The organism is Pedobacter jejuensis (genome assembly GCF_003725795.1).
GTDB lineage: Bacteria > Bacteroidota > Bacteroidia > Sphingobacteriales > Sphingobacteriaceae > Pedobacter > Pedobacter jejuensis.
Map to the genome: position 1 here is coordinate 1 of NZ_RBEE01000009.1, position 57,671 is coordinate 57,671.

General features: G+C 35.2%; 59 protein-coding genes (1 of these 59 running past the window's edge). 17 read left to right on the top strand and 42 right to left on the bottom strand.

What is annotated here, in order from left to right; all coding sequences use genetic code 11:
• Nucleotides 1–289 precede the first annotated feature (289 nt).
• The 3 genes from D7004_RS05720 to D7004_RS05730 are packed head-to-tail and all read right to left on the bottom strand — an operon-like array spanning nucleotide 290 to nucleotide 2,692.
• Nucleotides 290–649, bottom strand: coding sequence for a CoA-binding protein (locus D7004_RS05720; RefSeq protein ID WP_123204917.1), 360 nt, complete (start codon nucleotides 647–649; stop codon nucleotides 290–292).
• The gene (locus D7004_RS05725) at nucleotides 646–1,119 is read right to left on the bottom strand and encodes a DinB family protein (RefSeq protein WP_123204918.1); all 474 of its coding nucleotides are present in this window, start codon (nucleotides 1,117–1,119) and stop codon (nucleotides 646–648) included. Before D7004_RS05725 ends, D7004_RS05720 begins: the two co-directional genes overlap by 4 nt.
• Before the next feature lie 31 nt (nucleotides 1,120–1,150).
• Nucleotides 1,151–2,692: an NAD(P)/FAD-dependent oxidoreductase gene (locus tag D7004_RS05730; RefSeq protein WP_123204919.1), complete on the bottom strand. Its 1,542-nt coding sequence runs from the start codon at nucleotides 2,690–2,692 to the stop codon at nucleotides 1,151–1,153.
• 107 nt (nucleotides 2,693–2,799) lie between these two features.
• On the opposite strand from D7004_RS05730, the gene D7004_RS05735 reads away from it, so the two are divergent.
• The 5 genes from D7004_RS05735 (at nucleotide 2,800) to D7004_RS05755 (ending at nucleotide 5,870) form a co-directional block, all read left to right on the top strand.
• Entirely contained in the window at nucleotides 2,800–3,381 is a 582-nt protein-coding gene (locus D7004_RS05735; protein ID WP_123204979.1) for a LemA family protein, read from the top strand.
• A gap of 86 nt (nucleotides 3,382–3,467) precedes the next feature.
• Nucleotides 3,468–3,908, top strand: a complete 441-nt coding sequence (locus D7004_RS05740) for a TPM domain-containing protein (protein WP_123204920.1) — start codon at nucleotides 3,468–3,470, stop codon at nucleotides 3,906–3,908.
• 7 nt (nucleotides 3,909–3,915) lie between these two features.
• Entirely contained in the window at nucleotides 3,916–4,704 is a 789-nt protein-coding gene (locus D7004_RS05745; protein WP_123204921.1) for a TPM domain-containing protein, read from the top strand.
• A 196-nt stretch (nucleotides 4,705–4,900) separates the two neighbouring features.
• Nucleotides 4,901–5,287: a hypothetical protein gene (locus D7004_RS05750; protein WP_123204922.1), complete on the top strand. Its 387-nt coding sequence runs from the start codon at nucleotides 4,901–4,903 to the stop codon at nucleotides 5,285–5,287.
• 34 nt (nucleotides 5,288–5,321) lie between these two features.
• A complete protein-coding gene (locus D7004_RS05755) occupies nucleotides 5,322–5,870 on the top strand; it encodes an NUDIX hydrolase (protein WP_208646796.1) in 549 nt (182 codons plus the stop codon).
• A 129-nt stretch (nucleotides 5,871–5,999) separates the two neighbouring features.
• Here the strand turns inward: D7004_RS05755 and dnaA are convergent, their stop codons facing one another.
• The 3 genes from dnaA to D7004_RS05770 all read right to left on the bottom strand — a co-directional run bounded on the left by dnaA (nucleotide 6,000) and on the right by D7004_RS05770 (nucleotide 10,073).
• Complete coding sequence (gene dnaA, locus D7004_RS05760; protein WP_123204923.1) at nucleotides 6,000–7,430, bottom strand: chromosomal replication initiator protein DnaA; 1,431 nt, start codon at nucleotides 7,428–7,430, stop codon at nucleotides 6,000–6,002.
• 451 nt (nucleotides 7,431–7,881) lie between these two features.
• Entirely contained in the window at nucleotides 7,882–9,429 is a 1,548-nt protein-coding gene (locus D7004_RS05765) for an acyl-CoA mutase large subunit family protein (protein WP_123204924.1), read from the bottom strand.
• A 113-nt stretch (nucleotides 9,430–9,542) separates the two neighbouring features.
• A complete protein-coding gene (locus D7004_RS05770) occupies nucleotides 9,543–10,073 on the bottom strand; it encodes a DUF7935 family protein (protein ID WP_123204925.1) in 531 nt (176 codons plus the stop codon).
• Nucleotides 10,074–10,163: 90 nt separating this feature from the next.
• On the opposite strand from D7004_RS05770, the gene D7004_RS05775 reads away from it, so the two are divergent.
• On the top strand, nucleotides 10,164–10,517 hold the full coding sequence (locus D7004_RS05775; protein ID WP_109925050.1) for a HesB/IscA family protein: 354 nt from the start codon (nucleotides 10,164–10,166) through the stop codon (nucleotides 10,515–10,517).
• 112 nt (nucleotides 10,518–10,629) lie between these two features.
• Nucleotides 10,630–11,862: an ABC transporter permease gene (locus D7004_RS05780; RefSeq protein WP_123204926.1), complete on the top strand. Its 1,233-nt coding sequence runs from the start codon at nucleotides 10,630–10,632 to the stop codon at nucleotides 11,860–11,862.
• Nucleotides 11,863–11,923: 61 nt separating this feature from the next.
• Here D7004_RS05780 and D7004_RS05785 read toward each other — a convergent pair whose 3' ends face one another.
• Genes D7004_RS05785 through D7004_RS05805 form a run of 5 tightly spaced genes read right to left on the bottom strand, consistent with a single transcriptional unit; the run spans nucleotide 11,924 to nucleotide 16,563 of the window.
• Complete coding sequence (locus D7004_RS05785; RefSeq protein WP_123204927.1) at nucleotides 11,924–12,661, bottom strand: tyrosine-protein phosphatase; 738 nt, start codon at nucleotides 12,659–12,661, stop codon at nucleotides 11,924–11,926.
• Between the two features lie 18 nt (nucleotides 12,662–12,679).
• A complete protein-coding gene (locus tag D7004_RS05790; RefSeq protein ID WP_123204928.1) occupies nucleotides 12,680–13,234 on the bottom strand; it encodes a hypothetical protein in 555 nt (184 codons plus the stop codon).
• The gene (galE, locus tag D7004_RS05795; RefSeq protein WP_123204929.1) at nucleotides 13,235–14,257 is read right to left on the bottom strand and encodes a UDP-glucose 4-epimerase GalE; all 1,023 of its coding nucleotides are present in this window, start codon (nucleotides 14,255–14,257) and stop codon (nucleotides 13,235–13,237) included.
• Between the two features lie 3 nt (nucleotides 14,258–14,260).
• A complete protein-coding gene (locus tag D7004_RS05800; RefSeq protein WP_123204930.1) occupies nucleotides 14,261–15,250 on the bottom strand; it encodes a UDP-glucuronic acid decarboxylase family protein in 990 nt (329 codons plus the stop codon).
• A gap of 2 nt (nucleotides 15,251–15,252) precedes the next feature.
• Nucleotides 15,253–16,563, bottom strand: a complete 1,311-nt coding sequence (locus tag D7004_RS05805) for a UDP-glucose dehydrogenase family protein (protein WP_123204981.1) — start codon at nucleotides 16,561–16,563, stop codon at nucleotides 15,253–15,255.
• A gap of 65 nt (nucleotides 16,564–16,628) precedes the next feature.
• On the opposite strand from D7004_RS05805, the gene D7004_RS05810 reads away from it, so the two are divergent.
• Nucleotides 16,629–17,867: a 3-deoxy-D-manno-octulosonic acid transferase gene (locus D7004_RS05810; protein ID WP_123204931.1), complete on the top strand. Its 1,239-nt coding sequence runs from the start codon at nucleotides 16,629–16,631 to the stop codon at nucleotides 17,865–17,867.
• Here D7004_RS05810 and D7004_RS05815 read toward each other — a convergent pair.
• The 9 genes from D7004_RS05815 to D7004_RS05855 all read right to left on the bottom strand — a co-directional run bounded on the left by D7004_RS05815 (nucleotide 17,857) and on the right by D7004_RS05855 (nucleotide 24,473).
• Complete coding sequence (locus D7004_RS05815; RefSeq protein ID WP_123204932.1) at nucleotides 17,857–18,306, bottom strand: RES family NAD+ phosphorylase; 450 nt, start codon at nucleotides 18,304–18,306, stop codon at nucleotides 17,857–17,859. The two genes, D7004_RS05810 and D7004_RS05815, sit on opposite strands and share 11 nt — an antisense overlap.
• Nucleotides 18,306–18,776 (bottom strand): type II RES/Xre toxin-antitoxin system antitoxin, encoded by a 471-nt coding sequence (gene parS / locus D7004_RS05820; protein ID WP_123204933.1) that lies wholly within the window; start codon nucleotides 18,774–18,776, stop codon nucleotides 18,306–18,308. The genes D7004_RS05815 and parS overlap by 1 nt, the downstream gene beginning before the upstream one ends.
• Before the next feature lie 63 nt (nucleotides 18,777–18,839).
• Complete coding sequence (gene hemH, locus D7004_RS05825; RefSeq protein WP_123204934.1) at nucleotides 18,840–19,850, bottom strand: ferrochelatase; 1,011 nt, start codon at nucleotides 19,848–19,850, stop codon at nucleotides 18,840–18,842.
• 85 nt (nucleotides 19,851–19,935) lie between these two features.
• The gene (locus D7004_RS05830) at nucleotides 19,936–20,631 is read right to left on the bottom strand and encodes a fatty acid desaturase (protein ID WP_123204935.1); all 696 of its coding nucleotides are present in this window, start codon (nucleotides 20,629–20,631) and stop codon (nucleotides 19,936–19,938) included.
• A gap of 31 nt (nucleotides 20,632–20,662) precedes the next feature.
• The gene (locus D7004_RS05835; RefSeq protein WP_123204936.1) at nucleotides 20,663–21,511 is read right to left on the bottom strand and encodes a 4-hydroxy-3-methylbut-2-enyl diphosphate reductase; all 849 of its coding nucleotides are present in this window, start codon (nucleotides 21,509–21,511) and stop codon (nucleotides 20,663–20,665) included.
• 27 nt (nucleotides 21,512–21,538) lie between these two features.
• Nucleotides 21,539–22,198, bottom strand: a complete 660-nt coding sequence (locus D7004_RS05840; RefSeq protein ID WP_123204937.1) for a carotenoid biosynthesis protein — start codon at nucleotides 22,196–22,198, stop codon at nucleotides 21,539–21,541.
• The gene (locus D7004_RS05845; protein ID WP_123204938.1) at nucleotides 22,168–23,265 is read right to left on the bottom strand and encodes a glycosyltransferase; all 1,098 of its coding nucleotides are present in this window, start codon (nucleotides 23,263–23,265) and stop codon (nucleotides 22,168–22,170) included. Before D7004_RS05845 ends, D7004_RS05840 begins: the two co-directional genes overlap by 31 nt.
• Nucleotides 23,262–23,885: a 1-acyl-sn-glycerol-3-phosphate acyltransferase gene (locus D7004_RS05850; protein WP_123204939.1), complete on the bottom strand. Its 624-nt coding sequence runs from the start codon at nucleotides 23,883–23,885 to the stop codon at nucleotides 23,262–23,264. Before D7004_RS05850 ends, D7004_RS05845 begins: the two co-directional genes overlap by 4 nt.
• A gap of 78 nt (nucleotides 23,886–23,963) precedes the next feature.
• A complete protein-coding gene (locus D7004_RS05855; RefSeq protein ID WP_123204940.1) occupies nucleotides 23,964–24,473 on the bottom strand; it encodes a phosphoribosyltransferase family protein in 510 nt (169 codons plus the stop codon).
• 186 nt (nucleotides 24,474–24,659) lie between these two features.
• On the opposite strand from D7004_RS05855, the gene D7004_RS05860 reads away from it, so the two are divergent.
• Nucleotides 24,660–25,370, top strand: coding sequence for a head GIN domain-containing protein (locus tag D7004_RS05860; RefSeq protein ID WP_123204941.1), 711 nt, complete (start codon nucleotides 24,660–24,662; stop codon nucleotides 25,368–25,370).
• A gap of 107 nt (nucleotides 25,371–25,477) precedes the next feature.
• On the opposite strand, the gene D7004_RS05865 is transcribed toward D7004_RS05860, so the two are convergent.
• Nucleotides 25,478–25,888, bottom strand: coding sequence for a hypothetical protein (locus D7004_RS05865; protein WP_123204942.1), 411 nt, complete (start codon nucleotides 25,886–25,888; stop codon nucleotides 25,478–25,480).
• Between the two features lie 88 nt (nucleotides 25,889–25,976).
• Nucleotides 25,977–27,386, bottom strand: coding sequence for a 23S rRNA (uracil(1939)-C(5))-methyltransferase RlmD (rlmD, locus tag D7004_RS05870; RefSeq protein WP_123204943.1), 1,410 nt, complete (start codon nucleotides 27,384–27,386; stop codon nucleotides 25,977–25,979).
• A gap of 528 nt (nucleotides 27,387–27,914) precedes the next feature.
• Here rlmD and D7004_RS05880 point away from each other — a divergent pair.
• Both D7004_RS05880 and crtD read left to right on the top strand, forming a co-directional pair.
• The gene (locus D7004_RS05880; RefSeq protein WP_123204982.1) at nucleotides 27,915–29,618 is read left to right on the top strand and encodes a M28 family peptidase; all 1,704 of its coding nucleotides are present in this window, start codon (nucleotides 27,915–27,917) and stop codon (nucleotides 29,616–29,618) included.
• 5 nt (nucleotides 29,619–29,623) lie between these two features.
• Nucleotides 29,624–31,084 (top strand): 1-hydroxycarotenoid 3,4-desaturase CrtD, encoded by a 1,461-nt coding sequence (crtD, locus tag D7004_RS05885; RefSeq protein WP_123204945.1) that lies wholly within the window; start codon nucleotides 29,624–29,626, stop codon nucleotides 31,082–31,084.
• On the opposite strand, the gene D7004_RS05890 is transcribed toward crtD, so the two are convergent.
• From D7004_RS05890 to D7004_RS05905, 4 genes are read right to left on the bottom strand one after another with little or no spacing between them, the layout of a single operon-like run.
• The gene (locus D7004_RS05890; protein WP_123204946.1) at nucleotides 31,081–31,578 is read right to left on the bottom strand and encodes a shikimate kinase; all 498 of its coding nucleotides are present in this window, start codon (nucleotides 31,576–31,578) and stop codon (nucleotides 31,081–31,083) included. The two genes, crtD and D7004_RS05890, sit on opposite strands and share 4 nt — an antisense overlap.
• A 33-nt stretch (nucleotides 31,579–31,611) precedes the next feature.
• Nucleotides 31,612–32,667, bottom strand: a complete 1,056-nt coding sequence (locus tag D7004_RS05895) for an ABC transporter permease (RefSeq protein WP_123204947.1) — start codon at nucleotides 32,665–32,667, stop codon at nucleotides 31,612–31,614.
• Nucleotides 32,668–33,819: a BT_3928 family protein gene (locus D7004_RS05900; protein ID WP_123204948.1), complete on the bottom strand. Its 1,152-nt coding sequence runs from the start codon at nucleotides 33,817–33,819 to the stop codon at nucleotides 32,668–32,670.
• On the bottom strand, nucleotides 33,820–34,365 hold the full coding sequence (locus tag D7004_RS05905) for a DUF1599 domain-containing protein (protein ID WP_123204983.1): 546 nt from the start codon (nucleotides 34,363–34,365) through the stop codon (nucleotides 33,820–33,822).
• A gap of 98 nt (nucleotides 34,366–34,463) precedes the next feature.
• On the opposite strand from D7004_RS05905, the gene folP reads away from it, so the two are divergent.
• Together folP and cdaA are read left to right on the top strand one after the other, a co-directional pair.
• On the top strand, nucleotides 34,464–35,321 hold the full coding sequence (folP, locus tag D7004_RS05910; RefSeq protein ID WP_123204949.1) for a dihydropteroate synthase: 858 nt from the start codon (nucleotides 34,464–34,466) through the stop codon (nucleotides 35,319–35,321).
• A 130-nt stretch (nucleotides 35,322–35,451) separates the two neighbouring features.
• A complete protein-coding gene (gene cdaA / locus D7004_RS05915) occupies nucleotides 35,452–36,243 on the top strand; it encodes a diadenylate cyclase CdaA (protein WP_123204950.1) in 792 nt (263 codons plus the stop codon).
• Nucleotides 36,244–36,376: 133 nt separating this feature from the next.
• Here the strand turns inward: cdaA and D7004_RS05920 are convergent, their stop codons facing one another.
• The 9 genes from D7004_RS05920 to recJ form a co-directional block, all read right to left on the bottom strand.
• Nucleotides 36,377–36,787: a BrxA/BrxB family bacilliredoxin gene (locus D7004_RS05920; RefSeq protein WP_123204951.1), complete on the bottom strand. Its 411-nt coding sequence runs from the start codon at nucleotides 36,785–36,787 to the stop codon at nucleotides 36,377–36,379.
• Between the two features lie 103 nt (nucleotides 36,788–36,890).
• Complete coding sequence (locus D7004_RS05925) at nucleotides 36,891–37,370, bottom strand: CCC motif membrane protein (RefSeq protein WP_208646797.1); 480 nt, start codon at nucleotides 37,368–37,370, stop codon at nucleotides 36,891–36,893.
• Nucleotides 37,371–37,380: 10 nt separating this feature from the next.
• Nucleotides 37,381–37,707 (bottom strand): DUF2752 domain-containing protein, encoded by a 327-nt coding sequence (locus tag D7004_RS05930; protein ID WP_123204952.1) that lies wholly within the window; start codon nucleotides 37,705–37,707, stop codon nucleotides 37,381–37,383.
• On the bottom strand, nucleotides 37,685–38,116 hold the full coding sequence (locus D7004_RS05935) for a YkvA family protein (protein WP_123204953.1): 432 nt from the start codon (nucleotides 38,114–38,116) through the stop codon (nucleotides 37,685–37,687). Before D7004_RS05935 ends, D7004_RS05930 begins: the two co-directional genes overlap by 23 nt.
• Before the next feature lie 4 nt (nucleotides 38,117–38,120).
• On the bottom strand, nucleotides 38,121–38,531 hold the full coding sequence (locus D7004_RS05940; RefSeq protein WP_123204954.1) for a putative toxin-antitoxin system toxin component, PIN family: 411 nt from the start codon (nucleotides 38,529–38,531) through the stop codon (nucleotides 38,121–38,123).
• Between the two features lie 6 nt (nucleotides 38,532–38,537).
• Complete coding sequence (locus D7004_RS05945; RefSeq protein ID WP_123204955.1) at nucleotides 38,538–38,753, bottom strand: hypothetical protein; 216 nt, start codon at nucleotides 38,751–38,753, stop codon at nucleotides 38,538–38,540.
• A gap of 31 nt (nucleotides 38,754–38,784) precedes the next feature.
• The gene (locus D7004_RS05950) at nucleotides 38,785–40,302 is read right to left on the bottom strand and encodes a GH3 auxin-responsive promoter family protein (protein ID WP_123204956.1); all 1,518 of its coding nucleotides are present in this window, start codon (nucleotides 40,300–40,302) and stop codon (nucleotides 38,785–38,787) included.
• 123 nt (nucleotides 40,303–40,425) lie between these two features.
• Entirely contained in the window at nucleotides 40,426–41,166 is a 741-nt protein-coding gene (gene lptB / locus D7004_RS05955; protein ID WP_123204957.1) for an LPS export ABC transporter ATP-binding protein, read from the bottom strand.
• Between the two features lie 136 nt (nucleotides 41,167–41,302).
• Nucleotides 41,303–43,003 carry a single-stranded-DNA-specific exonuclease RecJ gene (gene recJ / locus D7004_RS05960; RefSeq protein ID WP_123204958.1) on the bottom strand — a complete coding sequence of 567 codons (1,701 nt, stop codon included), beginning with the start codon at nucleotides 43,001–43,003 and terminating at the stop codon, nucleotides 41,303–41,305.
• Between the two features lie 164 nt (nucleotides 43,004–43,167).
• Between recJ and D7004_RS05965 the strand changes: the two genes are divergently transcribed.
• Nucleotides 43,168–43,932, top strand: coding sequence for an MBL fold metallo-hydrolase (locus D7004_RS05965; RefSeq protein WP_123204959.1), 765 nt, complete (start codon nucleotides 43,168–43,170; stop codon nucleotides 43,930–43,932).
• Nucleotides 43,933–44,025: 93 nt separating this feature from the next.
• On the opposite strand, the gene odhB is transcribed toward D7004_RS05965, so the two are convergent.
• From odhB to D7004_RS05980, 3 genes are all read right to left on the bottom strand, one after another.
• On the bottom strand, nucleotides 44,026–45,252 hold the full coding sequence (odhB, locus tag D7004_RS05970; protein WP_123204960.1) for a 2-oxoglutarate dehydrogenase complex dihydrolipoyllysine-residue succinyltransferase: 1,227 nt from the start codon (nucleotides 45,250–45,252) through the stop codon (nucleotides 44,026–44,028).
• A gap of 302 nt (nucleotides 45,253–45,554) precedes the next feature.
• Complete coding sequence (locus D7004_RS05975) at nucleotides 45,555–48,353, bottom strand: 2-oxoglutarate dehydrogenase E1 component (RefSeq protein WP_123204961.1); 2,799 nt, start codon at nucleotides 48,351–48,353, stop codon at nucleotides 45,555–45,557.
• A gap of 184 nt (nucleotides 48,354–48,537) precedes the next feature.
• Nucleotides 48,538–49,812 carry a DASH family cryptochrome gene (locus D7004_RS05980; RefSeq protein ID WP_123204962.1) on the bottom strand — a complete coding sequence of 425 codons (1,275 nt, stop codon included), beginning with the start codon at nucleotides 49,810–49,812 and terminating at the stop codon, nucleotides 48,538–48,540.
• Nucleotides 49,813–49,980: 168 nt separating this feature from the next.
• On the opposite strand from D7004_RS05980, the gene D7004_RS05985 reads away from it, so the two are divergent.
• The 3 genes from D7004_RS05985 to D7004_RS05995 all read left to right on the top strand — a co-directional run bounded on the left by D7004_RS05985 (nucleotide 49,981) and on the right by D7004_RS05995 (nucleotide 54,117).
• Nucleotides 49,981–51,603 (top strand): DUF4139 domain-containing protein, encoded by a 1,623-nt coding sequence (locus D7004_RS05985; RefSeq protein WP_123204963.1) that lies wholly within the window; start codon nucleotides 49,981–49,983, stop codon nucleotides 51,601–51,603.
• Between the two features lie 175 nt (nucleotides 51,604–51,778).
• Nucleotides 51,779–52,681 (top strand): TIGR01777 family oxidoreductase, encoded by a 903-nt coding sequence (locus tag D7004_RS05990; protein WP_123204964.1) that lies wholly within the window; start codon nucleotides 51,779–51,781, stop codon nucleotides 52,679–52,681.
• 77 nt (nucleotides 52,682–52,758) lie between these two features.
• The gene (locus D7004_RS05995) at nucleotides 52,759–54,117 is read left to right on the top strand and encodes a cryptochrome/photolyase family protein (protein WP_123204965.1); all 1,359 of its coding nucleotides are present in this window, start codon (nucleotides 52,759–52,761) and stop codon (nucleotides 54,115–54,117) included.
• Here the strand turns inward: D7004_RS05995 and D7004_RS06000 are convergent.
• From D7004_RS06000 to D7004_RS06015, 4 genes are all read right to left on the bottom strand, one after another.
• Nucleotides 54,114–54,977: an FKBP-type peptidyl-prolyl cis-trans isomerase gene (locus D7004_RS06000; RefSeq protein WP_123204966.1), complete on the bottom strand. Its 864-nt coding sequence runs from the start codon at nucleotides 54,975–54,977 to the stop codon at nucleotides 54,114–54,116. The genes D7004_RS05995 and D7004_RS06000 overlap by 4 nt on opposite strands.
• Before the next feature lie 3 nt (nucleotides 54,978–54,980).
• The gene (locus tag D7004_RS06005; protein ID WP_123204967.1) at nucleotides 54,981–55,436 is read right to left on the bottom strand and encodes an FKBP-type peptidyl-prolyl cis-trans isomerase; all 456 of its coding nucleotides are present in this window, start codon (nucleotides 55,434–55,436) and stop codon (nucleotides 54,981–54,983) included.
• Between the two features lies 1 nt (nucleotide 55,437).
• Nucleotides 55,438–55,926: an FKBP-type peptidyl-prolyl cis-trans isomerase gene (locus D7004_RS06010; RefSeq protein ID WP_244214256.1), complete on the bottom strand. Its 489-nt coding sequence runs from the start codon at nucleotides 55,924–55,926 to the stop codon at nucleotides 55,438–55,440.
• A gap of 327 nt (nucleotides 55,927–56,253) precedes the next feature.
• Nucleotides 56,254–57,671: the 3' portion of an acyl-CoA dehydrogenase family protein gene (locus tag D7004_RS06015; protein ID WP_123204969.1), read on the bottom strand. 376 nt of this gene lie beyond the right edge of the window; the window shows 1,418 of its 1,794 coding nt (coding positions 377–1,794); its start codon lies off the right edge, out of view — the gene reads right to left on this strand; it ends in the stop codon at nucleotides 56,254–56,256.

The following is a 57,671-nucleotide window of genomic DNA, read 5'->3' on the forward strand; positions in this document are numbered from 1 at the left end:
AAAGAGCGTTGCCGGATTTCAGCTGTACCTTTCTATATAAATCATGCTAAAAAACTTCTCCCGCAGATTATCGCAGATGAAAATTAAGCTGGACGGTATCTATGTTTAGATGAATAAATATGCCCTGTTTTGAAAGCCATGAACGGAAAACCGGGTTTATTGCACAGTCCCAAGTAATCTAAACCCGACCCTAATGGAAAACCCGCAAGGTGAGGAACGAACCGAGGATTTGGAATGATGGGCGGGACCAACATTAAAAAATCAACAGAAACCTGATTTCCAGAAAAATCTAATATTGACCAGTGCTTAATAAAACCAACGTACAAGCTTCTACAGGCTCAATGCCATGGGCGTTTAATAGTTTTTCTAACTCATAATTTTCAGTACCCGGATTAAAAATAACTCTTTTTGGCTTGGTATCTAAAATATAGTCATGATACTGAGCTTGTAAAGCTGGGCCTATATATAAGGTTACGGTATCTACATCATTATGAATTTCGCCTGGTGCTTCGATTTCAACGCCCGCAACTTCGCCGCGTTTAATACCCACGTTAATGATTTCGTGGTTGAAACGGGTTAACATGTGTGCTGCCTTATAAGCATATCTTGATGGATCGGGAGATGCCCCTATGATAAGTGTCTTTTTCATAAACTAAATTTTGAGAGAAGAGCAATTTGTCCGGAGTGGTACGCATGGTGCTGAACTAAGCCATTTAAAAGTTCAGTTTTAGAAACTCCAGTACCTAAAACACGGTTTCGTTCATCTGTCGTATCATTATTCCAATCACTATCTTTAATGCTTTCGCTGATGCGAATTAATTCTTCATTAGCGATTTTAAAATCGAATATAATTTTTTCCCATGCTTGAGGTGTTTTTTCTACAGGCGAGGGCCAATCTCCCATTGCAGGTTCGGCGGCAGAATTACCACTTAACCTTGAAGAAATCTCTTCGGTCCAGCTGGTTAAATGCATGGCTATCTCGGCAATTGAATGTGCCCCGGGAATTAAATGTTTAAATGCATTTTCAGGTTTTACATTATTCAAGGTTTGCATAACATGGTTTCCATGCCATGCATCGCCATTAAAGGCTTTCTTGATTTCATTGATTATGTTAAACATATAGAATTAACAAATGGTATAATATATAGTTTTAAGATGCTGATAAGATTGCATTGGCACAGTTTATTCCATCAATTGCGGCAGAAACAATGCCACCTGCATAACCTGCTCCTTCGGCACAAGGGTATAAGCCTTTCACTTGAGGGTGTTGATAAGTTTCTTTATCTCTAGGTATTCGAACAGGAGAAGATGTTCTGCTTTCTACACCAACCAGAATTGCTTCATTTGTATAATAGCCTCTTATTTTTTTTCCAAACAATGGCAAAGCAGCTCTTAAACTTTCGGAAACAAAATCAGGTAGAATATTATCGAGCATTACACTTTTAGTTCCCGGCAAATAAGAATTTCTAGGTAAATCGATAGATAATTTATTATTTACGAAATCCATCATTCGCTGTGCAGGAGCAACTAAGCTACCTCCGCCTGCTTCAAAAGAGAGCTTTTCAATTTCGGATTGAAAATTAAGCATTCGTAAAGGGTCATAGCCCTGAACATCATTTAAAGTAACCTGAACAACGGTACCTGAATTTGCGAAAGGGTTATTTCTTTTTGAAGGAGACCAACCATTTACCACAATTTCATTTTCGCCAGTTGAACAAGGCGCAATAATTCCACCGGGGCACATGCAAAAAGAAAATACGCCTCGGGGACCAACCTGTTCTACCAAACTGTAATAAGCCGGAGGTAGAAACTCTGAACGAATATCACAGTGATATTGTGCGGCATCTATAATTTCTTGCGGATGCTCTATCCGAACACCTAATGCAAAAGGCTTAGCTTCAATTAAAATATTCTTACTGTTAAGCAACTCATATATATCCCTAGCCGAATGTCCTGTTGCCAAAATTATATTATCTGCGTAGAGTTTATTTTCATAATTAATTTCGATGCCTTTTACTTTTCCAAATTCGATAATGAGATCCGTCATGCGGCTATCGAACATTACTTCGCCGCCAGCATTAAGTATGGTATCTTTTATAGATGTAATAATGTGTGGCAATTTGTTGGTGCCAATATGCGGACGAGCATCAATAGCGATATCTGGTTCGGCTCCATGATTTACAAAAACTTGTAATACCTTATTAATATCACCGCGTTTATTTGAGCGAGTGTACAATTTCCCATCCGAGTACGTTCCTGCCCCACCCTCACCGTAGCAATAGTTTGATTCGGTATTTACAACACCTTGTTTATTTATTGCTGCTAAATCTCGGCGACGTTGCTTTACATCTTTGCCTCTTTCTATTATGATTGGTTTCAAACCATTCTCTATACATTGTAACGCCGCAAACAAACCTGCTGGACCGGCGCCTATAATTAGTACAGGTTTTGCATCACTGACATTTTGATAGTTAATACTATGTATATTTTGGATAGGTTCTTCATCCACAAAAACTTTAATTTGCAGCCGATATATTACTTTTCTGGAACGTGCATCTATCGAGCGTTTTAATATATGAAAGCCCTTTATCCTGGTTTCAGGAAGTTTTAATGCTTCTGCTAGTTTTTGATTGATAACTTCAGTTTGCTCAACCTGATGCGGGAGCAATGTGATTTCGATATCTTTGTGCATACAACTTGTCAGGTTTTTATCCCGAATTGTAACAAAGGTACAGATTTTGATATCTAATTAGTAAATTGACCAGAATTCAATTAGACTATAAAACAAAAACCATAAAAATGAAAAGATTAGTATTTGGAATTTTAGCTGCTGTAATTGCAGTTACCACTTTAAGTTCATGCGGATATAACAGCATGGTGAAATTGGATGAGAATGTAAAATCGAAATGGGGAACAGTTCAAACCCAATATCAAAGAAGAGCGGATTTAATACCAAATTTAGTTAGTACAGTTAAAGGTGCCGCCAAATTTGAACAAGGAACATTAACAGCAGTTGTAGAAGCACGTGCAAAAGCAACACAAATGACTGTAAAAGCTGATGAGTTAACTCCAGAAAATATTCAAAAATATCAAGCAGCACAAGGTCAGTTAAGTCAGGCATTAGGTAAATTATTATCTATTACCGAGGCTTATCCAGAATTGAGAGCTACACAACAATTCAGTGACCTATCTGCTCAATTAGAAAGTACAGAAAACAGAATTACTGTAGCACGTAAAGACTTTAATGATGCAGTACAAGAATACAATGGCAAAATAAGATCTTTCCCAACCAATTTAACTGCAGGGATGTTTGGTTTTAAAGCTAAAGGTTATTTTGAAGCCGATGCTACCGCCAAAGATGCACCAAAAGTAGAATTTTAAAATTCTGACAACAACATTTGAGGGTAATACATGTTTAAACAATTGAACATTTATTACCCTTTTTTACTTCATTTTAAAATAAAGACATGTCGTTATTTTCGGAAATTGAACAAGATAAAATTGCAAAAGCTATTGCTGATGCAGAAAACGCTACATCTGGAGAAATTAGAATTGCTATTGATAAACATTGCGAAGGTGATGCTTACGAAAAAGCAATTGAATATTTTGCCAAATTGGAGATGGATAAAACTGCACAACGAAATGGTGTATTAATTTATCTAGCCCACGCCGACCATAAGTTTGCAATAATTGGAGACTCTGGAATTAATAGAGTTGTACCAGAAAATTTTTGGGAAACATCAAAAATTGCAATGAATGCACATTTCGCTAAAGGTAATTTAGCCGATGGAATTATTGCAGGAGTTGCTTTGGCTGGTGAAAAATTAGCGCTATTTTTCCCATATCAGCGTGGAGATATTAATGAACTACCAAATGATATTGTTTACCTAAATAATGAAAAAAAATAAATAGCAGATGAAAAAAATATTTCTCTTATCGTTATTTAGTTTATTATTTGCTGTAGCTTTTGCTCAGGATTTCCCTGCTAAACCTTCAACATTAGTAAATGATTATTCGAATGTTTTATCAGCATCACAAAAACAAGCATTAGAACAAAAGCTAGTTTCTTTTAACGATTCTTCTTCAACTCAAATTGCGATTGCCATCGTAAAATCTGTGGGTGATTATGATATAAATGAATATGCGGTAGAATTAGGCCGAAAGTGGGGCGTTGGTCAGAGCGGTAAAAACAACGGTATTATGATTGTGGTAGCCGTTGGAGATAGAAAAATTTCTATCCAAACTGGCTATGGTGTTGAAGGGGCATTGCCAGATATTTATGCCAAACGCATAATTGATAACGATATTAAGCCGAATTTTAAAGCAGGCGATTATTATGCAGGTTTAGATGCCGGCACAACATCAATTATAAAATACACAAAAGGCGAATACAAAAACGACAACCCGAAAGTTGCCTCTAAAAAAGGAGCATCAGGTAGCATAGTAATTATCATCATCATTATTATCGTAATCATTATCATTATGAGAAAAGGTGGTGGCGGTGGTAATGGTGAAATTATTGGAAGCCGTGGTGCATCTAACGCATTATTTTGGGCAATGCTTTTTGGAAGCGGTGGTGGAAGAGGCGGAAGTGGTTTTGGTGGTGGAAGCAGCTGGGGCGGCGGAGGTTCTTCAGGCGGAGGTGGATTCGGTGGTTTTGGCGGAGGAAGTTTTGGCGGAGGCGGTTCTAGTGGAAGTTGGTAGTTTGGTTGGTTAGTTGGTAAACTGGACAATTGCTTAATTGTTCTAGGGATTGTTAAATTGTTGACCGGATACAGATAACTGGCAACTGGCAACTCTCAGCTGGAAACAGGCAACCGATAACTGGCAACTGGAAACTCTCAACTGGAAACAGGCAACCGATAACCGGTAACTCGCATCCGATAACTCATAATTGATAATGTACAGAAAAGATTTAATAACAGCAGAAATTCAGAAGCTTGCCCAGGTTTTAGCCAGAATAATGGGTTTAAAACTCGAAGGCAAAGTTGAAGATGCCAACCAGATTTTTGAAGAAACAATGCGTGGAAGCTTTTTTCTTCCAGTTGAAATCCTCGAAGATAAAAATGCTCTACCTTTTGAAGAATGGTTAATTAATAGTGATTTACCATCAGAGAAACTGGATTCATTGAGCGAATTTTTATATTATGAATTAGGCATTAACAATGAACGTAACGCTATTATTGCGCCAAAACTTAACTTAATTTATAATGAACTTGTTGATAAACATAAAATTGTTCATCTGGTCAATATGCATCGCCAGAAGATAATTCAGCAGTATTTATAATCGAGTGCTTATAAAACCTTTATTAAATTAAAACATGATTATTGAAAAGTGGCAAAAAATTGCTTCAAAATATTTGGTTAAAGAAAAGTGGGCTACTTTAAGAGTTGATACTTGCAAATTACCAAATGGAACAATAAAAGATGACTATTATGTGCTTGAATATCCCAATTGGGCTAATGCTGTTGCTTTAACAAAAGAGGGAAAAATCATTTTGGTTAGACAATATCGTTTTGCTGCAGATATTATTTCTCTAGAAATTCCTGGCGGTGTAATTGAGGATGGAGAAGAACCTGAAGTTGGAGTTAAGCGGGAGTTGCAGGAAGAAACTGGTTATAGTTTTGAAACCTGTGAGTTAATTGCTACGCTTTATCCTAATCCTGCAACATCAACCAATAAAACATTTACCTACTTATTAAAAGGCGGAACTAAAACGCATGAGCAACATTTAGATGAACATGAGATTTTAAATGTTGAAGAATATACAGTCGAAGAGGTAAAACAACTTTTAAAAGATAATAAAATAGACCAGGCATTACATGTTGCGGCTTTGTTTTACGGTTTGGCTGAAATTGAGAAGTTATAATCGATAATAAAGTATTCAAAAATACTTCTGACTTCAAAATTAATTCTAAAAAAAATGCCTGACTATTTAAATCAGGCATTTTTTATTTTAAACAAGATGGTTAAAGGATTTATGCATTCATCCTTAATCTTAGCTCATTTTTAATTTCTTTTGAATATCGTGTACGTAAGCTTTAAACTTTTTATCTGTATCAATTAAATCTTCAACCGTTTGGCAGGCGTAAATAACCGTACTGTGGTCGCGGCCACCGAAGAAAGCACCAATTGTTTTTAAAGATGATTTTGTATGGCTTTTTGAAAGATACATTGAAATTTGACGAGCTTGCACAATTTCGCGTTTACGCGTTTGCGATTTAACCATATCGACCGGAACCTCGAAGTATTCGCAAACCAGTTTCTGAATGTATTCCATAGAAATCTCTTTCGAAGTATTTTTTATGAAGTTCTTCAGCATTTGTTTAGCCAAATTTAAATCTATTTCTTTTTTATTTAATGTTGCTTGCGCTAATAGTGAAACCATTGCTCCTTCTAACTCACGAACGTTATTGTCGATGTTGTGAGCAACATATTCTACAACCTCTCCTGGCAATTCGATACCATCGGCATACATTTTCTTTCTTAAAATTGCAATACGCGTTTCTAAATCAGGAATTTGTAAATCTGCCGACAAACCCCATTTAAAACGACTCAACAAACGTTCTTCTAAACCAGCTAAATCTTTCGGTGCTTTATCTGAGGTTAAAATAACCTGCTTTCCTGATTGATGCAGGTGATTAAAAATATGGAAGAAAATATCCTGAGTTTTTTCTTTTCCGGCGAAATTGTGTACGTCATCCATAATGATAACGTCCATTGCCTGATAAAAATTAACAAAATCGTTAATCGTATTATTTTTTAATGAGTCAACAAACTGTTGGCAAAATTTCTCACAACTAACATAGATAACCAATTTATCTGGCATACTGCGTTTGATTTCGTTACCTATTGCCTGTGCTAAATGTGTTTTTCCTAATCCAACACCACCATAAATCATTAATGGGTTGAATGACGTGCCACCTGGTTTTGCAGCTACAGCATAACCTGCAGAGCGAGCCAAACGATTGCAATCTCCTTCAATATAATTTTCGAAAGTATAATTAGAGTTTAATTGTGGATCAACATTTAGTTTTTTTAATCCTGGGATGATAAACGGATTTTTAATATCCTTATTAATCGATACCGGAATGGGCATAGATTGAATTTTTGCTTCTGCCCCATTTCCGTTAGAGGGCATATTTGTAGTGTAAGGACTTCCGGTGTTTGATGATTTATCTACAACAATATTATATTCTAACCGGCCATCCTCTCCGAGTTGTTTTTTAACAGTTTTACGCAGCAAGCCTACGTAATGCTCTTCAAGCCATTCGTAAAAGAACAAACTCGGTACTTGAATGGTTAAAACCTTACCTTCTAATTTAAGGGCTGTTATTGGCTCGAACCAGGTTTTAAAACTTTGGTTCGGGATGTTATCCTTAATAATTTGAAGACAGTTCTTCCACACTTCTGTACAAGTTTTTTCCATTGCGATTTCTATAATTTATTGGTTTACAGTGCCGATTCGAATTTACGGAATGGTCCGTTTCGGGACTACGAATATTGATAAAATTATCAACATTTGAAACAAAAATTTCAATTATTTTGTAACGCATTCATAAGCAGTTACCTACCACGCTTAACCTGAATTTTTAGTGTGGATAACTATTTATTAACATCAGTTTTCCACAATAAAATCGATTTAATGCATATACAGCCCTTTATTTCGAATCTGACAGAGAAAAGCAAAATCCAAGCCAATAGCTGGGTTGGTGAGGCTGTTTTGCATGAGTTCTCATCATTTAAACATCGAAACAACTGAAAGCAAAGGGCTTATGAACCAACAAATAAAAACCTGTCGCCTTTGTGCTATTTACGACAAAAAAATTGTGGTACTAATTCCCCACCTAGGGCAAATCTATAATCCACAAAATGATTAATTAATACTCACCGAAGGTATTTCTCAGAACATCGGCAATCTCTCCAAGGGTTGCATATTTCTCTACAGCATCTATAATCAAAGGCATTAGGTTAGTATCTGTTTTAGCCGCATCACTAATTAAATTTAATGCCTTTGTCACCGCCACATTATCTCGCTCGGTTTTTATCTGTTCTAATTTTTGAGTTTGAATTTTACGAATAGAATCATCGATATTAAAAACTTCGGTAATGCCTTCTTCTTTTTGAGTAAATTTATTTACACCAACTGAAATCCGGCTACCATTTTCAATTTCATTTTGATATTGGTATGCTGCCGATGCGATTTCCTGTTGCATGTAATCACTCTCAATTGCATTTACAGACCCGCCCATTGCATCAATCTTTTCGATATATGCCCAAGCCGCAGCCTCAACCTCATCTGTAAGATTTTCTACAAAAAAAGATCCTGCCAAAGGATCGACAGTATCTGTTACACCGCTCTCAAGACCGATAATTTGTTGGGTTCTTAAGGCAATTTTAGCGGCAGCTTCTGTTGGTAATGATAGCGCTTCATCATAGCCATTTGTATGCAAAGATTGCGTACCACCTAAAACAGCTGCCATTGCTTGGTTGGTAACCCTTATAACATTATTTAAAGGTTGTTGAGCAGTTAAAGTAGAACCACCTGTTTGAGTATGAAAACGAAGCATCTGCGCTTTCTCATCAGTCGCACCCAAATCTTTTGTAATTTTTGCCCACATCCTTCTTGCTGCTCTGAACTTCGCAATCTCTTCAAAAAAGTTGTTGTGGCAATTAAAAAAAAACGATAATCGCTTAGCAAAAACATTAATATCCAAACCCTTGTCAATCGCTGCTTTTAAATATGTTTTACCGTTAGCGAGTGTAAATGCCAATTCCTGAACTGCGGTTGAGCCTGCCTCGCGAATGTGATACCCGGAAATAGAAATTGTATTCCACTTTGGTACTTCTTTACTACAGAACTCAAAAATATCGGTAATTAAACGCATCGATTGTTTTGGAGGATAAATGTAGGTTCCTCTGGCAGCGTATTCTTTTAAAATGTCGTTTTGTATCGTTCCTGATATTTGCTTTAAATCTGCTCCCTGCTTTTTTGCCAATGCAATGTACATGGCAAGTAAACTCGAAGCAGTTGCATTAATCGTCATTGATGTGGTGATATTTTTTAGTTCAATTCCATCAAATAAAATCTCTATATCTTTTAACGAATCGATGGCTACACCAACTTTTCCTACCTCTCCATCAGCCATTTCATGATCTGAATCATAACCAATTTGGGTTGGCAAATCAAAAGCTACAGATAAACCAGTCGTTCCCTGATTCAACAGGTAATGATAGCGTTTATTCGATTCTTCTGCAGTAGAAAAACCTGCATATTGTCTCATTGTCCACAACCTACCACGATACATATCTTTCTGAATACCTCGGGTAAAAGGAAATTCACCCGGTCTTTCCTCCATTGGCCTTGCCGATAAATACAATTCTTTAATTTCGATGCCAGATGAGGTGGTATGTTTTTTATCGCTCATAATTTGATTGTATATTGGTTCAGTAGTTCATTAGTCAATGGTACATTGGTTCATTGGTAACTCCTTCAAAATTTAGACTATTGCAAGTTTCCAATTTCATCAAAAGCTCGTGATCAGAACAGTTTTTGAATATCCTTTTTTATTAACTCAATAGTTAAATCGTAAGGATTTTCGTCAATGCTGGCCATGTGCTGCAAAATTGCCTTGCTTAATTCTATTCCGTTGGCTTCAGCTGGTAATCCTTGCACTGCATTATTTATCATCGCGATGGTATCATCTTTCAACTTGCGCACAACATTCCAGGTAATACTATCTACATAAAGTTGTTGGGTTATATTATGCTGATATTCTGTTCGAATCTCATTTAAAATACCAGCTTGCAATACTGCAATACCAATGCCTTGTTGATGAAGGCGAACCAATAAATTAGCTGGATTAATTCTATCGATAAAAATGATTAAACGCTCGTGCGCCTGTAATCTCAAAGGCAATAAATGGGCTCTTGATTCTTTATTCAATTCAACCGTTTTTAAATTAAAAAACCGCTGTATATCGCTTTTCAAAAAATGATAAATTGCAAATAAGGCTATAAAAACTCCTATTGCAAGGGTTAATACATCTGTTAAAATTTGTGGTGTGCTCATGGTATTGTTTAAGTACGGTAATTTTAAAACCCGATAAAAGCAAAAATGTGCATTATTATTTATATTTGTGATAGATTAAATTTAAATAACATGAGCACAACAGTTGATACCGCATTTGCACCAGTTACTTTTTCTGAAGGTGCAGCAAAAGAGTTATATAAATTAAAAGATCAGCAAGAAATTGGTGATGATTATGGTTTACGTGTAGGCGTTGAAGGTGGTGGTTGCGCAGGTATGAATTATATTTTAGGCTTTGACCAAAGAAAAGATGGCGACCAGGAATATTTTATTGATGGCATTAAAGTATTTATGAACAAAGCCCACCAAATGTATTTAATGGGAATGATGATTGATTGGCAAGATGGTTTAAACTCTCGTGGTTTTACATTTGTTAATCCTAATGCAACCAGCACCTGCGGTTGCGGAACAAGTTTTTCGGCATAAAGAAAATTAAATTGTAACATAATATACAGTCCCCTTGTCTAAACATCGGGACTTTTTTATTTTTAAAGCAATTTGCTGAAAATATGTCTTATCGCAATTACGCTTATAACTAATGAATTACAGAGAAAACATCAGGCTGGCCTTACAATCTATCAAAAGCAATCGGTTACGTACCATGCTTACGGCTTTAATTATTGCGATTGGTTTAAGTGCACTTGTTGGTATTCTAACAACACTCGATGCTGTAAAAACCAGCATGACTCAGGCATTTAGCAGCATGGGTGCAAATTCATTTACCATACGTAACCGCGGTACCGGGATTAGAATTGGTGGACAAGGGAAAAGACCAAAACCATTTAAAGCCATTCGCTTTGAAGATGCCGTAAAGTTTAAAGATAGCTTAAACACACCTGCAACTGTAGCGGTAAGTGTTTTTGCAAGTGGTGGTTCTACTGTTAAGAATGGCAGTTTAAAAACGAATCCAAATATTAATGTTCAAGGTATTGATGAAAACGGATTAAATTCTCAAGGATTAAGTTTAGCCGAAGGAAGAAATTTTAGCAAATCGGAAGTAGAACTCGGTAGCAACGTTTGCATTGTAGGTAGCGAAATTGTTGATAAGCTATTTAAAAATGTAGATCCAATGGATAAACTTATAAACGTTGGCAACAATAGGTTTAAAATAGTTGGCGTTTTAGCAACAAAAGGCTCGAGTATGGGTTTTAGTGGCGATAGGGCGGTTTATGTACCGCTTTTAAAAGCAAAGCAGATTAATGCAAACGCCAATCCATCATACACCATTACAGTAATGGTTCCAACCAACGATATGCAGGAAAATATTATTGGAGAATCTACTGCATTATTTAGAAACATCAGGAAAGTAAAAATTAACGAGCCAAACAATTTTGAGATTACCAAAAGCGATGCAATTGCTCAAACGCTATTTGAGCAACTAAACTATGTTGTTTATGGTGGCATAGCGATAGGTGTAATTACATTAATTGGTGCATCAATTGGACTTATGAATATTATGCTAGTATCTGTAACGGAGAGAACAAGGGAAATCGGAATCAGAAAAGCAATTGGAGCCAATCCTAAAGTTATTCGTCGCCAGTTTTTAATAGAGGCAGTAGTAATATGTTTAATGGGTGGTAGTTTAGGGATATTTCTTGGAATTCTTATAGGCAACTTAATATCGTTTGCAATGGGCGGCTCTTTTATAATCCCTTGGCTATTTATATTCGGAGGTTTTGTTATTTGCGTTGGCGTTGGTATTTTATCAGGTTATTATCCTGCAAAAAAAGCATCGAAATTAGACCCGGTTGAGGCATTAAGATACGAATAGCTATAAACTACAGAAAATCTTTCTTGTTAGAATATTAGATTTCCAAGCTGCTAAGCTTTGTTTAAAGTAAGGCGTTATTTAGCTGATGCATGCTTAAAAGCGTTTGCATAGAATTTGTATTAAGGCTTTCTTGTAAGGCCGCGGCATGTTTAAGATGATGCATATCACTTCCGATAAAATCAACAAGATGATTTTCCACCATATGTTCTGCAACTTTTTTAGCGCTCGTTCCGTAATATCCGGTTAATGCAATAGAATTTAATTGTAGCAAACAGCCGGTTTCTCTTATCAGCTGATATGTTTCTGTTGCACCGTAGTAATATGGGTATCTTTCTGGGTGAGCCAAAACAGGCTTGTAACCAGCATCCTGCATGGTTTTAATAAAACTGAAAAGATTTTGGGGGGCGTTTATGTAAGAAAGCTCAAAAAGGATATAATTATTTCCAAAAGTTAAAACTTCCTTTTGCCTGATTTTCTTTTCTAAAGTTTCATCTAAATAATATTCGGCGGCGGCATTAACTTCTACATCTAGCTGAATATCAAGCAAACCCTTCCTTAAAACATCTAAAGCTCTATTTATTGTATCTGGCGTATTTCTAAAATAATCTGCCATGATATGAGGCGTAGCAATTAGCTTTTTAAAGCCAAGTGCTTTAAATTTTTTGGCAAGCAATAAAGAATCGTTAAGGTTTTGGGCACCATCATCTATGCCCGGAAGTATATGCGAGTGCATATCCGTAGCGATGTTTGAAAAATTAAATTCTGGTGTTATTTTTTTCTTCTTGAAAAAATCGAACATTTTAATTTAACTAGAAATTTAAACTTCTTTGGGTAAACTTGAAGCTTCAGCCGCACCTGCTAATTTAGAAGAATAAATTTTAGATAGCAATTGATTTATATTTTCACTTAAATCAAATTGAAGATCTTCATGCAGTTTTTTAGATTTATTTAGTGTTATGGCTACTGTTTTTAAATAATAAGTAGCAAACAAAAACCCAAAATCTTTATATCCAAAAACAGATCTCTTATAATCAACCGGAATTTTGTTTAAAATATAAATTTTCAGCTCAACCTCACCAAGGGCGTCTTTCGTTACTTTATAAAAATGATTTACGCCTGTAATCATTTTTCTAACTTTCGCTAGTGCTTCTTTAACCGTTAATTTTTTAAGCTCAGGTATTTGATTGTCGATATCAGCTTTTATTAGATCTTTTCGGTTTTCCAAATCCGATTCATCTTCAAGCAATTTAAAATGAAGATGTTCTGTTAAAACTTTATCCTTGGCAATTAAGCGAAGCAATAACTTATCTTTTTCTTTAACAGGCAGTTCTGTAATAACGAGTTTTAAGTTTTTGTGCTCTGCAAGCTTCATTTAAAATGGATTTGCTTTGATATACTTTTCCCACTCCCAGGCAGATCGCATCATTTCATTAATATCTAACTCTGTTTGCCAATTAAGCAATTCTTTTGATTTGGTTACATCGCCATAAATTTGTTCGATATCTCCTTCTCTCCTTGGGCCAATTTGGTAGTTTAATTTTTCTCCTGTTGATGATTCGAAAGCTTTTATAATTTCCAATACAGATGAACCTTTTCCAGTACCGATATTAAACACTTCGTAATTGGTTTCTGCACTTGTGCTTTCCATTCTTTTTATGGCAGCTACGTGTGCTTTAGCTAAATCAACAACATGGATATAATCACGAATCGCACTTCCATCAGGCGTATTGTAATCATTTCCATAAACCGTAATCGCACTACGTTTGCCAATTGCCGATTGTGTAATAAAAGGCACTAGGTTAGCCGGTACACCAATCGGTAATTCGCCAATTAAGGCTGTTTCGTGTGCGCCAACCGGGTTAAAATAACGTAAAGCAACAACATTCAAATCTGGAGTTACAGCAGCAGTTTCAACCAAGATTTCTTCCGCAATCTGCTTTGTATTTCCGTAAGGAGATTCTGCCTGCTTAACTTTTTCAGCTTCTGTAACCGGTAAATTATCAGGCTGACCATATACCGTACAAGAGGAAGAAAAAACGAAATTGATTTTTCTATTGAAAGCTTCTAACAGATTAATAAGGCTGAAGAAATTATTTTTATAATATTTTAAGGGCTTTTGAACCGATTCGCCAACAGCCTTAAAAGCTGCGAAGTGAATGATACCTGTAATATCATTATGCTTCGCAGCAAAATCATTTACTTTTTGAACATCACATAAATCAAATTGGTGAAACTCTGGTTTTACACCGATAATCGCTTCAATCTGATCTAAAATTTTAATACTAGAGTTTGATAAATCATCAATAATTACAACTTCATAACCTGCGTTATGCAATTCGACAACAGTATGAGAACCTATGTATCCGGTACCTCCGGTAACTAAAATTTTAGACATTTTTTAACGATTGTATTTATGGAAATCTTTGTGTTCTATTTTTGCCAAAGCCTCTTCAGGCAATGATTTAAAGTAATCATAAGTAATTTTTAAACCTTCTGCCCTACCAACTTTAGGCTCCCAGTTTAAAAGCGCTCTTGCTTTTGTAATATCCGGACGGCGTTGTTTCGGGTCATCTTGTGGTAGTTCTTTATAAACTATCTTTTGCGATGTACCTGTTAATTTGATAATTTCTTCGCAGAATTGTTTGATGGTGATTTCATCTGGGTTACCGATGTTTACCGGCTGAGCGTAATCGCTCATCAATAAACGATAAATACCTTCAATTAAATCATCAACATAACAAAACGAACGGGTTTGACTACCATCACCGAAAACAGTTAAATCTTCGCCTCTTAAAGCCTGACCAATAAATGCTGGTAAAACCCTTCCATCGTTTAAACGCATTCTTGGTCCGTAAGTATTAAAAATACGGATGATACGCGTTTCTACACCATGAAAAGTGTGGTAAGCCATTGTTATTGCTTCCTGAAAACGTTTTGCTTCATCATAAACACCTCTTGGCCCTACCGGGTTTACGTTACCCCAATATTCCTCTGGTTGAGGATTAACACTTGGGTCGCCATAAACTTCAGAAGTAGATGCAATTAACATTCTTGCTCCTTTTGCTCTAGCCAAACCTAATAAATTGTGTGTACCCAAAGAACCAACCTTTAAAGTTTGAATCGGGATTTTTAAATAATCTATCGGGCTTGCAGGAGATGCAAAGTGTAAAATATAATCTAAAGTTCCGGGTATATGAACGAATTTAGAAACATCGTGATTGTAAAATTCGAAATTCTCCAAATGAAACAAATGTTCGATATTGGTTAAATCCCCGGTAATCAGATTATCCATACCGATAACATGATACCCTTCTTTAATAAAACGGTCGCAAAGATGCGAGCCTAAAAAGCCGGCTGCACCGGTAATTAAAATTCTTTTAGTGCTCATGCTTAATCTATTAATTTACGACCAATACTGTTATAATAATATCCCAAATCTATCATTTTCTGAAGATCATAAAGGTTTCTTCCATCAAAAATCACTTTATTTTTTAGGATTGATTCTATTTTCTCGAAATCAGGGTTACGGAATACCGACCATTCTGTCGCGATTAATAGTGCATCTGCATCTTTTAAAGCATCGTATTGATTATCGGCAAACACAACTTTATCACCTATAATGTTTTTTACGTTAGCCATTCCTTCCGGATCGAAGACGCTAACCGTTGCACCATGTTTAACCAAAGCATCAATAATATATAAAGCAGGTGCTTCGCGGATATCATCCGTTTCAGGTTTGAAAGCCAAACCCCAAAGTGCAAAATGTTTACCGGCGATATCGTTTTTATAGTATTTTAAAACTTTATCAACCAAAATCGTTTTTTGGCGTTCGTTAACTTCCATTACCGATTTTAAAATCTGGAAATCGTAAGTGTTTTCATCTGCAGCCATTACCAGTGCCTGAACATCTTTTGGAAAACAAGAACCACCGTAACCAATTCCAGGGAAAAGGAAACGTTTACCAATTCGCTCGTCTGATCCAATTCCTCTTCTTACAGCATCTACATCAGCACCAACCAATTCGCAAAGGTTAGCCACCTCGTTCATAAAAGTAATTTTAGTAGCCAGAAATGAGTTAGCTGCATATTTTGTCAATTCAGATGAACGCTCATCCATAAACAAAATCGGGTTTCCCTGGCGAACATAAGGACCGTAAAGTTCGGTCATTAATTTCTTTGCTCTTTCGCTTGTTGTCCCTAAAACAACACGATCTGGTTTCATAAAATCTTCTACAGCAACACCTTCACGCAAAAATTCAGGGTTTGAAACCACATCAACTTCGATATCTGTGTTTTCTTTAAATACTGCTCTAACCTTATCAGCGGTACCAACCGGCACGGTAGATTTGTTTACAATAATTTTATAGCCTTTAATGATTTTAGAGATATCTTTTGCAGCACCTAAAATATAAGAAAGATCAGCAGCACCGTCTCCACCCGGAGGCGTAGGCAAAGCCATAAAAATGATTTGAGCTTCTTCAATAGCATCTGCAAGATTTATTGTGAAATGTAACCTGCCTTGTTCTATATTTCTATGGAACAGCAAATCCAACCCAGGTTCGTAAATTGGAACCTGACCATCCTGCATTTTTTTTACTTTGGCTTCATTTATGTCAACACAAATGACGTTATTACCTGTTTCTGCCAAACAAGTTCCGGTAACCAAACCTACATATCCGGTACCAACTACGGCTATTTTCATATATTTAATAGGGGATTTTAAATATTTTCGTTTTATCTTGGCACGAAGATAATAAAATACAATCAATGCTTTTACTTTATACAATAGGAATTAAAATTTATAACTTGATTATTTGGTTTTTCTCCTTTTTTAATACAAAAGCAGCACTTTTTATATCTGGAAGGAAACAGATTTTCAAACAGATAGCCGAAAAAATCAATCCGAACGACAGAAATATCTGGTTTCATTTTGCTTCATTAGGTGAATTTGAGCAAGGCAGACCCGTTCTTGAAAAAATAAAAGAATTACATCCTGAAAAAAAAATAATCATAACTTTTTTTTCTCCATCAGGTTATGAAATAAGAAAAAACTATGCTCTGGCAGATGGTATTTTTTATTTGCCATTGGATGGAAGAACAAATGCAAAGCGATTTATTGAATTGATAAATCCTGAGATGGCAATTTTTACTAAATATGAATTTTGGTATTACTATTTTAAAGCCCTTAAAACTAATAATATTCCGCTTTATATTATTTCTGGTATCTTCAGGAAAGAGCAAGTTTTCTTTAGATTTTATGGAGGCTTTTATCGAAAAATATTAAAAAACGTTACGCACTTTTTTGTTCAGAATGACGAAAGTTCATCGCTATTGAGGTCAATCGGATTAAATAATGTGACTTTAAGTGGCGATACACGTTTTGACCGGGTTTATGAAAATGCTATTCAACCCAAAAACCTCCCATTGATAGAATCATTTTGTGAAGATGCGAAAGTGATGGTTTGCGGAAGCACCTGGCCGGATGATGAAAAGCTTTTATCAGTGTTACCGGATAAATATCCCAATTGGAAATTTATAATTGCACCACATGAAATTGACGAAAGACATTTACAAAGTATTGAGAACCAATTTTCAGTTAGTAGTTTGCGGTATTCAGTGTTAAGCCATACGTCAGTTAATCCACACGATGGCGATTCTGATAAGAAGGTTCAAATATTAATAATTGATAATATTGGAATCCTTTCTGCTTTATATCAATATGGGCAAATAGCATATATTGGAGGCGGTTTTGGAGCAGGAATTCATAATACGCTAGAAGCGGCAGCTTTTGGCTTGCCTGTAATTTTCGGTCCAAAATTTAATAAATTCCAGGAAGCTAAAGGCTTAATAAAAATCAATGCGGCAAAGAGTGTTTCATCAGTTAATGAGTTGATTGAAGCTTTTGAGGACTTTAAATCAAATGATAAAGCTTCTGCAGCAGCAAAAAAATATGTCTTTGATAAAAAAGGAGCAACAGAATCTATTTTAAAGAAGATTAATTTTTAATCCGCACATCAAATAAAAATGGCTTGACGTTAGTGAGCGTAATTTTTTCAAAATCAATATGATTTGGATTTATGAGATAATTATATTCATCCTGAATAATTGAAGAGGGAATGCGCAGAATAGCAGTTTTATTTCCCTTTATCCAGTCACTGCCAATTTTTTGAGTCAAATGCATGTTTTCAAACGAATTCCAGTTTTTTGGCAAATCATTTATTTTAATTTCATCAATTGCAACATCATCTAGAATTTCAATATGCATTACACTAAAATTTAATGATAAGCCCAATTTGCTTCTATGCACAACATTTTCTAAACAGGCTAAAGATTGAGAACTGGCCGTATAAATAACTTTAATATCATTAAAATTCCATCTAGCTGCCATACCAGAAGCCTTTAAAATATTGGCGTATTTTGATAAAGCAATTCTAAAGACTAACATTAAGCCAAATCTCCATGGGCGATACGAGTAAGTTCCTCTTCAATTAATGATAAGCCTGTGAAGGTATCCATTAAGGTAAATGGAATTTGATTACCTAAACCATAAGCGGCCGTATTTAACCAACTGTGAAATGCAGGAGCCGAACCAAAAACCTCTATGCCCAATTTAAATAGAGAAAATGATTTTAAAAGTTTTTCACTCAATGAGGCATCAAGTTTTAAGTCCTGGGTATTATAGTTTTGTATCGTTTTAACTGTAGTTTTAAAGGTATTTTGAAATTCATCATACGTAAAACCAGATATGGTTAAAAAATCAAGTGCTACTTGTGCATTCAAACCTTTTTTTGAATTAGACAATAAGGCTACAGGGTTTGAGTACATCCTTTGATATTGAACCATTGTTTCCTCAACGTTTAACGGAGTTGACTCGGTAAACTTATAAGGCTTAGATTTATTTCCTGTTTTTAACATAATCAAATTTAGAATTTTTTCTTTACACCGAAGAATTTTTTCCTTATTTAATTTTGTTGGATTTTATTTTATCATTCCTGCTAATGCTTCGATAAATACCGGGCTATCATTCAAGCTTTCTACCAATTGAACATGCTCGCCGCCCAATTCTCTAAATTCCTCATAATATTCAACGGTAATTTCGTAAAGAGTTTCCAGGCAATCGGCAACGAAAGCTGGACTAAAAACCAACAATCTCTTTTTACCTTCTGCAGCCAATTTCTTTAAAACATCAGTTGTATAAGGCTGAACCCAAGGCTCTTTGCCCAAACGAGATTGAAAACAAACGGTATAATTTTCTTTTGATATGTTAAGCTCCTGTGCAATTAATCTTGCTGTATCATGACCCTGGGCAGAGTAGCAAAATTTGTTTACATCGGTTAATGTTTGGCAGCAATCGGAATTTTTTAAGCAATAGGAACCAGTATGATCACATTTTCTTAATTGCCTTTCTGGCAACCCATGAAAACTAAACAAAATATGGTCGTAGTTTTCTGGATGATGTTTTCTTGCATTTTCTGCAAAAACTTTTATCATTAAGTCATTATCATGAAAAGAATTTACAAAAGAAATTGGCGGTACAGTTTGCCATTTGCTTACCAACTCCATAACCAGTTGCATTACCGAACCTGTACTTGCCGATGCATATTGAGGAAACATAGGAATAACCTGAATACTTTCTACCAAACCTGCTTTTAAATTAGCAAGTGCAGATGCAATAGAAGGATTTTGATAACGCATAGCTAATTCTACATGATAATCATCACCCAATCTTTCTTGAAGCATTTTTGCTTGCAATTTGCTGAAATATAGCAGTGGTGAACCTTTCTCATTCCAAATTTCTTTGTATAATTTGGCAGTTTTAGGGCTACGAAACGGAACTATTATTCCTTTAACTAAAAGCGTACGGTTAAAAGCAGGAATATCGATTACACGTTCATCCATCAAAAACTGATCTAAATATCTTTTTACATCAGATACTGCCGGACTATCAGGTGTTCCTAAATTAACCAGTAAAATTCCCTTTTTGCTCATTTAAATTAAGATATGGTTTTAAAGCTCAAATATCGCCCTTTTTGGCACAAGAAACGATTATTAAATATCAAGATTTGGTAAAAAGCTAAGCTTTTGTTTTATATAATTGCCACCAAGGTGTAGCTGGCTTTTGGTGATGCTCTAAATGATACCCAAAGAAATAACAAGTTATAAAGGCTATAAAATGATTTTTGTTTAACGTTGATGCGTGGTATTCATTATCGTGTTCTCCTTTATGAGGAACATAAGTACCAAAATAAAATAGCTGAAACGTGCTTAAAAGTGAAGGTAAGACCCAAAAGATTAAAAGGTTTTTTTCATCAATCCAGATTTTTAATACATTAAAGGCTACAGCCATTATGATTAATTGAATAACAGTAACATAATTTAGCATAAAGCTTAAGTACCACCGCCAAAACCCGTGTGGTGCATAATCAGGGTCTTTTTCTGTATGCACATGGCTGTGGTGGTTGTGATGCTTATCGTATAGCTTGTTGTAAAAAAAACCTGCGTAGAGAAATACGGATACATATCCGAAAAAGTTATTCAATTTTCTATTGGAAGATATTGTTCCATGCATGGAATCATGGGCAGTAATGAATAGCCCTGTGTAAAGGTGCATTTGCACAAAAATCATTAAATAAACCAAAGGATTGGTCCATTCAAAACGCCATGTTAATAATAGAAAAAGAGATGTAAACCAGCAAAGTAATATTGCTAAAGCGAAGTATACACCTTTAAATGATTGTGGGTTTTTCAATTGACTTTCTATAGTTAACATTTAAAGAAGGAAATTGATTTCCTTTCAGTAACTAATATTTTTCTAAAGCTAGCTTTACCTTTTCCATTAGCCACATTGGAGTAGATGTAGCACCACAGATACCAACCCTATCATTGCCATTAAACCAGTTTATATCCAACTCATCTTCATTAGATATGAAATAGGAATTTTCATTGTGTTTCTTGCAAACATCATAAAGAACTTTCCCGTTGGATGATTTCTTTCCTGACACGAAAATAATTTTATCGTAATGGCTAACAAATTCTTCGAGTTCTTGATAGCGATTAGATACCTGCCTGCAAATCGTATCGTTTGCTTTCACCTCATAGCCACGAGATAAGAGTTGATCTTTAATGTGATAGAATTTATCTGTACTTTTCGTGGTTTGGCTATATAAAGTAAACTTAGCAGGTAAATCAACATTATCCAACTCCGCCAAATCTTGAAATACAATTGCATTTCCATCAGTTTGCCCCTGTAGGCCTATAACTTCTGCATGACCATGTTTACCGAAAATGAGTATCTGTTCATCTTCATCGTAAGAATTTTTTATTCTATTTTGAAGTTTTAAAACAACAGGACAAGATGCATCAATAAGTGTTAAATTATTTTCTAGTGCCAATTGATACGTTGAAGGTGCTTCACCGTGTGCCCTGATTAAAACCTTTTCATTTTTAAGGGTATGCAGTACCTCATGGTCGATAATTTTTAGTCCTCTTTTTGTTAGACGCTCAACTTCTTCATCATTATGCACAATATCGCCTAAGCAATACAAATAACCTTCACTATCTAAAATATCTTCGGCCATTTCTATAGCGTAAACAACGCCAAAGCAAAAGCCTGATGATTTATCGATAGTGACTTGTAAATTATAACTCATTGTATTACAAAATTAAACAAAAATATTTTATCGTGTTGTCATGTATAAGACAACAAAAAATATAAATTGACATAGAAACATGGTTGTGCCAATATACTTTTGTTGCTTTAAGCCTAAAGCATAATAAAATTTCAATAAAATAACAGAAACAATAAACCAGGCAATATAATTTTGTAAAGGAATTTCATGCCAATCCCAATGCCAATAATCAAACTTCATTGCTACGGGTTCCAAAAAATAATCAAAGGTAATTAATAATAAACCACCTAATAAAGAAGCGATTATGCCATTTCGTATTTTAAAACTTTTAATCATTTGGCCCATACTATAAATTAGGATAACCCAATTAACACCCATAAGCAAGGGCACTGTTGCAACCTTGAAACCTAGAGTTGTACCATAATAATAACTTCCGAAAATCTTCCCTGTTTTTACCCCTAAAACCTCTACTAAAAAGCCGCACAAGAAAACACCTGAAATAAAAAGCAAAAGCCTTTTAACATCTCCATTGTACGTAAATACAATAATTGCGAACATTAAAAGTAAATGAAAAGGTACAAGTTTCATAAAATAAGGTTGTGCCGCTGGAATTAGAAACCCAAACAAACCAACCAAATGAAATATGATAATAGCGGCTACCGCCAATTTCTTTACTTTTAAATCGGCTTTATCAATCTGCCCTTCCATGTTCCTGTTTTAAATAAAAATTTCTTTATTGATACGATTGCTATAAACAAATAAATTAACATTTGTAAAGGATGCAATATTAGGTTTAATATTACATTTTGTCCTGATAAAAATGATATCATTATTCTGCAAAGCAATATTAACGTTATTGGCAATATGAGTAATTCAACATCAAAGTTTATAGCTAAAATGATTGGCCCGCCAATTACCAAAAGTTGGTAAAAAAGTAATATAAATATGTTATTGCCAAAACCAGCTAATAAATTTTTGCTAAAACCATTAATACTTTCGTTAAGATTTTTATACATACGGCAATAAATCAAACCATTAGCCAACAATGCTTCGCCCTTAAAACCTTCAATTTTTATACGTTTCATTATTTCAACGTCTTCAACAACAAGATGCTTTACTTTTTCATGCCAAGAATTTTCCTTATATAATGAGGAGTTAAAAAACATACACTGACCACTTGCCGCAGCGAAAGCAGGATTTTTTGATAATTTAACCAACCGCAATGGAAGCAGGTTTAGTAATATAAAATGCATTAATGGAATAGTAATTTTCTCACCAAAACTTTGCATAATTTGATTTGTAAATAAACTTAACAAAGCTAAATTTTCACTTTCCATTCTAGCAATTAAGCTGTTTATCAAACCTCGCTTTATAATTTCATCAGCATCTACAAACAAAAAGTATTTACCTATTGCAATTTTAGCCAGTTGATGACAAGCATAATTTTTCCCTAACCAACCTGCTGGTAATTCTTCACCTTGGATTGCTTTAAACTGTCGATTCTCCTTTGAAAAGTTTTCTACAAGCTGAAATGTGCTATCGCTGCTGTTATCATCTAAAACAATAACCTCGTAATTTACATAATCTTGTTCTTTTATAGATTGAAGCAATTGAATGATATTTTCTGCTTCATTTCTGGCCGGAATAAGAATAGAAACTTTATCCTTATAAAATTTAATTGCCCGTGGTAATTTGGGGTTTGAAAGGAAGTTAAAAACGGTTACCGAAAACCTTATGACTAGAAATATTAGCGCTGCGTAAATAAAAATCGTCATTCGGTAATTTGTGCTTGTTTAACAACAGAATTATCATAATGTTTATTGTATGCACTTTTTAACAGCTGGAGGCTTGTATATTCTTCGTTCTCCCAGTTTTGAAGATACGTGTATGCTGACGCTTTACGTTTCGAAAAGTAGTCAACAAATGTTGCTGCAAAAACTATATTAAGTTGTTTCTGACTTGCATTAATCATTTGCATTACTCCTTTTTGAAAGTTTATGCTTTTTAAGTGGTTAGAATAGAGCTTCCCCTGAGGAAATACCAGCACTAGATTATCAGCATCATCTAGAAGTTTACCTGCATAATTTAAAGTTTCTAAAATATCTTTACCACTGTTTTCTGCAGCAAAAGCTCCTAAATATTTCAAAAAACCAACTTTGCTATAGTTTTCTGCATTAACTAAAACATGAAACTTTTTCTTGAAGAACTTTTTGTTGATGTAGAATATGAAAAAGCCATCCCACCAGCTAAAATGATTGGCTAAAATTAATACAGATGCATTTGGTTTGATGGCTACTTCATCATATTTAAAGGCAGCAAAATCCTTATCAATAATAAATTGAATGTACCAAGAGAAAAATTTAAAAATGATATTGTTTTTTCGAGGGTGATACATGTGGTAAGTTGCAAAAATTTGAGGTGATTTGCAAATATTGGATTCTAGGAATATCTAGAGGGTAATCGCTGTAAGATATTAACTTAAATAAACCCTATCTTCTTCTCCTTCAACATCCATAACAACATCAACATGTTCTTTTAAAATTGTTGCCAGTTCAAGTCCAACATAATCTGTGGCAATAGGAAAAATTTTATGGCTTCTATCTACCAGCACAACCGTACGTATTTTTTTATGAGGTGTGTTCAAAAAAACGCCTAAACCATAAGCAAGCGTTTTGCCACTGTTAAGCACATCATCAATCAAAATAATTACTTTATTTCTCCACTGGCTTTCATCTAAATCTGTTTTCGCAATTAATTTGCTGCTATCTCTTTCTAAATCAATACGCAACAGAGTCAATTTAAAATCGGCAATTTTTTTTAATACTTTCTCTAATCTAATGGCCAATTTGTAGCCTCTATCCCAAATTCCTGCCAGTACAATTTCTTTCTCGTTTATATTATCTTCTAAAATTTGATAAGCTATACGATCTATCTTTTGCTGTATTTGTTTTTTATTCAGAATAAGTAATTGTGAGGTAGCCATTGTTAAAAGGTTTGATTACAAAAAGAACGATTTTAAGGGTGAAATTCAAACTATTTGAAAAATAATTTGAATTGCTTGCAACGTTTGCACCATCACGGCGTCTTATAGCTAACCAAAAGCTAAAAATCCCTTACCTTATCTGAATAACTAAATAGGTAAAAGGAAATTTCTTAAACAAGATTAATTATGAAAAACTTTTTAAAAACATCGGCAACACTATTTTTAATTACAACAAGCTTCTACATTGCTAAAGCTCAAGATACAAAAACCGTAAGTGTAAAAAACTTTAGCAGCATTACAATAAGCAGTGGTATCGATTTGTATTTAACACAAAGCGGAAGTGAAAGTGTAAACATTAAAGCAACATCAGATTTATTGAAAGATGTAGTTGTTGAACAAAATGGAAGCAACTTAACCATTAAAATTAAGGAAGGTATCAATTGGAGTTCGATGTTTAAAAATCAAACCATAAAGGCTTACGTTAATTTTAAAACCTTATCGGCACTTACCGCAACAGGAGGTAGTGATGTTTTATCTCAAGGACAGATAAAAGCTGGAAAATTTGTACTTAAATCTTCTGGCGGGTCTGATGTAAAATTGAATTTGGTTTGCAGCAATTTAGAATTACAAAGTAGCGGCGGTAGCGATGTTAAATTAACAGGAAAAGCAGAAAATATGATAGTGCAAAGTAGCGGTGGAAGCGACGTTGATGCTTATGATTTTGTTGTAGATTATGCAAAAGTATCATCATCTGGTGGTTCTGATGCAAATATTAATGTTAGCAAAGGCTTAGAAGCCAGTGCATCGGGTGGAAGTGATATTCATTACAAAGGAAATGCATCTGTAAAGAAAACGTCATCGTCTAAAAGTGGTGATGTAATAAAAGTAAAGTTTTAGTTCTAGGTTTAACTAATTTTACTATCGGTGCTTTGCAAATGCAAAGCACCGATTTTTTTGGAAGATGATTTCACAGATTATAGCTTTTCGCTTTAGTCTTTATTCTTTCAGCTTTTACCTTTCTTGTAAGGATAATAAATAAAGTTTGCGCCTTCTGGCACAATTACAAAAACACACATAAAGTTCTCTGGTTTTTTGTAAACCTTTAAAAATTGTTCTTTCTTCTCTTTATTGATAATCCCCTTCTCAACAAATTCCTCCAAGGTAGAAGCCTGGATGGTCCAATCAGTATTTAATTCTTCTCTGTTTAAAATGATTTCGCCAAGCTTAACTTCATGCTGATGAGCAATAAAAATCGGATGTGCAGAAATTCCCTCAACCATAATTTCTATAGCAACTTCTTTAATTGCATCTGCATAAAATTCTAAATCCTTTTCTAAACTTAAAAGCGGACTTTCCTGCTTCTTTGGCTCTCCACTATCTTCTGGTGTTGCACTTAATAATTCTTCTCTATCCATTTTTAATTATTGAGTTTTGAATGAGTGAGTGAGTGAATTTTAACAGGAGTTCTATTGTATTTACTGACTCTTTTATTCAAATATTCTCTCATTTTAATCTTAACAAAACTACATTTTCTACGTGCTGCGTATGTGGAAACATATCAACAGGTTTTATTCGAACCACGTCGTATTTTGCCTTCATCAATTCTAAATCTCTCGCTTGCGTGGCTGCATTGCAACTTACATAAACAATTTTTTCAGCTTCCATTTCCAGTAAACGTTGTACAACATCTGCATGCATACCAGCCCTTGGCGGGTCGGTAATAACAACATCGGGTTTGCCGTGTGCCAAAATAAATTCTGATGTTAAAATATCTTTCATATCACCGGCATAGAATGTAGTATTTTCAATGCCATTTAGTTCTGAATTAAACTTAGCATCTTCGATCGCAGTTAGCACATACTCTACACCGATAACCGTTTTTACATCTTTGGCTATGAAATTTGCTATTGTTCCTGCCCCTGTATATAAATCGTAAACCAGTTCATCGCCTTTAAATCCTGCAAATTCTTTGGTTATTTTATACAATTCAAATGCTTGCTCTGAATTGGTTTGATAAAAAGATTTTATCCCAATTTTGAAACGAATGCCATCCATTTCTTCAAAAATATGATCGCGACCGGCAAAGGTATTAACCTCCTGATCGAAGATGGTATCGTTTTTCTTTTGGTTGATGATGTAAAGCAAAGATGTTATCTTCGGAAATTCTGATTTCAGGAAACTCATTAACGCGTTTACCTGTTCTTCTTCCGGATATGCAAAAATTACGGCAACCATTATTTCGCCTGTGCTTGATGTTCTGATAATCAGATTGCGTAAAGCGCCTTCATGGTTTCTTAAATCATAAAATGATAGTCCGTTTTCTAAGGAGAATTTGCGGACTGCATTTCTGATTTGATTTGAAGGATCATCCTGCAAATAACAATGTTCTATATCTAATATTTTATCAAAACGAAGTGGAACATGAAAACCTAAAGCATTCATATCAAATTCTTCATCACGTTCTACATCTACTTTCTCCAACCAACGTTTGTTAGAAAAAGTAAACTCAAGCTTATTTCTATAATATCTATTTTTTGCCGAACCTAATATAGGTTCAGTTATAGATGTATCAATTTTACCCAACCTTTGAAGTGCTGCCTCAACATTTTTTTGTTTAAATTTTAGTTGAGCATCATAGCCCATGTGTTGCCATTTACAACCACCACAAGTACCAAAATGCTTACAAAATGGGTCAGTACGCAATGCTGATTTTTCATGTAACTGATCAATAATTGCTTCGGCAAAGTTTTTTTTCTTTTTGGTAAGACGAACATCTACCAAATCGCCTGGTACGGCCTTATCTACAAATATCACCAACTCATCGGCTTTGCCAACGCCCTTTCCTTCTTCGGCAATATCTATTATATGTACGTTTGGAATTATGGTTATCGTACCTGGTTTTTTTCTACTCATTATGCCGCAAAGATAAGTGTAAAAGCTGAAAGACTAAAGTGGAAAGCTAATCTCAGAATAATTACAAAATGCAGATGGAAAAAAAAGGAGACCTTAATGAAAATACGAACAGGAAAATATTCCAGGTAAGTATTTAAAATTTATACACTAAGAACTTAGAGGTTATCAATTGAGCTTTATAAAACTATAACACAAAAAAGTTTCAACCAAAGTTGATTGAAAACAACATTCGTTACCAGAAAATGATAACATCGAAATATTGATTAAAAAAACTATTTTGAGAAAAACTTATATGCAATACCCCAAAAGCCATCTAACCAATTAAAATTTAGGTCAAACTTTTCATCTACTTGTACAGAAAACTCTAATATTTCATTGCTCATTTTAAAAAACCTCCTTATTCATACAATAGTACAAAATTTAGACCAAAAACCGAAACGGTTCAAGTTAAATTTACGTTAATGTTATATGAATAATCAGAGCTTAATCAATAAACAATTCTTAGTATCTTTCGCTTTTATTCCTTTTATGAAAATTAAGATACTCCTAAGCCTAGTTCTAATCAGTTTTGCTGGCTTTGCACAAAACACCACCGACCAATATTTTAAGCTAACAAGAGCTGGATTTAATGAAAATAATGCTTATGTCACAACAGCCTTTGTAGAAAAATATTTCCGGGTTCCTGGAAATGAAGGTTTTAATGCAAGCATTCATCACGTAGAAAATATTTTAAAAAAAGCAGGTTTTGTAGAGCAAAAACAAAATGAATTCGAATCGCCTTTAACTTATCGCATCGAAAAACGAGCGATGAAAAATAAAACCTGGCAACCTGTTGATGCCAATATCGATATCGTTGGGGAAACACAACCTTTAATTTCGTATAAAACCAATCGCAACATGATTCCGATTAATTGCGGTTCTACGCCAGTTGAAGGCGTTACGGCTGAAGTTATTTACATCGAAAAAATTGTACCTGCAGAGATAGAAAAAATGGATTTGAAAGGTAAAATCCTATTTTCAGAAAATTCTCCTTCCAGATTACTAATGGCAGCTACAAAAGCAGGTGCTATAGGTGTTTTAGGTTATTCGATGCCAAAATATACTCAACCAGAAGTCCACCAAACATCAATCCAATTTGGCAGTATGAGGCCAAACAGCGAGGTATGGACATTGCTTTTATCATATCAAGTAAAAGAAAAACTAAAAGCAGCCTGTTTAAAAGGAACAACGAAACTAAAAGTTAATATTGAAACCAAAATTTATACATCAGAAGAATTAACCATAGTTGCAAATGTTAAAGGCAGTGAAAAACCAAACCAACGTTTTGTTTTTAGTGCCCATGTGCAAGAGCCTGGGGCAAATGATAACGCAAGCGGCGTAGGTACATTAGCAGAAATGGCTCGTTTGACCGCAGAACTTTACCAATCAAAAAAAATAAATCCTAAACGCACACTAACTTTTTTATGGGGCGATGAAATTGTTTCAACCAGAAGATACATTACTGAAGATAGCACTCGTGCAAAAGGAATTTTATGGGGCATGAGCTTAGATATGGTTGGCGAAGACACCAAGAAAACAGGCGGTTCTTTCTTAATCGAAAAGATGCCCGATCCATCAGCCATTTGGACTAGAGGTACAGATAAACATACGGAATGGGGTGCTGGTGATGTTAAAGAGAAAGACCTTTTTCCGCATTATTTTAACGATTTTATTTTCGACATCTGTAAAGCCCAAGGCAAATTTGCCAACTGGACAGTAAACTATAACCCTTTTGAAGGTGGTAGCGACCATACTCCATTTCTGCAAAATAAAATACCAGGTTTATTGATGTGGCATTTTACCGATGTTTTTTATCATACCGATAATGACAGAATTGACAAAGTATCAGCCATTGAGATGAAAAATATAGGTATAAGTGCTTTAACAGCTGCTTATTCTTTAATATCTGCTGATGAAAATCTGGCAACCGCAACAATTGCTCAAGTTAAAAATGATGCTTTGGACAGGTTAAAAACCGAATTTGCTTTGAGTAAGAAAGCAATTGCTGATGGAAAATCTGCATCTGATGAAAAGCATATTATTGAGGTTTGGAGCAAATGGTACATAGATGCCTTGGCAACGATAAATAAGATGCCAGTAACATCAGCAAGTACAAGAGTTGGCTCATCAATAAAAGTTGCCACAATAGAGTTGGAAAAACAAACGAAGGTTTATTTAAAGCAGTTGAAATAAAGTAAATGCGCAAAGCAATAGTTATAGGTGCCGGAGTTGCGGGAATTGCTTCGGCTATACGAATGGCTGTAAAAGGCTACAACGTAGGAGTATTTGAATCTAATTCATATGCCGGAGGTAAACTTTCAGAAATTAATTTGGAGAGTTTTCGGTTTGACGCAGGTCCGAGTTTATTTACCATGCCACAATATGTTGATGAACTTTTTACGCTTGCTGGCAAAAACCCGAAAGACTATTTTGAATATGAAAAACTAGAAGAAATTTGCAGGTATTTTTATGAAGATGGTTTAAAATTAACAGCTTTTGCTGATGCGACTAAATTTGGTGAAGAACTAGCAAAAAATACAAATTCTAATTCAGCTGAAATAGATAATTTTCTAAAAAAAAGCAAAACCATATATGATATAACCCATAAAGTTTTTTTGGAAAGAACCCTGCATAAGGTTAAAAGTTATTTACATTGGGACACCTTAAAATCTGTATTTCGCTTTGGTAAAATTGATGCGTTCAGAACGCAGAATAAAGCAAACGAAAGTTTTTTTAAAGACAAAAGAATTGTACAGCTCTTTAACCGATATGCTACATATAATGGCTCCAATCCTTATCAGGCGCCAGCAACTTTAAATGTAATTCCACACTTTGAATATCATTTTGGCGCATTTTTGCCAAAAAAAGGAATGTACAGTATAACACTTGCATTAGTAAAACTGGCAGAAGATTTAGGCGTTAAATTTCATTTCAACCAGAAAGTAGAGGCGATTAACTATCACAATAAAAAAATCAAAGGTATATTAGTTGGAGGAGAACATATTGCTGCAGATGTAGTTATCTCTAATCTCGATGTTTGGTTTACCTACAAAAACTTACTTAAAGATTTACCTCCTCCTAAAAAACTTTTAAATCAGGAAAGAAGCAGTTCTGCACTTATATTTTATTGGGGTATTAAAAATATACACCCTGAATTAAATTTGCACAACATCTTGTTTGCAGCGAATTACGAAGCAGAATTTGATACCATTTGGAAAGAAAAAAGCATCCCACATGACCCAACAATATACATTAACATAACTTCAAAACACATTGAAAGCGATGCACCAGAAGGTTGTGAGAACTGGTTTGTAATGATTAACGTGCCAGCAGATAGCGGACAAAATTGGGATCAATTAATAAAGGATGCAAGACAGCATATCATAGCAAAAATTAATAGAATTTTAGAGAAAGCCATCACCGAAGATATTATTTGCGAAGAAATTTTAGACCCACGCAGTATTGAATTTAAAACTGGTTCTTACCAGGGTTCACTTTACGGAAACAGCTCTAATAATCAATTTGCCGCATTTTTAAGGCATCCAAATTTCATATCAAAAATCTCGGGTTTGTATTTCTGTGGTGGAAGCGTTCACCCAGGAGGTGGAATTCCTTTGGCTTTACTATCAGCAAAAATTATTGATAATGAAATTGGTTAGGCGTTCAGCAATCCTGCCAATTTATCAACATCTAAATCAAAAGCATTGATGATGATTTTTGCTTTCTTGTAAAATGGATTTCGTTCTTCAAGCTTTAATTTGATGAATTGGAGTAATTGCTCATCGTTCAAATCTTTAATTAGCGGTCGCTTTTGGCGGTTGTGCAATCGGGAAACCAATTGAGCAGGTTCCATTTGTAGATAAATGGTTTCACCGTTTTCATTCATCCAATCCATATTATCAAAAAAGCATGGCAAGCCCCCACCCGTTGCAACAACACATGTTTCTGGATAATTATAGTTTTTAAGCATCTCACTTTCGTAATCTCTAAAACCACTTTCGCCATATGCCTCAAAAAACTCAGAAATACTTTTGCCAGATTTATTTACAATTTCAGCATCCAAATCTATAACAGAACAATCTAGCTTATTTGCCAACTGCTTTGCTTTGGTACTTTTACCGCAGCCCATATATCCAACAAGAAAGATAATCATATTAAAGGTTATTCTAAAAACGTTATTTATGTGCTACACCAACTTTACCCTTGGGTCTATATAGGTATAGAGAATATCTACCAATATATTTATAACCACAAACACAAATGCAATAAACAAAATGGAGCCCATTACAACCGGAAAATCAGACATTTCTAAAGCTGTAACCGTTGTTCTACCTAAACCATTGTAGCCAAAAATATATTCAACAAAAAAAGAACCTGCTAGCAGTGATGCGAACCAACCTGAAATTGCCGTTATAACAGGATTCATTGCATTTTTAAGCGCATGTTTATAAATGATTGCATTTCTTCCAAGTCCTTTAGCTCTTGCGGTTCTGATGTAATCTTGTGCCAACACATCTAGCATTGCACTTCTGGTTAACTGAACTATAATTGCCAAAGGCCTAAGTCCTAGGGTTATCATAGGCAACCACAAATTTCTTAATGTTAATATTTCGCCATTAAACGGATCATAGCTGTATAAACTTCCGCTCATTTTTAAACCAGTATAATTACTTAAAACGAAGCCAAAAAGCCAGGCAATAATAATTCCTGCAAAAAAAGATGGTGCGGAGATACCTAAAATAGCAAAAGCATTTGCCGATTTATCTATCCATGAATCCTTGTAAACGGCAGATAATACCCCTAAAAAAACACCAATAATGGTTGCAAAAATCATGGCAGTTAAGGCCAGTATAAAAGTATTCGGAACAGTTTCTGAAAGGATAGCTGTTACATCACGTTTGGTTTGATACGAACTCCGCAGATACGGTTGCTTCAAAACCAGCGCTTTATCTTTAAAATCAAGCAATTTAACATAGTGATATTTTTTCTGCGAAATGCTATCATTATCCAATACACTTAAAGGAGATAAATCGTTTACATAAAGTACAAATTGCATTGGTTTTGATCTATCCAAACCAAATTCTTTTCTAACTGCTTCCAGGGATTGCACATCGGCCCGCTGTCCCATTGTCATTCGGGCAGGGTCGCCAGGCAAAATATTAAACAAAATAAAAACAACTAATACTACGCCTGCCATAACCAGCAAGCCGTATAAAAGTTTCTTTATTGCGTAGCCTAACATTTATTTGCTAAAATATTTATTGCTTAACTGTTCGAAATTTGGAACATTGTGAAAATGCCATTTATTAATCACAACCCCATTCTTCAAAAGTAATATCCCTGGATTTGCCCTAACCATACTTTTCAGCGGAACAGCATCAGCATAAAAAACTTCAGAAAACAGGTTGTTCTTTTTTATAAATTTCTCTGCATCAACTGCAGAACTTGAGGTTAGTAACACACTTCTAATGTTAAATTGCTGCGTTGCATTTAATGCCAAAGCATTTAAATCGCCAATTGCTTTTGTATTAGCATCTTTTAAATTATAAGCTACAAATACCAAACTATAATACGGATTTTCTAACAGTTCTTTGGTGTAATCCGTTCCCGAAGCATCGGTTATGATTAAGTCTTTTATTTTTGGATCGAAACCTTTCTTTACAAGCGTTTTTGTTGGTTCGCCAATAATTTCCCAATTGTTATCTTTCCAAATTTCTGTTTTTAAATAATCCTTATCACTCAAATCCTTCTCTGCTTTGGTAGCTTTGTTTTTAAGGTGATACATGATTTGAAATTCATCGGGTTTTTCTCCTGCAGGAATAACCATTAATGATGGAATATGTGCGCCAACTTTATATGGCAAGAAATCCATTACGGGTAGAAAGTTATAAGTGTACAAACCGAAAAGCAGGGCGACAACCGTTATCGTTATCGCGATGTTTTTTTGAGCCAAAGGAAGGCTTGTAACTGGTTTTATTAAATCTTTTTTAATAAAAATATAGATGATAAAACCCAGCAAGATTAAATCCTTAGTAAATGATTGCCAAGGCGTTAACGGAATTGCATCACCAAAACAGCCACAGCTTGTTACCACTTTAAATACTGCTGATACGAATGTAAGAAGGGTGAAAAATATGATTAAAATTAATAAACCCCAAGCTATCTTTTTATTCCAGAAACCTAATAGCAATAAAGCGCCAAAAACAATTTCGAGCGTACATATAAAAATAGCTAATCCGGTTGCCATCGGACTTAAAAAGTCCATATGGAAAACCTCAAAATATTCTTGCAGCTTATAACCAAAACCTAAAGGGTCGTTTGCTTTGATTAATCCTGAAAAAATAAATAGGACACCAACAAGGATTCGGGAAATGGTTAAGGCAATATTTTTCATCTATTTTACTCCCAATTTAATTAATGCAAAAACGGCATAATTTAGCATATCCTGATAGTTTGCATTTACCCCTTCTGAGGCTAATGTTTGTCCGTCATTATCTTCAATTTGTTTAACACGAAATATTTTCATCAGAATCAAATCAGTTAAAGAACTTATGCGCATATCTCTCCAGGCTTCGCCATAATCGTGATTTTTTGCAAACATTAAATCCTTGGTTTCTTTAACTTTAGCATCGAATATGGATTGAACTTCATCAAAAGGTAATTCATTCGGATCTTGTTCTGTAAAGTCCGATTGCATCATAGCAATAACGCAATAGTTTACAATACCAATATATTCTGATGTTATACCTTCGCCTACCAAACTAACTTTTTTATCTTCTAAAGTACGGATGCGTTGTGCTTTAATAAAAATTTGATCAGTAATAGAGCTGAGCCTTAAAATGCGCCACGCGGTACCATAATCTTTAGTTTTTTTTAAAAATAAGGATCTGCAAATTGCAATCACATCATCAAATTCGGTAGCGGTATTTGTTTGTGCCAAGGCCAATTATTATTTAGTTTTTAATGTATTTTTGTTTCGAAAAACGAAAGCTAAAGATACATTTTTAAAGCGAAACCCAAATCCCGAAAGGGTTTAATATGGCAGAAAATAACTTTTTTGAAGTAAAGCAAAGTCTGAATATAAAAGGCAAAATCTTTAATTTAAATACCCCGAAAGTAATGGGTATTTTAAACATTACCCCCGATTCGTTCTATAGCGGCAGCCGTACAAATTCAATTAAAGAGGCGTTAATTAAAACTGAAGGGTTTCTAAAAGAAGGCGCATCCTTTATTGACATTGGTGGATATTCTTCTAGACCAGGTGCAACGCATATTGCAGAAGATGAAGAGCTTGCACGAATTATTCCTATTGTTGAAGCATTAAATAAACATTTACCAGAGGCTATTATTTCAATCGATACTTTTAGGGCAAAGATTGCTGAAGAAAGCGTTTTTACTGGCGCTCATATAATTAATGATATTTCTGCTGGTGAAATGGACAACAAAATGTTCGAAACCATAGCAAAAATACAAGTGCCTTACATAATTATGCACATGCAGGGAACGCCCCAAACTATGCAGAAAAATCCAGTTTACAACAATGTTTTACTTGATGTAGTTGATTACTTTGCTAAGAAAGTTGCTGCTTTAAAAGCATTGAATGTTCATGATGTTATCATCGACCCTGGTTTTGGTTTTGGTAAAACCATCGAGCATAATTATGAGCTTTTAAGCCACATGGAAGATTTCAAAATATTTAAATTACCCATACTTGCTGGTTTTTCAAGAAAAGGAATGATACATAAAGTTTTAGGTACATCTGCCGCTGAAGCTTTAAATGGAACAACTGTTTTAAATACCGTTGCGCTACAAAAAGGAGCCAAAATACTTCGTGTGCATGATGTTAAAGAAGCTGTTGAATGTATAAAATTGATAGAATTGCTTCAGCTGCAGTAAAAAGCTAAACAGTTCAAAATTAAAACCTCGAAAGCTACAAATTACGTATTGCTTAAACTTCTTATTCAATTAACCTTTTTTTACATTTTTACCGTTTAACCATTCTAAAACATTTGCTATCTTGCCCTTAATGAAAGGTTTTGATTTCGATTTTCTTAAAATATCGGTAACCGATGTAGTTGATATTGTTCTTGTAGCGTTATTAATCTATTACGTTTACACCCTGATTCGCAATACGCTAGCTGTTAATCTATTGGTTGGGATGTTTATCATCACTGTTTTTTACTGGATAGTAAAAGGCCTACATATGGAGTTGTTAACTACGATCATAGAGAAGTTTATGAGTGTAGGCATAATTGCATTGATTGTGATTTTTCACCCCGAAATCAGGCGGTTTCTCTTGCTCATTGGAAAAAATGCCTTCTTACAAAAAAATAAGGCTTGGTGGGGCTATTTATTTGGCAGAAAAGAAATTGAAAGAAATAACCTTGCCAGGATAAAACCAATTATAGACGCTTGCAAGACCATGAAAAAGACACGTACAGGTGCATTAATGGTTTTCGTTAAATTTTATGATGAACAATTTTTCGCCAACAGTTGTGAGGTTGTTGATGCAAAAATTTCAAAACGTTTGCTAGAAAGCATATTCCAGAAAAACAGTCCGCTGCATGATGGCGCTGTAGTAATATCAGAAAATAAAATTAAAAGTGCCAGTTGTATATTGCCATTAACCGATAACGATCAATTACCATCTCAATTTGGTTTAAGGCATAGGGCTGGGATTGGTGTGTCGGAAACAACCGATGCGGTTGCTGTGATTATATCAGAAGAAACTGGCGAAATATCTTACGCTAAACAAGGCAGGGTAAGAATGAATGTATCCTTCGGAGAGCTAGAAAAATTGCTGAATAAGGATTTTTAATTGGATTGTTGGTTGATTAGTAAATGGTTTGTTGGATTCCGAAATACTTAAAACCCTGTTTGTCGGTTGATTATTTTTTAGTTGGTTAGAAAACCAACCAACTAAAAAACAAACCAGCTAAAAAACCAAAAAACTAGCAATACTGTTCAAAAGCGCCGATTAAATTATCAGCAATCATTTGTGCAGGGCGTCCTTCAATCTGATGACGTTCAATCATATGAACCAATTTACCATCTTTAAACAAAGCCATTGCTGGAGACGATGGAGGAAAAGGCATCATATAATTTCTAGCCTGATCAACAGCTTCCTTTTCCATACCTGCAAAAACGGTTACCAATTTATCAGGGTGTTTTTCGTGTGCTGCTGCTGCTCTTGCGGCAGGGCGAGCATTTGCTGCTGCACAACCACATACAGAATTTACAACAACTAAAACAGTTCCTTCGCCTTTAATGGCCGAATCTACTTCTTGTGCATTTTTTAACTCTTCAAAACCAACGTTAGTTAATTCTTTACGCATTGGTTCTACTAAATATTCTGGATACATTATCGTTAGTTTTTATTTACAATTTTTAGAGTACAAAAATAAGAAAATCGAACAGCATCAGCCATTCGATTTATATTTTAAAGGTAAAATTAAATTCCGTTGATTATTGAAGACCTTTCAAAATTTCTTGCATTTTCTGAGGGTCGCTCATCATACCTGTACCAAACATTATTATAATCACAGCATAATATGCTAATGATAGAATGTTTAATATCAAACCAATAATGGCACAGATTCTACCAGCATTTAGGTTTTTGTAAGAGCTTAAACTGTAAATCGAAGGGTTGGCATTATAAAGCGCCTTATCTTTTTTGCTTAAAACCAAAGCTATTATTGCAGGGATTAAACCCAAAATTCCATAACAGCAGCAAAATGCAATAGATAAAATCCCTAAAACTAAAACGATTGTTGAGTTAGGTAAATTTTGATAGCCCATGCCTCCGCCAAATTGACCAAATGGTGGTTGTTGCTGAAAAGGTGGAGGAGTTACAGGTGGTGTTATTGGTGGTCCTAATGGAGGCGTTTGGTTATTTTCCGGGTTTATGGGACGGTTTTCTTCAGGGATTCCTTGTTCTTCTGACATAGATTTAGTTTTAGTTTATGAGTTGGTGGTTGTATATTTTGTAAATGTAATTGATTAAGATAATTACTGCAATACCTATAAACACGATTTTTATCAACTGTGCGCCAAACTTAAAATCGACTTTTAAGTGAATAAACGTAAAAACCAAAAGCAAAACCAAAGGAATTGTTGCCGGATATAACTTAAAAGATTCGATGAAATTTCCTTCAATTAACGAAACAGCAGAACGTTGAAAACCGCAACCCGGACAATCAATACCGAACTGAGATTTAAACGGACAGGCTAACAGATGCTGGTTTAACCATTCAAAGAAATTAAACTTCTGTTCCCTCAACATCTTCTATAAAATTGATTTGAGAATCTTTCCAAATTTTATACTTTTCTAAATCCTTGGCTAGCTGTTTAAAAACGAGGTTCAAAATAAATATATCATCTATAAAACCAAGCGCCGGAATAAAATCTGGCACAATATCAATCGGGGATAGAAAATATATCAATCCACCTAATATTGCAACAATAGAGCGTTTAGGGATTTCCGTATAATCTCCATTCACATAATCCTTTGCTATTCCAAAAAGCAAAGTCATTTTTGTCCAAACACCATCCAAATCATGTTTGTTGTTAACTGCTTTGCCAAAGGCATCACGAATGGTATCGTTTGCTTTAGCTTTATCCTTCAGCAAAACGGAAGCTTTGCTTTCTGATTTTTTAAAAAAATTTAATATTTTTTGTGTGTTAAGGTTCATGTCGTTAATTTTCTAAAATAATCGATAAAAATTCGTTTATGGAAAGAATATTAACCTTCGGAAAATCTATTTGTTTCAAGATATTAAAATGCTGGTCATTTGTAATGATATAATCAGCGTTGCTGCATACATAGGCATCAACATATTTATTATCGTCAAAATCAACAGTTATTAGCTTCCACTCAAAGTATATATCTACTTTAAACACATTTTGTAAACTGAGCAAAAGTTCGGCGATATTATTTGCAACTAAAGAATTTGATTTTTGTTCTATAATTTCTACATACTCAGATAGAATATCGTTACTTATAACAGACTCGAACTTACCAGAAATCAATGCATCAAATATCGGTCTATACTTTGATTTCTTTGGGATTGACACAAGCAGGGCATTAATATCAAGTACAACTTTCATTGATATTTATCTTTTTCTTAGATGTTCATCCTTCCAAGATTCTATAGTATTTTCATCCCAGTTATTTTCATCCCAAAGTTTGTCCATTTCATCGGATGCTGCTTTAGAAAAGTAGTTTGCCAGCATTATTTTAATATCTTTCAATTGTGCTTCGGGTAAATTATATTGAAATAATTTTAATAGCTCTAGCTGAACATTTGTTAATTTTCCGGTAGCTTCCATATTTTTATCCTTTGTGCTAAAACAAATATAATCAATTCGATTTCATCATTTCCAAAATATCATCAAGGTATTTTCGCTCGTTGGCTAATCTAGGAACCTTATGCTGTCCACCCAATTTATCTTTTGCTTTTAACCAATTGTAAAAAGTATTTGGAGCTGCATTATGAACTTTCGGGCGGCATAATGCCATATCCTTAAAGCGTTTTGCATCATAATCAGAGTTAATTTCTCGTAAAGTCTGGTCCATCACATCAATAAACTTTTCTAAATCATTTGGCTGCTTATCAAACTCGATAATCCATTCGTGCCCACCGGCATTTTCTCCTTTGAAATAAATTGGTCCCGCGGTGTAATCTTTAATTTCTGCACCAGTTTCGGCACAAGCTTTGGTTAAAGCTTGTTCGGCATTATCTATGATTACTTCCTCGCCAAAAGCATTAATAAAGTGCTTTGTTCGGCCAGTAATTTTAATTCTATATGGAGATAAAGAAGTAAACTGAACTGTATCTCCAATCATATAACGCCACAAACCACCATTTGTAGAAATAACAATAGCATAATTTTTATTCAACTCAACCTCTCCTAATAATAGTGCTTTCGGGTTATCCTGGCAAATATTTTCCATCGGCACAAACTCGTAAAATATGCCATAATCAAGCATTAAGAGCATTTCTTCAGAGTTATCCTGATCTTGAATACCAAAAAATCCTTCAGATGCATTATAAGTTTCCAAATAATACATATCGTTTGATGGAATGAGCTGTTTGAATTGTTCACGATATGGCGCAAAATTTACAGCTCCATGAACATACAACTCTAGGTTAGGCCAAACTTCCAATAAGTTACTTTTACCCGTCAATTCCAGTACCTTTTTAGCTAAAACGATGGTCCATGTGGGTACACCCGAAATGCTGGTTACATTTTCTTGAATGGTTGCTTCGGCCATTCTATCCATCTTAATCTCATAATTATCCATTAAGGCGATAGACATATCCGGAGTGCGATAATATTCTGCCCAAATTGGCAAATTTTTAATCAGCACAGCTGATAAGTCTCCGTAAAAACAGTCTTCGTTTAGCTGATTAACTTGGTGACTGCCGCCTAAAACCAAACCTTTGCCCGTAAACATTTGATTATCGGGACGGTTATTGCAGTATATAGAAAGCATATCTTTACCCCCTTTAAAATGGCATTCTTCCAGCGATTCCTCTGAAACTGGGATAAATTTACTTCTATCGCTAGTTGTACCAGATGACTTCGCAAACCATTTTATATCCGAAGGCCATAAAATGTTTTGCTCGCCGTTAAGCATCCTTTCGATGTATGGCTTTAACGAATCGTAATTTTGAATCGGAACTCTTTCTTGATATTGATATGGTGTTAAAATGGTTTTGTAATCATACTTCTTACCCCACTCCGTATTTTCTGCACTATCTATTAAACTATGAAACCACTCTTCCTGCACATCGTAAGGATATTTCATAAAAAGCTCGATTTGGTGAATCCGCTTTTTCATTAACCAGGTAAAAATTGAATTTACAATTGCCATGATTAAAAAATAAATACTACATTTTTACCACGCATCCTCGAACACTGAAAAAGCCTTTGCTGTTTTTCATATAATCCTGCCGCTATAACCATATTGTTCATATCCCTATCACGAGTCATCTTTTTAAACATCAAATTTCTTTCTTTTTAAAACAAAATTAGAACCTAAATAAACTTTTCTTACCATTTCATTTTCTGCTAATACTTCTGGCACACCTTGCTCTAAAATTTTACCTTCGAAAAGCAGATAAGCTCTATCGGTGATGGATAATGTTTCCTGAACATTATGATCAGTTATTAAAATTCCTATGTTTTTATGCTTAAGCTTTGCAACAATTGTTTGAATTTCTTCAACTGCAATCGGGTCAACACCAGCGAAAGGTTCATCCAATAAAATGAAGTTTGGGTTTGCAGCTAATGCTCGGGCAATTTCTGTTCGTCGGCGCTCGCCACCCGATAGTAAATCGCCACGATTTTTACGCACTTTATGTAAGCTAAATTCATTTATCAATTCTTCTAGCTTATCTCTTTGCTTTTCTTTGCTCATTTTACTCATCTCTAAAATGGCAAGAATATTCTCCTCTACTGTCAATTTTCTAAAAACTGAAGCTTCCTGAGCCAAATACCCAATGCCTTTTTGAGCTCGGCGATACATTGCATCTTCAGTGATATCTTCATCCTCTAAAAAAATACGACCCTCATTTGGTTTAATCAAACCAACAATCATATAGAATGATGTTGTTTTTCCTGCACCATTTGGTCCAAGTAAACCAACAATTTCTCCCTGACTTACATTAAAAGAAACATCATTAACAACAGTGCGTTGCTTATATTTTTTAACCAGGTTTTCGGCTCTTAATATCATTCGTATTTACGATTTTCGATTCACGATTTACGATTAAAGTAAATCCAAACCCATATTTTTCACAGTCGTCATTCTGAATTTATTTCAGAATCTTTTTTGCTTAGATGCTGAAACGAGTTCAGCATGACGATTTGTTTTAATTTACTTTAATTCCTTTTATATTTAGTTGCAAGCGTTTTTTATCTCGCCAAATATTCTCTTCTATTGTATAACAAACAGAAAATGGAACTTTTGGTTGTAAAAGATTTTGGTATTCTGCCAAACCAAAACCGATGCATTCAAAAATACTCGAATTTTGTTGTTTTATACTTAATTTTAAATGATTCCCACCAACTGCCATGGCATGCTGGGTAAGGTAAACATTATGTGTAACAAAAAGCGGTGCCATATTTTCTGGTCCGAACGGACCCATTTGTGCTAAAACGCGATAAAACTTTCCATCAATTTGCGCAAGATCAACTTCTGCATCGATTTTAATCATTGGCGTTAACATCTCTTCTGTAATTGTTGCAGAAACAATTTCTTCGAATTTATCGGCAAAAGCATTTACATTATTTTCTTGCATGGTTAAACCAGCGGCAAACTTGTGCCCCCCAAATTGATCGAGCAAATGTGCACAACCACTCAAAGCTTCATATAAATCAAAACCCGCAACCGAGCGGCATGAACCGGCAACATGCCCATTAGATTTTGTAAGAACAATTGTTGGACGATAATATTTTTCTGTTAAACGAGATGCTACAATCCCGATAACACCTTTGTGCCAATTTTCGTTAAAAACTACGGTTGTTTTTCTATTAATAAGAATTTCACTATCACCAATTAATGCCAATGCTTCACGCGTGATATCTTGGTCGTACGTTTTACGCTCGGTATTTTTTGAGTTGATTTCAACACTTTGCTCTAAAGAATTTCCATCAACTTCGCAAAGCAACATAGCAACTGCATGCTTGGCATGATCGATTCTGCCAGCGGCATTAATCCGCGGCCCCAAAGTAAAAACCACATCAGTAATGGTATAATTTTCAGTTTTGCCCGAAATTTCCATCAATGCTCGTAGGCCTTCGCATGGGTTGGTGTTTAGTTTACGGATGCCGTAGTAAGCCAGAATTCTATTTTCGCCAACTACAGGGACAATATCTGCGGCAATACTAACCATAACCAGATCGAGGTATTGCAGATAACGCTCTTTTGGTAAATTATGTTTTTGGGCATAAGCCTGAACGAGTTTAAAACCTATACCGCAGCCGGCTAATTCTTTAAACGGATATTCGCAATCAGCACGTTTTGGATCTAAAACCGCAATTGCTTTTGGAATTTCATCTCCAGGTAAATGGTGATCGCAAATTATAAAATCGATGTTTAAACCGTTCGCATAATCTATCTTATCTGTTGATTTTATCCCACAATCGAGTGCTAAAATTAACGAAAAACCATGCTCGTTTGCGTAATCAATACCGGCGGTAGAAATTCCATAACCTTCTAAATATCTATCAGGAATGTAGTACTCTATGTTTTGGGTAAGTTGTGAAAAAAAACTATAGGCTAGTGCAACTGATGTAGTACCATCAACATCGTAGTCGCCATATATCAGAATTTTTTCATGGTTGCTAAGAGCTTTTTCAATTCTGTTAATGGCTAAATCCATATCCTTCATTAAAAAAGGATTATGAAGGTGATCCAAGTTTGGTCTGAAGAAATCTTTGGCTGCATCAAAATCGCATATATTTCTTTGTACCAATATTTGAGCAAGCGTTTTATCTATATTAAGTTGCTGTGCAACTGTATCAACGGTTTCAGCATTACAATCTGATGCTTTTACCCATCTTTTTTCCATTTAATTTATCTCCGAACAGTAAATATACATTATTAATAAATATGGTTAAAGCAATTCACTTCACGTAAAATGCAATGTGCTTTTTAACCAATCAATTAGGGATGATGAATGTTTAATAGTAATGATTAAATTTTACCTTTGCTAAAACTTAAAAATTAAACAACTTGCAAATTCACACCTTATTCGAAGGCACGTATTCTGTTGATGCGACAAAGAAATTTGTGCCTTTCGATTCTACAGTTCATAGTTTTAAAGATAGACCAGCATCGCTATTTATAAATGTACAACCCTTTTTAGTAGAACTTAAAAATGATTTAATATTATTTGATACTGGTTTAGGTTTTTGTGATGATCACGGCGAATTGATTTTGCATAAAAACATCCGCAATGCTGGATTTGATCCAACAGATGTGACGAAAGTTTTAATGTCGCACTTACATTACGACCATTCTGGCGGTATGATTCATAAAAATGGCGATAAAATTGAATTGAGTTTCCCTGATGCGGAATATGTAATTAATCGTGGAGAGTGGGAAACAGCTTTTAGCAGCACTTCATCTTCATACCATCCTGATATTTTCGAATATCTTCAGCGCAATGCTCAGTTAAAATTTGTAGAAGGAGATGGAAATTTGGATGATACAATTGCTTACGAATTTACTGGCGCACATTGCCCGAACCATCAGGTATTTCTATTAACCGAAGGGAATCAAAAAATATTTTTCGGTGGGGATGTTTTGCCAGAACCAGAAGAATTGGTAAAAAACTTCATTGCCAAATATGATTTTGATGGTCGCAAAGCAATGGAATTACGTAAAGCATTTGGTAAACGAGCTGCAGAAGAAAATTGGGAGTGTTTATTCTATCATGCCAAAAGTGCTGCAACGGGTTTTGTTGATGCAGTTGAAGGTGGTTTCAGAATTAGATAATTAAAGCTTCGGATAAAAATATGATTGTAAAATAAAAGCCTCAGATTAACATCCGAGGCTTTTAACGTTTAAAAATTTTATCTATTTCAGTAATTATATACCTAATAATAATCTTGCTGGGTCTTCTAATAATTGTTTAACACGTACCAAGAAACCAACCGACTCACGTCCATCAATAATTCTATGGTCGTAAGATAAAGCAACATACATCATCGGACGAATTACAACCTCACCTTTTTCGGCTACAGGGCGTTCTACAATATTGTGCATACCTAAAATCGCAGATTGGGGAGCATTGATGATAGGTGTAGACATCATTGAGCCAAACACACCACCATTTGTTATGGTAAATGTTCCACCGGTCATTTCTTCTAACGTAAGTTTGCTATCGCGAGCCTTCAATGCCAATTCTAACACGGCTTTTTCAATTTGAGCTAAAGTCATGCTTTCGGCATTACGAATAACAGGAACCACTAAACCTTTTGGAGCGGAAACTGCAATTGAAATATCAGCAAAGTTATTATAAACCAACTCCTCACCTTCTATGCGACCATTTACAGCAGGAAAATCTTTTAAAGCTTCGGTTACAGCTTTGGTAAAGAAGCTCATAAAACCTAAACCAACACCATATTTTTCTTTAAACTGATCTTTATATTTTCCGCGTAAATCCATGATAGGTTTCATGTTAACTTCGTTAAAAGTAGTTAACATTGCCGTTTCATTTTTAACAGCAACCAATCTTTTTGCTACTGTTCTGCGCAATGGCGACATTTTCTCGCGGCGTTCGTTGCGGCTTCCGGCAGGCGCTGCTTCTACTGCAGGAGCAGTTGCTTTTAGTGCTTCTGGTTTTTTACCAGCTTCTGCTTTTACAGCATCATCTTTGGTAATTCGACCGTCAACACCTGTGCCTTTTACAGCACCAGAATCAATTCCCTTTTCAGCAAGAATTTTACCAGCAGCTGGAGATGGAGTTCCTGTTGCATAACTGTCACCAGATTTTTCTGCAATTGGAGCAGCAGTTTTTTCTTCAGCAACAACTGGTTTTTCTTCAGATTTTGGTGCATCTGCTTTAGCAGGAGCTGCGCCACCATCTTCAATTTCACAAACTACTGCACCAATAGCTAAAGTATCTCCTTCGGCAGCTATCGTTTTTAAAGTCCCGGCTTTTTCTGCAGTTAATTCGAAAGTTGCCTTGTCAGATTCTAACTCAGCAATAACTTCATCCATTTCAACAACATCGCCATCTTTCTTTAACCATTGTGATAAAACAACTTCTGTTATCGACTCACCTACAGGTGGAACTTTTATCTCTAAACTCATAATGTTTAATATGTTTTTCTATGTTTTTTGGGATTGAGGATGGGGTTAAGGTTGAGACTAAGGTTAAGATTGAGGTTAAGGCTGAGGCAAAGAGCCTAAACACAATCCTAATCTAAATCCTTACCTAAAACATCATTTTAACTCATCATCAACTTATCCAAATCTTTATCTACTTATCTTAATCTCAACCTTGGTCGCAACCTCAATCTTCATCTCAGCCTCAATCTTGACCTTGATCTCAGCCTTAACCTCAACCTTAACCTCGATCTTAGCCTCGATCTCAGCCTCAACCTCGATCTCAATTAATCAGCTTCCGCCATTTTTTTTGTTGCCTTTTTTTCAGCGTTTTTAACTTCTTCTTGCTTTATCGGCACTTCTAATGCCTTTGCTAAAATATAAGCTTGCTGATTGGCATGTTGTTTTGCGAAGCCTGTTGCAGTACTGCTACTTTCTCTTCTCGAAATAACATCAATACCTTTTAAGCCAGTTTTATAAAGTTTGCGGAACAAATATGGCCATGCACCCATGTTTTCTGGCTCTTCCTGTACCCATAAAACCTCATTCGCATTTTTATATTTTTTCTTAATTGCTTCCATCTGGTCAACAGGTGTTGGATATAACTGTTCAACGCGAACAATTGCCACATGTTTAACTTTATCTGCCTGTTGTTTTTCTAGCAATTCATAGTAAATTTTACCACTACAGAATACAATTCGTGTTACATCTGCGGTTTTTACATTTACGTCGTCTATTACTTCTTTAAAACCACCTTCTGTAAATTCTTCTAACTTAGAAACACAAGCCGGATGGCGCAATAAGCTTTTAGGCGTAAAAACAATTAAAGGTTTACGGAAATCACGTTTAAATTGGCGACGTAAAACATGGAAAAAGTTTGCTGGAGTAGTACAATTTGCAACTTGCATGTTGTAATCTGCACAAAGCTCCATAAAACGCTCAATACGTGCTGATGAATGCTCAGGCCCTTGACCTTCGTAACCGTGAGGCAACAACATTACTAAACCGTTTTCTCTTTGCCACTTAGTTTCTGCACTTGCAATATATTGATCAACTACAATTTGCGCTCCGTTAAAGAAATCACCAAATTGAGCTTCCCAAATGGTTAATGCGTTTGGATTAGCCATTGCATATCCGTATTCGAAACCTAAAACACCATATTCCGATAAGTGCGAATTGTAAATATCAAATTGAGCTTGTTGGTCTGAAATGTTTGCTAATGGCACATATTCTTCTTCACTATCCTCTAAAGTTAATACAGCATGGCGATGAGAAAATGTTCCGCGTTCCACATCCTGACCACTTAATCGAACACGTTTACCTTCTGATAATAAAGTACCATAAGCCAACTGCTCGCCCATTGCCCAATCAAACACATTGGTTTCATTAACCATTTTTGTCCGTTCGCCAAATAACTTCTCAATCTTTTTGAAAAACTTTTTATTTGATGGTAGCGTAGTAATTCGTTTACCAATTTCTAATAAAGTTGATTTTTTAACCGCAGTTACTGGAGATGTTTCAAAATCTTTTGGAGTAGCCATACGCAAATCTGCCCAGGCACCACCAAATTTAACTTCGGTATTTCCGGCTACGTAATCTTTAGCTTCATTTAAACGTTCCTGCAAAATTCCACGGAAATCTTTTTCCATTTCTTTTGCTAAGCCTGCTTCTAATTTACCTTCTTTGGTTAATTGTTCAATATAAAGCTCCCTTGGATTTGGGTGTTTTTCTATTGTTTTGTATAATAATGGTTGAGTAAATTTAGGCTCATCTGCTTCATTATGCCCAAATCGGCGGTAGCACAAAATATCGATGAAAACATCGTTCTTATATTTCTGGCGATACTCCATGGCCAAATTAATTGCGTAAACCAATGCCTCAGGGTCATCACCATTTACGTGGAAAACCGGCGATAAAGTTACTTTAGCAATATCGGTACAATAAGTACTTGTACGAGCATCTTTGTAATTTGTGGTAAAACCGATTTGATTATTTATCACCAGGTGAATGGTACCACCAGTTTTATAACCTTCAAGGCCTGCCATTTGAATAACTTCATATACAATACCTTGGCCGGCAACTGATGCATCTCCATGAATCAAAATCGGGGCTAAACGACTATTATCACCACCATATTTAAAGTCGATTTTTGAACGGCTCATGCCTTCAACTACACCATCTACCGTTTCTAAGTGTGATGGATTTGGGCATAAACTCAAGTGAACACTTTTGCCAGCAGCTGTGGCAACATCTGTTGAATAGCCTAAATGATATTTTACATCACCACCAAACGGTGTATCAGGATTGTAACTTTTACCTTCAAATTCTGCAAAAATATCTTTGTAAGTTTTCTGCATGATATTAGCCAATACGTTCAAACGACCGCGATGCGCCATACCAATAACAAATTCTTGGATACCTAGTTCTGCGCCCTTTTCAATTACAGAATCTAACGCAGGAATTAAAGCCTCAGCTCCTTCTAAAGAGAAACGCTTCTGACCTAAAAATTTTGTTCCTAAGAAATTTTCGAAACTTACCGCTTCATTTAATTTTCTAAGAATTCGTTTTTTAACATCGATAGAAAAATTTGGCGTATTACGTGCACTCTCCATTTTCTGCTGAATCCAGTTCAGCACTTCTGGAGTACGTAAAAATTTATATTCTGCACCGATAGAATGTGCATAGGTTTGTTTTAAAAAGGCAACTATATCTTTCAGTTTAGCTGCACCAATGCCAATTTCAACACCCGAATTAAAAACAGTTTCCAAATCTGCATCAGATAAACCAAAGTTTGATAAATCTAATGTTGGTAAATGTTTACGTCTTTCGCGTACCGGATTGGTGTGTGTAAATAAATGACCACGGGTTCTGTAACCATCAATCAAATTTAAAACACTAACTTCTTTTAAAAATTGTTCTGGAGTTTCTGTTGTTACGGATGGAGCTTCTGAACCTCTTCCGAAATCGAAGCCTTCGAAAAACTTCTGCCAACCAAATTCAACTGATTCAGGATCTTTTTGATACGACTGATATATTGACTCTATATATTCGGCATTTGCGCCGTTAAGATAAGATAATTTATCCATTATTAACTGTTTACTATAAGCATTACAAAATTAGAATTTTACCTAATATAAACGGTAAAAAACTCGATTAAAATAAGATTTTTTAATTAGGGATTTAAAATCGCGAAAAGAATGAATTTTGAATTAGAGAATGAACTAAGGTTCAATGGATTCAATCATTCAAAACTTAATCATTCTATCTTTATCAAGACGCCCAGGTTAAAGCGTAGTTGCCTTTTGGATCGAGGCTTTTTATGTATTTATCCAGATCAAATACACTTTTAGTTTTTTGGTCGTTACCAACACCAGCCATATTTGCCCAATTGCCCCAATTGCTTGCAGGATTATAGTCTATTAATCTTTCTTCAAAATAAGATGCACCTAAAACCCAGCTAACTTCTAGGTTATTGATTAAGTACAAAGCGGCTGTCTGGCGAGCGATATTCGAGATGTATCCAGTACGATTTAGCTCATTCATCACGGCATCAACAATTGCAAAGCCGGTATTACCATTTTTCCAACTATTAAAATTTTCGTTTGTATGAACTTTATCAACTATAGGCTGGCTGCCAAATCCATCTGGCTTAAAAAATGTATTTCCATACTTTTTAAACATAAAACGGAAATAATCTCGCCAAAGCAATCCAAGCAAAATATGATTAAACACAGCCTTGGTATTGGGCATACCCTCCATTTTTTTTACTTCCCAGTACACTTTTCGTGGAGATAAACAGCCCATAGCCAACCATGCAGATAGTTTTGATGCAAGTATTAAATTTTTGGCCGATGCGGCTTCTTGCATGGCAACAATCACTTTTTGCAATGTTGTTATACCTTCTGTCTCTCCACCAGAAAATTCAAAATCAGAACGAATATCTTTTTCCTGAGGTTTTAAACCTAAATCGGTTATGGTTGGTATGTTCCCCCAATCAATAACTTCAGCAACGTTCACCCTATCAGGCGCTAAAAAGCAAGGCTTAATAATGGCATCACGCTCTACTTTCTTTTTAAACAGATTAAAAGCATCGGGAATATCCTTGATTGGAAAAGGTAAATCTTCTTTATTGTACAAGGTATGACCAATAAAATGCTTTAAATTAACACGAAGTTTCCAAAGTCCGTTTTCAACCAAATTAGAAATTTTTGTTTCCTCATCAGCCACTTCTCGGTGATGATAAACCTCATTAATTTCATACTCTTGAACCAAAGCTGGGATTATTTCTTCGGGGTTACCTTGCGCAACCAAAAGATTGCCGCCAATTTGTTTTAATGAATTTCTTAACGCTGAAACACTTTCTAAGGTAAATTGTGCCCGAATGCTTCCGGTTTTTAATGTTCCATATTTTGTTTCTACGAACAATCTTGGGTCGATAATATATACTGGTAAAATTGAATCTGATTTAGCAATAGCATCCACAAGCATTTCATTATCATGCAACCGAAGATCATTTCTAAACCAAACCAGAATTTTTTTTGACATATTTTATCGAAAAATAGCTTTAAGAACGCAGTTACAAATTTATCTTATTTTTCTTTCAGGAGCAAAAACCGGGTTAATATTTACAAATAGCCAACAATTTAATTTACCTGTTATGGAAATTGAATAAACCTTACATCATTCAGTTATATCACATAATAAGAAAAAATAATGAAAAAACTGCTATTAATTTTGCTATTTCCATTGAACCTATTTGCGCAACAACAAATTAAAACCAAAGCTACGCTCGAGCGTGTAACAGTTTATAATAACGGAGCAGAGATGAGCCATAACGGTAAAGTAAATCTTCCAGAAGGCACCTCAGAAATTGTAATCAATAACATTTCGGGCAGGGTGAATGAGAATTCGATTCAAGTAGGTGTTTCAGCAGGAGTAACGATATTATCTGTTCAGTTTAATAAAGATTTCTTAAATACAGAAGCCGCAAATCCAGAAATAAAAAAGCTTAATGATAGTTTAAAAATTGTTGCAGCTGAACTAACAAAAACCAAGAACGCGAAAACTATTGAAGAGCAAACTTTAGCGCTGCTTGATGAAAATCGCAAATCGGGCGGCACAAGTAACGGAACCAATGTTGCAGAGCTTATTAAACTTGCTGATTACTATCGAACAAAAAATACTGAAGTTCGAAATGCCATCGCAGCTCTGGTTTTAATTGAGGAAAAGCAAAACCAAAGGTTGGTAGCCTTACAGCAACAAATTAATGAATTGAGGAATAATCCAAATCAGCAATTGGGGCAACTGGTTTTGCAATTAATGGTTAAACAAAATACCGAAGCCATTTATAATCTTTCTTATGTTACACCAAATGCCCATTGGTTGGCCAGCTATGATATTAAGGCGATAAGCACTTCAAATCCACTCGGCGTTGTTTACAAAGCTGCAATAACGCAAAACACAGGCTTAGATTGGAAAAAAGTTAAACTTTCTCTATCAACAGGAAACCCAAGCTATAATATTACAGCGCCAAATTTAAATCCGTGGTTTGTATCAAGTTATCAGCAACCGATAAGAATAAGAGGAGTTGCAACCCCAACAATGGATGAATCCCAAATGCTTAATGATGTAGTTGTTGTTGGATATGGCAAAGCAAGAAAAGAAACAAAAAGTGAAGCATCTGTAAAGCCCTCCACAATTAACAATTACACTACGGTAAATGAAACCCAATTGGGTGTTACTTTCGATATTGATATTCCTTATGATGTAAATAGCGACAATAAACCCCATACAGTTGCATTTAAGGAATATGAAGTGCCGGCCAGTTATAAGTATTTTGCTGCGCCAAGAGTAAGCAACGATGCTTACTTACTTGCTGACGTAATTAATTGGGAAAAACTTAATCTTCAGGCTGGTGAAGCTAATATCATTTTCGAAGGAACTTACACAGGCAAATCATATATCAACCCGGCAAATATTCAGGATACGTTAAGCCTAAGTATGGGAAAAGACAAAAAGATTATTATTACAAAAGAGAAGCAGGAAGATTTTAGCAGCACGAAATTTATTGGTAGCAATAAAAAACAGTCTTTTACCTATTTGATAAAAATTAGAAACACAAAAAAAGATGCCGTTGAGCTAAACCTTAAAGATCAATATCCATTATCTACAGAAAGTGATATCGAAACTGAATTATTAGAAAGCAGCGGTGCCGAAGTAAATAAAGAAACTGGCATGCTTACATGGAAATTGAAAATTGCACCAAACGAAACTAAAATAATAAAACTAAGCTATAGCGTAAAAGCACCTAAAAACAGAGTATTGGCCGGGCTTTAAAATTAAATGGAGGATGGAGGTATGGAAGATGTAAAATGGAGAGATGGGTAATGGAAATATCATAAGCCGCTTTAACCCTATACCTTTAACCTTACACCATTTACCTTACACCTTAAACCTTTTACCTTACACACCTTTAATAAAAACCCTTTTGTACCTTTGGTGTTTCTAAAACATGGCACAGAAAATTCTTATAACAGGAGCAACAGGTTTAGTAGGTTCGGCACTTAAAACAAAGCTTTTAGGCATGGGCTATCAGGTAAATACATTATCCCGAAAGCCTGAAGGTGAAAACACCTATCGCTGGGATGTAAAAAAACAAGAAATTGATGCAGCTTGCTTAAATGGAGTAGATGCAATTATTCACCTAGCAGGAGAACCGGTTGCAGACAAAAAATGGACTGACGAACGCAAAAAAGAAATTATTGATAGTCGCGTAAAATCAACTGAACTACTGCTCCGAACAGTAAAAGAATCTCAAAGCCATAATATTAAAACGTTTATTTCTGCTTCGGCGGTAGGTTATTACGGAGATTGCGGCGATGAAATTTTATCTGAAGAAAGTCCCAATGGAATAGGTTTCTTGGCAGACTGCTGTAAACTTTGGGAACAATCGGTAAATGAAGCAAAAAAATTAGGCTTGCGGGTGGTTAAACTTCGTACCGGAATTGCCCTAAGTAAAGATGGCGGTGCATTACCTCAATTGGATATGCCAGTACGGTTATTTGCTGGCGCATCAATTGGAACAGGTAAACAGTGGACACCCTGGATACATAATGATGATTTGGTGAACATGTACGTAGCTGCATTAGAAAACATAAATATGGATGGTAATTACAATGCCTGTGCTCCATTTCCAGTTACCAATATAGCACTAACCAAAGCCATTGCAAAGGAGCTTCATCGACCATTTTGGCCAATTAAAGTACCTAAAGCTGCGTTAGATTTATTACTTGGAGAACGTGTTGTCGCCGTATTAATGAGCAGCAATACTTCCGCTCAAAAACTACTAGATTCGGGATTTAAATTTAAATTTACACGAGTAGAAGAAGCTTTGGCAGATATTTACAGCAAGTAAGTTTAAATTCATAAGTACAATCAAAATCATCAAATTTCTTAGTTAAATTTAGCTCAACAAAAATCTTTTATTGAAATATGGGAAGTGAACATTCAGATTCAGGTGTTAAAAGTATAGAAAAAGAAAAATCATCATCTGATAATTCTGGCATAAGTATATTATGGTTTCGCCGCGATTTACGTTTGGAAGATAATGCGGCTTTGTACCATGCATTGAAAAGTAATTACCCTGTTTTGCCCTTATTCATCTTCGATAAAAACATTTTAGATAAATTGCCAAAAACTGATGCCAGGGTTACTTTTATTTACGATACCATTAGCAATATAAAACAAGAATTACAATCTGCAGGTTCTGATTTATTGATCAAATATGGGAAACCAGAGGAAGTTTGGCCAGAGGTTTTGAAGACTTATGAGGTTAAGGAAGTGTATACCAATCATGACTATGAACCTTATGCCCGCGAGCGTGATGATAATATGGTTGAATTTCTAACCAGTGAAAAAATCGCTTTTAAAACGTTTAAAGACCAAGTTATTTTTGAAAAAGGCGAAATTTTAAAAGCCGATAAAACGCCCTACACGGTTTTCACTCCATTTTACAAACAGTGGCAGGCTAAGCTTAATGATTTCTACACGAAACCTTACCCTACAAAAAAATATTTCAAAAACCTTTTTCAAACTAAGAGTCTCCCTTTACCAACTTTAATGGAAATGGGGTTTGAAAGAAGTGAACTAGAATTTCCTAAACTAAATTATAAAAACAAACTTGCTCACTATGCAAAAGAGCGTGATTATCCTGCTTTAGATAGTACTACGCGGATAGGTTTACATCTACGGTTTGGCACTTTAAGCATTAGAAAAGCTGCACAAGATGCAATTGATGCCAAATCAACTGTTTGGCTATCTGAGCTAGCATGGAGAGAATTTTATATGATGATAATCTGGCATTTCCCATACGCTGCAACTGACTCCTTTAAGAAACAATACGATAAAATTAAGTGGCGTAATGATGAAAAAGAATTTAAAGCCTGGTGCGAAGGCAACACAGGTTACCCATTGGTAGATGCTGGCATGCGACAATTAAATGAAACCGGCTGGATGCATAATCGCGTACGAATGGTTGTAGCAAGTTTTTTATCTAAACATTTATTAATTGATTGGCGTTGGGGTGAAGCTTATTTTGCTGAGAAGCTTTTGGATTATGAAATGGCTAGCAATGTTGGCGGATGGCAATGGGCCGCAGGTTCAGGAAATGACGCTGCACCATATTTCAGGGTTTTTAATCCAGAGTTGCAAATGAAACGCTTCGACCCAAAATTTGAATACATTAAAAAATGGGTACCAGAATTTGGCACAAAAAAATATGCCCAACCAATGGTTGAGCATACATTCGCACGCGAAAGAGTGCTTAAAGTTTTTAAAGAAGCGTTATCTTAATTTGTAACGCTTACAATTTCAATATCAAAATCTAGTGCCGTACCATTAGCTAAATCAGAAGGCAAAATCAATCGCATCTTGCCTCCAGCTGTTAACTTACCAGGTATTACTGATTGCCAGCCTTTGTATAAAGTGCTTAAAATGCCACTAAAAGCACTATCAGTAGAAGTTTGCAATACTGTACCATCCAAATATCTAACCGTATAATTTGCTACAATTGTCGAATTAGTGGTGATTACATCGGTTCCAGTCCCAGGCGTAGAGATGCTGTATCTAGCACGAGATGGATCTTTAATTACTGTTAAATTTTTACTGGCAACAAACTTGTTGATTTCAAATTCGTCAACTTCATGTTTTTTTGTGAAGTTATAGATCCCCAACTCAACTAAAATATTTTCATTTGAACCAACATTGATTGCAGCTAAACCGTTTTTACCAAAGGCTAAGTTTGAAGGCATAATCAATCTTGCTGTGCCACCTCTTTTTAGCATAGATAATACTTCTCTAACGGGTGTAAAAAGATAACTTGTACCAATTGTAAACCTATCGGTATAACCTAAAAAAGTTCCAGGAATCATCAAATCCGATGTTTGATTCACAACGGTACCATTTAATAATTTAAAACTATAAGAGTAATAAACAGAGTCAGAATTTTTAATCACATCTCCGGTACCTGGTGTTATCACGTTATAATAGTAGCCGGTAGAAGCTTTGGTCATGCTTAAATTGTTGCTCTTGATATAGCTTTGAATTGCATTGTCATCAACAGTCTGAATAGAGTCGTATTCTTTTTTGCAAGATGAAAATAGCATTGTAGCCAATACGACAGTAAGCAGGCTTAATTTTGTAAAATTCTTCATTAATTATTGTACGTTTATTAATTGTATCGTAAAATCTAGAACCGAATTTGCAGGTACCGGTCCTGTAGCTTGGCTCCCATATGCTAAATCTGATGGTATAATTAGCCTAATTTCTCCACCTTTTTGAATTAGAGGAATACCGATCCTCCAGCCTTCAATCAATTGATTCAACTGAAATGTATTTTCAACATTGTTCCCATTATCTATCACCGTTCCATTTAATAATCTGCCTTCGTACTTGATGGTAATTTTTGTGTTGGATGGATAAGCGAAAGAACCTGTTCCTGGTTTTATAATTTGATAATATAAACCTGATGGATGTTTAACCGCAGTAATATTATTTTTTTGTATAAAAGAAGTGATTTGTTTATCTGCATCTTCGTCCTTTTTGCAAGATGTAAGCCCTGTAGCAACAAATAGAATGCTAAAGCAAATAAATTTTATAAATTTATTACCCATTTTAATTGGCAATGTTGTTTAGTGTAACAGTAAAATCAAGTATAGCATTGGCAGGTACGGCACCTTGTCCTAAATTGCCGTAACCAAAATAAGATGGCACAAAAAATCTAATTTGGCCGCCTTTTTGGATTTTCGGCATAGCTATTTGCCATCCAGGTATTAAAGTACCCAAAGGAAATGTTCGTGGCGTACCACTTGAAGAATCGAACACGGTACCGTTGAGCAGTTTTCCTGAATAATCAACTGTTATGTCACTTGTGGCGGTGTACACGTAAGTACCGGTGCCTGGGGCAATAATTTGATAAAACACACCTGTATTTTCGTCTTTCAGTACGGAAATACTATTCGATTTTACAAATGCCCGGATTGCAGTAGTATCTGCCTTAAATTGAGGAATTGGATCATAAACCTCACCAACATCTACTTTTTTACAGGCAGCAAAGCATCCCACAATACAAAACAACAATAAATAGTGCTTAATCTTAACCATAGTTTGCAAAAATAAGCTTTTAATACGGTTGCTACAATTTTTAACCAAATTTAACAAATAGAGAAGCAAATAGACCAAAGCTGAAAGTCAAAAGTAGATATTTGCAAAAATTAAAGGGATTTTATTCCTTTTAAGTTTGTATCCGGTTTCAGTCTTTCTGCTTTGACCTTTAGGCTTTAGGCTTTAGGCTTTAGGCTTTAGGCTTTAGGCTTTAGGCTTTAGGCTTTAGGCTTTAGGCTTTAGGGTAAATCAATAAAAAGCAAAAAGGTTTAAGGTTTAGGCATTTCCACACCCAAACCATAAACCTTCTACCTTAAACCTTTAAGCCTAAAAAATATACTTGTTCGCTTCAATAAGTTGTTGAGCAACTCTTTGGCGAGCATCTTTAACATTAAATGGCTCTACCTTTGTGAAACGGCGCAAGCCAACCAACATCATGCGTTGTTCATCGCCTTCAGCAAATGCCCAAAGCGCTTCTTTACCAGCTTTAGCAATCCCATCAACAGCTTCTACCATATAAATTTTTAATAAATCCAGCTGACCAGCACAAGCTGCTTCGCCTCGAGTGCTCACTAATTTTTCGGTTCTCAGTAAAGCAGATTCAAGCACGTAAACATAACCTGCCATGTCGGCAATGTTCATTAGAATTTCTTGTTCTTTACTTAGCGTCATCATCAATTTTTGAACTGCAGCACCCGCTACCATTAAAGTTGCTTTTTTAAGGTTGGCTAAAACTTTTTTCTCTGCTGCAAATAACGTGGTATCTTCTTCGCCAAAATCAGGGATGCTCATTAATTCTGCAGCTACTGCAGTTGCTGGTCCCATTAAGTCTAGTTCACCTTTCATGGCACGTTTCAACATCATGTCGACTGTTAGTAAGCGGTTAATTTCATTTGTTCCTTCGAAAATACGATTGATACGGGCATCGCGGTAAGCCCTATCCATTGGTGCATCGGCACTAAAACCCATACCACCATAAATTTGAACACCTTCATCAACGGTGTAATCCAAAGCCTCAGAACCCCAAACTTTTAAAATCGCACACTCTACGGCAAATTGTTCCACCGATTTTAATCTGGCTTTTCCAGATTCCATTCCACCAGCAACTAAGGCATCGTAAGTATCATCAATGTTTTGTCCGGCTCTGTAATTTGCGGCATCAACAGCATATAATTTCGATGCAATCTCTGCAATTTTAAAACGAATGGCGCCATATTTCGAAATCGGGCGACCGAACTGAATTCTTTCATTCGAATAATTTATTGCTGTATTTAGTGTTGCTTTTGATGCACCAATTGCCGCAGCAGATAATTTAATACGACCAATATTCAAAATATTTACTGCGATTTTGAAACCATTTTCTCTTTCGCTCAACATGTTTTCAACCGGAACTTCACAATCATTAAAGAAAACCTGGCGAGTTGATGAACCTTTGATACCCATTTTATGTTCTTCGGGATTCATGGTAATGCCACCGAAATCTTTCTCTACAATAAAAGCAGTTAAGTTTTTATCATCATCAATTTTTGCAAAAACAATAAAGATATCTGCAAAACCACCGTTGGTAATCCACATTTTTTGTCCGGTGATGATGTAGTGTTTTCCATCAGCACTTAAAACTGCTTTGGTTTTTCCAGAGTTTGCATCCGAGCCAGAGTTTGGCTCCGTTAAGCAATACGCTGCTTTCCATTCTCCAGAACCTAATTTAGGAATGTATTTGGCTTTTTGCTCCTCATTTCCATAAT

Bases quoted from the DNA above. Each gene is read 5' to 3' on its own strand.
- D7004_RS05720 (WP_123204917.1), bottom strand. From the start codon at position 649: ATGAAAAAGACACTTATCATAGGGGCATCTCCCGATCCATCAAGATAT.
- D7004_RS05725 (WP_123204918.1), bottom strand. From the start codon at position 1,119: ATGTTTAACATAATCAATGAAATCAAGAAAGCCTTTAATGGCGATGCA.
- D7004_RS05730 (WP_123204919.1), bottom strand. From the start codon at position 2,692: ATGCACAAAGATATCGAAATCACATTGCTCCCGCATCAGGTTGAGCAA.
- D7004_RS05735 (WP_123204979.1), top strand. From the start codon at position 2,800: ATGAAAAGATTAGTATTTGGAATTTTAGCTGCTGTAATTGCAGTTACC.
- D7004_RS05740 (WP_123204920.1), top strand. From the start codon at position 3,468: ATGTCGTTATTTTCGGAAATTGAACAAGATAAAATTGCAAAAGCTATT.
- D7004_RS05745 (WP_123204921.1), top strand. From the start codon at position 3,916: ATGAAAAAAATATTTCTCTTATCGTTATTTAGTTTATTATTTGCTGTA.
- D7004_RS05750 (WP_123204922.1), top strand. From the start codon at position 4,901: ATGTACAGAAAAGATTTAATAACAGCAGAAATTCAGAAGCTTGCCCAG.
- D7004_RS05755 (WP_208646796.1), top strand. From the start codon at position 5,322: ATGATTATTGAAAAGTGGCAAAAAATTGCTTCAAAATATTTGGTTAAA.
- dnaA (WP_123204923.1), bottom strand. From the start codon at position 7,430: ATGGAAAAAACTTGTACAGAAGTGTGGAAGAACTGTCTTCAAATTATT.
- D7004_RS05765 (WP_123204924.1), bottom strand. From the start codon at position 9,429: ATGAGCGATAAAAAACATACCACCTCATCTGGCATCGAAATTAAAGAA.
- D7004_RS05770 (WP_123204925.1), bottom strand. From the start codon at position 10,073: ATGAGCACACCACAAATTTTAACAGATGTATTAACCCTTGCAATAGGA.
- D7004_RS05775 (WP_109925050.1), top strand. From the start codon at position 10,164: ATGAGCACAACAGTTGATACCGCATTTGCACCAGTTACTTTTTCTGAA.
- D7004_RS05780 (WP_123204926.1), top strand. From the start codon at position 10,630: ATGAATTACAGAGAAAACATCAGGCTGGCCTTACAATCTATCAAAAGC.
- D7004_RS05785 (WP_123204927.1), bottom strand. From the start codon at position 12,661: ATGTTCGATTTTTTCAAGAAGAAAAAAATAACACCAGAATTTAATTTT.
- D7004_RS05790 (WP_123204928.1), bottom strand. From the start codon at position 13,234: ATGAAGCTTGCAGAGCACAAAAACTTAAAACTCGTTATTACAGAACTG.
- galE (WP_123204929.1), bottom strand. From the start codon at position 14,257: ATGTCTAAAATTTTAGTTACCGGAGGTACCGGATACATAGGTTCTCAT.
- D7004_RS05800 (WP_123204930.1), bottom strand. From the start codon at position 15,250: ATGAGCACTAAAAGAATTTTAATTACCGGTGCAGCCGGCTTTTTAGGC.
- D7004_RS05805 (WP_123204981.1), bottom strand. From the start codon at position 16,563: ATGAAAATAGCCGTAGTTGGTACCGGATATGTAGGTTTGGTTACCGGA.
- D7004_RS05810 (WP_123204931.1), top strand. From the start codon at position 16,629: ATGCTTTTACTTTATACAATAGGAATTAAAATTTATAACTTGATTATT.
- D7004_RS05815 (WP_123204932.1), bottom strand. From the start codon at position 18,306: ATGTTAGTCTTTAGAATTGCTTTATCAAAATACGCCAATATTTTAAAG.
- parS (WP_123204933.1), bottom strand. From the start codon at position 18,776: ATGTTAAAAACAGGAAATAAATCTAAGCCTTATAAGTTTACCGAGTCA.
- hemH (WP_123204934.1), bottom strand. From the start codon at position 19,850: ATGAGCAAAAAGGGAATTTTACTGGTTAATTTAGGAACACCTGATAGT.
- D7004_RS05830 (WP_123204935.1), bottom strand. From the start codon at position 20,631: ATGTTAACTATAGAAAGTCAATTGAAAAACCCACAATCATTTAAAGGT.
- D7004_RS05835 (WP_123204936.1), bottom strand. From the start codon at position 21,511: ATGAGTTATAATTTACAAGTCACTATCGATAAATCATCAGGCTTTTGC.
- D7004_RS05840 (WP_123204937.1), bottom strand. From the start codon at position 22,198: ATGGAAGGGCAGATTGATAAAGCCGATTTAAAAGTAAAGAAATTGGCG.
- D7004_RS05845 (WP_123204938.1), bottom strand. From the start codon at position 23,265: ATGACGATTTTTATTTACGCAGCGCTAATATTTCTAGTCATAAGGTTT.
- D7004_RS05850 (WP_123204939.1), bottom strand. From the start codon at position 23,885: ATGTATCACCCTCGAAAAAACAATATCATTTTTAAATTTTTCTCTTGG.
- D7004_RS05855 (WP_123204940.1), bottom strand. From the start codon at position 24,473: ATGGCTACCTCACAATTACTTATTCTGAATAAAAAACAAATACAGCAA.
- D7004_RS05860 (WP_123204941.1), top strand. From the start codon at position 24,660: ATGAAAAACTTTTTAAAAACATCGGCAACACTATTTTTAATTACAACA.
- D7004_RS05865 (WP_123204942.1), bottom strand. From the start codon at position 25,888: ATGGATAGAGAAGAATTATTAAGTGCAACACCAGAAGATAGTGGAGAG.
- rlmD (WP_123204943.1), bottom strand. From the start codon at position 27,386: ATGAGTAGAAAAAAACCAGGTACGATAACCATAATTCCAAACGTACAT.
- D7004_RS05880 (WP_123204982.1), top strand. From the start codon at position 27,915: ATGAAAATTAAGATACTCCTAAGCCTAGTTCTAATCAGTTTTGCTGGC.
- crtD (WP_123204945.1), top strand. From the start codon at position 29,624: ATGCGCAAAGCAATAGTTATAGGTGCCGGAGTTGCGGGAATTGCTTCG.
- D7004_RS05890 (WP_123204946.1), bottom strand. From the start codon at position 31,578: ATGATTATCTTTCTTGTTGGATATATGGGCTGCGGTAAAAGTACCAAA.
- D7004_RS05895 (WP_123204947.1), bottom strand. From the start codon at position 32,667: ATGTTAGGCTACGCAATAAAGAAACTTTTATACGGCTTGCTGGTTATG.
- D7004_RS05900 (WP_123204948.1), bottom strand. From the start codon at position 33,819: ATGAAAAATATTGCCTTAACCATTTCCCGAATCCTTGTTGGTGTCCTA.
- folP (WP_123204949.1), top strand. From the start codon at position 34,464: ATGGCAGAAAATAACTTTTTTGAAGTAAAGCAAAGTCTGAATATAAAA.
- cdaA (WP_123204950.1), top strand. From the start codon at position 35,452: ATGAAAGGTTTTGATTTCGATTTTCTTAAAATATCGGTAACCGATGTA.
- D7004_RS05920 (WP_123204951.1), bottom strand. From the start codon at position 36,787: ATGTATCCAGAATATTTAGTAGAACCAATGCGTAAAGAATTAACTAAC.
- D7004_RS05925 (WP_208646797.1), bottom strand. From the start codon at position 37,370: ATGTCAGAAGAACAAGGAATCCCTGAAGAAAACCGTCCCATAAACCCG.
- D7004_RS05930 (WP_123204952.1), bottom strand. From the start codon at position 37,707: ATGTTGAGGGAACAGAAGTTTAATTTCTTTGAATGGTTAAACCAGCAT.
- D7004_RS05935 (WP_123204953.1), bottom strand. From the start codon at position 38,116: ATGAACCTTAACACACAAAAAATATTAAATTTTTTTAAAAAATCAGAA.
- D7004_RS05940 (WP_123204954.1), bottom strand. From the start codon at position 38,531: ATGAAAGTTGTACTTGATATTAATGCCCTGCTTGTGTCAATCCCAAAG.
- D7004_RS05945 (WP_123204955.1), bottom strand. From the start codon at position 38,753: ATGGAAGCTACCGGAAAATTAACAAATGTTCAGCTAGAGCTATTAAAA.
- D7004_RS05950 (WP_123204956.1), bottom strand. From the start codon at position 40,302: ATGGCAATTGTAAATTCAATTTTTACCTGGTTAATGAAAAAGCGGATT.
- lptB (WP_123204957.1), bottom strand. From the start codon at position 41,166: ATGATATTAAGAGCCGAAAACCTGGTTAAAAAATATAAGCAACGCACT.
- recJ (WP_123204958.1), bottom strand. From the start codon at position 43,003: ATGGAAAAAAGATGGGTAAAAGCATCAGATTGTAATGCTGAAACCGTT.
- odhB (WP_123204960.1), bottom strand. From the start codon at position 45,252: ATGAGTTTAGAGATAAAAGTTCCACCTGTAGGTGAGTCGATAACAGAA.
- D7004_RS05975 (WP_123204961.1), bottom strand. From the start codon at position 48,353: ATGGATAAATTATCTTATCTTAACGGCGCAAATGCCGAATATATAGAG.
- D7004_RS05980 (WP_123204962.1), bottom strand. From the start codon at position 49,812: ATGTCAAAAAAAATTCTGGTTTGGTTTAGAAATGATCTTCGGTTGCAT.
- D7004_RS05985 (WP_123204963.1), top strand. From the start codon at position 49,981: ATGAAAAAACTGCTATTAATTTTGCTATTTCCATTGAACCTATTTGCG.
- D7004_RS05990 (WP_123204964.1), top strand. From the start codon at position 51,779: ATGGCACAGAAAATTCTTATAACAGGAGCAACAGGTTTAGTAGGTTCG.
- D7004_RS05995 (WP_123204965.1), top strand. From the start codon at position 52,759: ATGGGAAGTGAACATTCAGATTCAGGTGTTAAAAGTATAGAAAAAGAA.
- D7004_RS06000 (WP_123204966.1), bottom strand. From the start codon at position 54,977: ATGAAGAATTTTACAAAATTAAGCCTGCTTACTGTCGTATTGGCTACA.
- D7004_RS06005 (WP_123204967.1), bottom strand. From the start codon at position 55,436: ATGGGTAATAAATTTATAAAATTTATTTGCTTTAGCATTCTATTTGTT.
- D7004_RS06010 (WP_244214256.1), bottom strand. From the start codon at position 55,926: ATGGTTAAGATTAAGCACTATTTATTGTTGTTTTGTATTGTGGGATGC.